Source organism: Streptomyces sp. SID14478, assembly GCF_010548525.1.
GTDB lineage: Bacteria > Actinomycetota > Actinomycetes > Streptomycetales > Streptomycetaceae > Streptomyces.
The window spans coordinates 1-57671 of the sequence record NZ_JAAGMG010000986.1; the positions used below are offsets into that span (position 1 = coordinate 1).

A 57671-nucleotide genomic window follows, 5' to 3' on the forward strand; every position below is an offset into this window, starting at 1 on the left:
CAGGCACCGTCGGCGCAGCGTCCCGGTGCGGGACCGCTGCCCGGCGCCCGCGTGCGCCACTGGATCGAGATCAACGGCACCCGCCACCAGATCTCCCGCCCCACCCTCGTGCTGGGCAGATCCACCGAGGCGGACGTACGGATTGACGACCCCGGCGTCTCCCGCCGGCACTGCGAGATCCGGACCGGAACGCCCTCGACGATCCAGGATCTGGGTTCCACCAACGGCATCGTGGTGGACGGGCAGCACACCACCCGCGCTACGCTCCGCGACGGCTCGCGGATCGTCGTGGGCCAAACCACCATCGTTTACCGGCAAGCCGAAGGGTGAAGCGGGGGCAATGTCAGAGCTGACCCTGACGGTCATGCGGCTGGGTTTCCTGGCCGTTCTGTGGCTGTTCGTGATCGTGGCCGTCCAGGTCATCCGAAGCGACCTGTTCGGTACGCGCGTCACGCAGCGCGGTGCGCGCCGCGACAGCGCGCGTCCGCAGCAGACCGCACGCCAGGCTGCCGCCGCGCCGCCGCCACCGCGCCAGCAGCAGGGCGGTGGGCGGCAGCGCCGTGGTGCCCCCAGCAAGCTGGTCGTCTCCGAGGGAACCCTCACCGGGACGACGGTGGCGCTGCAGGGGCAGACCATCACGCTCGGCCGCGCGCACGACAGCACGATCGTCCTGGACGACGACTACGCGTCCAGCAGGCACGCCAGGATCTACCCGGACCGGGACGGCCAGTGGATCGTCGAGGACCTCGGGTCCACCAACGGCACGTATCTCGACCGGACCCGTCTCACGACGCCCCAGCCGATCCCGCTGGGCGCGCCGATCCGCATCGGCAAGACCGTCATCGAGCTGCGGAAGTAGTGCTACATCATGAATGAGCGGAGCGAGCGAGCCGACGCGGCGGTCCTGAGCCAGGACACCGGCGCGCTCCCGACCGGAGGGTGGGCACCGTGCGGATGTACCCGGAGTCGGAATCAACGGGGCAGGTGCGCATGAGTCTGTCACTGCGCTTCGCCGCCGGATCGCACAAAGGCATGATCCGGGAGGGCAACGAGGACTCCGGTTACGCCGGCCCCCGCCTCCTCGCGATCGCCGACGGCATGGGCGGCCAGGCCGCCGGCGAGGTGGCCTCGTCCGAGGTGATCTCCACCATCGTCGCGCTCGACGACGACGTGCCGGGTTCCGACATCCTGACCTCCCTCGGCACCGCCGTGCAGCGGGCCAACGACCAGCTCCGCATGATGGTCGAGGAGGACCCCCAGCTCGAAGGCATGGGGACCACCCTCACCGCCCTGCTCTGGACCGGCCAGCGCCTCGGCCTCGTACACGTGGGCGACTCGCGTGCGTACCTCCTGCGGGACGGCGTCCTCACGCAGATCACGCAGGACCACACCTGGGTGCAGCGCCTCGTCGACGAGGGCCGCATCACCGAGGAGGAAGCCACCACCCACCCGCAGAGGTCCCTCCTCATGCGCGCGCTGGGCAGCGGCGACCACGTCGAACCGGACCTGTCCATCCGTGAGGTCCGCGCCGGCGACCGGTACCTGATCTGCTCCGACGGCCTGTCCGGCGTCGTCTCCCACCAGACGATGGAGGAGACCCTCGCCAGCTACCAGGGCCCGCAGGAGACGGTCCAGGACCTCATCCAGCTGGCGCTGCGCGGCGGCGGCCCCGACAACGTCACGGTGATCATCGCGGACGTCCTCGACATCGACAGCGGGGACACCCTCGCCGGCCAGATGTCCGACGCCCCCGTCATCGTCGGCGCGGTCGCCGAGAACCAGCACCAGCTCCACGACGGCGGCGCCATGGAGACCCCGGCCGGACGCGCCTCGGGACTCGGCAGGCCCGCCCCCTCGGGAGGCGGCGGCGGCGAGTTCGGGCCGCCCGGCAGCGGCGACACCACCGGATACGTACCCGAGGGGGGCTTCGGCGCGTACAGCGACGAGGACTTCGTCAAGCCCAGCCGCGGCCGCAAGTGGATCAAGAGATCGCTGTACACCGTGCTGGCCCTCGCCGTCATCGGCGGCGGCCTGTACGGCGGATACCGCTGGACGCAGACCCAGTACTTCGTCGGCTCGAACGACGAACACGTGGCCCTCTACCGCGGCATCAACCAGGACCTGGCCTGGGTGAGCCTCTCCAAGGTGGAGAAGGACCACCCGGAGATCGCACTCAAGTACCTGCCGCCGTACCAGCAGAAGCAGGTCGAGGCGACCATCGCCGAAGGTGACCTGGCAGCCGCCCAGGACAAGATCGACGAGCTTTCCGCACAGGCCACGGCATGCGAGAAGCAAGCCGAGCGCCAGAAGGCCGAGAACGAGAACAACGCGAAGACCGGCGAGGGCGAAGCCGGCGGCACGACGACCGGGGGCACCGCCTCCCAGACGTCGCTGCGCAAGGTGACGCCCAGCCCGAACCCGTCGAACTCGCCTTCCGGCAAGTCCAAGACCTCTCCCACGCCCACCCCTGGCCCCACTCTCTCCGAGGAAGAGCAGCAGCTGGCCAAGGCGTGCGCACAGCAGTAGAGCCGTTGGGGGCCTCAGCACGCCATGAGTAGTAGTTCTTCCACGACCCATACGTCGACCATCGGCGCGATCGGTGCACCCAGCCGCCGCAACACCGAGCTGGCGCTCCTCGCGTTCGCCGTGGTCATCCCCGTCTTCGCGTACGCCAACGTGGGCCTCGCCATCGACGGTTCGCTGCCCGCCGGCCTGCTCGGCTACGGGCTCGGCCTCGGCCTGCTCGCCGGCGTCGCCCACCTCGTCGTGCGCAAGTTCGCCGCGTACGCGGACCCGCTGCTGCTGCCGCTCGCGACCCTGCTCAACGGGCTGGGTCTCGTCGTCATCTGGCGGCTCGACCAGTCCGACCGGCTGCAGCGCCTGGGCAAGCTCGCCTACGGCGCGTTCAGCCCGTCCGCACCCAAACAGCTGCTGTACTCGGCGATCGGCATCGCCCTGTTCGTCGCCGTACTGATGTTCCTCAAGGACCACCGCATCCTGCAGCGCTACACCTACATCTCGATGGTCGGCGCGATCATCCTGCTGCTGCTGCCGCTGGTGCCCGGCCTCGGCCAGAACATCTTCGGCGCGAAGATCTGGATCCACATCGGCGGCTTCTCCATCCAGCCCGGCGAGTTCGCGAAGATCGTCATCGCGATCTTCTTCGCCGGCTACCTGATGGTGAAACGGGACGCACTGGCCCTGGCCAGCCGCCGCTTCATGGGGCTGTACCTCCCCCGCGGCCGCGACCTGGGCCCGATCATCGTCGTCTGGGCGATGTCGATCCTGATCCTCGTCTTCGAGACCGACCTCGGTACGTCCCTGCTGTTCTTCGGCATGTTCGTCGTGATGCTCTACGTCGCCACGGAACGCACCAGCTGGATCGTGTTCGGTCTGCTGATGTCCGCGGTCGGCGCGGTCAGCGTCGCCAGCTTCGAGCCGCACGTGCAAGAACGCGTGGACGCCTGGCTGAACCCGTTCTCGGACTCCGTCATCGCCTCCACCGGCTCCGACCAGATCGCCCAGTCCCTGATGGCGTTCGGCTCCGGCGGAGTACTCGGCACCGGCCTCGGCCAGGGCAACTCCGACCTCATCGGCTTCGCCGCCAACTCCGACTTCGTCCTCGCCACGTACGGCGAGGAGATGGGCCTGGCCGGCGTCATGGCCGTCCTGCTCATCTACGGACTGATCGTGGAGCGCGGCGTACGCACCGCCCTCGCCGCCCGCGACCCGTTCGGCAAGCTGCTCGCGGTCGGCCTCTCCGGCGCCTTCGCCATCCAGGTGTTCGTCGTCGCCGGCGGCGTCATGGGTCTCATCCCGCTGACCGGTATGACGATGCCGTTCCTCGCGTACGGCGGTTCCTCCGTCATCGCCAACTGGGCGCTCATCGGCATCCTGATCCGCATCAGCGACACCGCCCGCCGCCCGGCGCCCTCGCCCGCACCCAGCCCCGACGCCGAGATGACCCAGGTGGTCCGACCGTGAACAAGCCCCTGCGCCGTATCGCGATCTTCTGTGGTCTGCTCGTCCTCGCCCTGCTGATCCGGGACAACTGGCTCCAGTACGTCCAGGCCGACTCCCTGCAGACCAACGAGAAGAACCGCCGCGTCACCATCGAGCGCTACGCCCAGCCGCGCGGCGACATCATCGTCGACGGCAAGCCCATCACCGGCTCGAAGGCGACCTCCGGCACCGACCTGAAGTACAAGCGGACCTGGAAGGACGGGCCCATGTGGTCACCCGTCACCGGATACGCGTCACAGATCGTCGGCGCCACCCAGATCGAGTCCATCGAAGACGGCATGCTGACCGGCAACGACGACCGGCTCTTCTTCCGCCGCACCCTGGACATGATCACCGGCAAGAAGAAGGAGGGCGGCAACGTCGTCACCACCCTCAACGCCCGCGCGCAGAAAGCCGCCTACGACGGCCTGAAGAACCGCGGCAAGGGTGCCGTCGCCGCCATCGAACCCTCCACCGGCAAGATCCTCGCGCTCGCGTCCACGCCGTCGTACGACCCCTCGGACTTCGCCGGCAACTCCACCACGGACAGCAAGACGTTCCAGAAGCTCGACAAGAACAAGGACAAGCCGCTCCTCAACCGCGCGCTGCGCGAGACGTACCCGCCCGGCTCGACCTTCAAGCTGGTCACGGCCGCGGCGGCACTGGAGAGCGGCAAGTACGACCCGGACCAGAAGACGGACACCCCGCTGCCCTGGACGATGCCGGGCACGACGACGCCGCTGCCGAACGAGGGCAACATCCCCTGCAAGGACGCCACCCTCCGGGTCGCCCTCAAGGTGTCCTGCAACACCGTCTTCGGCAAGGTCGGCGCTGACCTCGGCAACGACGAAATGGTCAAGGAGGCCGACAAGTTCGGCTTCAACAAGGAGCAGTTCGTCCCGGTCCGTTCCAACGCGTCGAACTTCGACGACGACATGAACGTCTCGCAGACCGCGCTGTCCTCCATCGGCCAGTACAACACCGCCGCGACCCCGCTCCAGATGGCCATGGTCGCCTCCGCGATCGCCAACGACGGCAAGCTCATGGAGCCGTACATGGTCGACGAGCTCCAGGCCCCGAACCTCGACACCATCGAGAAGACGGAACCCAAGGAGATGAGCCGGCCGCTCTCCTCCGAGAACGCGCAGAAGCTCCAGTCGATGATGGAGACGGTCGTCAACGACCCCGGCGGCACCGGCTCCAACGCCAAGATCCCCGGCGTCACCGTCGGCGGCAAGACCGGCACCGCCCAGCACGGCGTCGACAACAGCGAGAAGCCGTACGCCTGGTTCGTCAGCTACGCGAAGACGTCCTCGGGCTCGCCGGTCGCCGTGGCCGTCGTCGTCGAGGACAGCGCCGCCAGCCGCCAGGACATCTCCGGCGGCGGCCTCGCCGCCCCGATCGCCAAGAGCGTGATGCAGGCGGTCATCGACAGCAAGTAGCAGGGGAGAACGGGTGACCCTCGAAGGCCGTCAGGGCGTTCACCGCTCTTTGTGAGCCCGGTCACCCGTTCTTCACATAGACGCACGTGGCGATACCGGTCCTGTCACGGCTCCCGGTGGTGGCCAGGTCACGTGGGGCAGGCCGGGTACGGTATGCCCGGACAGCACACCGCCCGACCCCGAACGGGACGGTCGGGACCGACGGAGAGGGCTGGTAGGTAACCATGGAAGAGCCGCGTCGCCTCGGCGGCCGGTACGAGCTGGGCCAGGTGCTCGGCCGTGGTGGCATGGCGGAGGTCTACCTCGCGCACGACACCCGGCTCGGCCGCACCGTGGCGGTGAAGACGCTGCGGGTGGACCTCGCACGCGACCCGTCGTTCCAGGCCCGGTTCCGCCGGGAGGCCCAGTCGGCCGCCTCGCTCAACCATCCCGCGATCGTGGCGGTGTACGACACGGGCGAGGACTACGTCGACAACATCTCCATCCCGTACATCGTGATGGAGTACGTCGACGGATCCACGCTCCGCGAACTGCTGCACTCCGGCCGCAAGCTCCTGCCGGAGCGCGCCATGGAGATGACCGTCGGCATCCTCCAGGCCCTGGAGTACTCGCACCGCGCAGGCATCGTCCACCGCGACATCAAACCGGCCAACGTCATGCTGACCCGCAACGGTCAGGTCAAGGTCATGGACTTCGGCATCGCCCGCGCGATGGGCGACGCCGGCATGACGATGACGCAGACCGCGGCGGTCATCGGCACGGCCCAGTACCTCTCGCCGGAGCAGGCCAAGGGCGAACAGGTCGACGCCCGTTCCGACCTCTACTCGACCGGCTGCCTGCTGTACGAGCTGCTGACGGTCCGCCCGCCGTTCGTCGGCGACTCCCCGGTCGCGGTCGCCTACCAGCACGTACGCGAAGAAGCGCAGGCCCCCAGCGTCTTCGACCCCGAGATCACGCCCGAGATGGACGCCATCGTCCTCAAGGCCCTGGTCAAGGACCCCGACTACCGCTACCAGTCGGCCGACGAGATGCGCGCCGACATCGAGGCCTGCCTCGACGGGCAGCCCGTCGCCGCGACCGCCGCCATGGGCGCGGTCGGCTACGGCGGGACCGACGGATACGGAGCCGACCAGCAGACCGCGATGCTGCGCCCGCAGAACGGCGGCGGGGCCCCGACGTCGATGCTGCCCCCGGTCAACCCGGACGACGGCGGCTACGGCTACGACGACCGCCCCGACCGCCGCAAACAGGGCAAGAACCGCACGTCGACGATCCTGCTGGTACTCGCGGGCATCCTGGTGCTCGTCGGCGCGGTCCTGATCGGCAAATGGATCTCCAGCGGCAACGGCGGCAGCAACGACAAGATCGAAGTGCCGGCCCTGGTCGGCGAGACGTTCAAGGACGCCGAGCAGAAGGCGGGCAACGTCGACCTGAAGGTCGTGCGCGGCGACAGCATGGAGTGCGAGGACCAGCCCAAGGGCAAGGTCTGCAAGCAGAGCCCGGCAGACGGCACGAAGATCGACAAGAACGGCACGATCACCGTCAACATGTCGACGGGCGCCCCGAAGATCTCCGTGCCGGACGTCACGGGCCTGGACTACGACGAAGCCTCCTCCCAGCTGAACGACAAGGGCTTCACCAACATCAACAAGCAGACCAAGGAGTCCGACCGCAAGGAAGGCACGGTCATCTCGCAGGACCCCGACAGCGGCAAGGTCGAGAAGGGCACCGAGATCACGCTGACCGTCGCCAAGAAGAAGGCACTGGTCACCGTCCCGCAGGTCGCCGACGGCAGCCTCAGCTGCGACGACGCCAAGGCCAAGCTGCAGGAGGCCGGCCTCAAGGGCACCTGCAGCGAGGAGGAGAACACCACGGTCGACCCCGGCAAGGTGTTCGCCCAGAGCCTGGGAGCCAACACGCAGGCCCAGCCCGACTCGACGGTGACCCTGAAGGTCGCGAAGGCCGCGGCGCAGAAGCCGGTCCCGGGCGTCCAGGGCCAGAAGCTGTCCGATGCCAAGAAGATGCTGCAGGACGCGGGCTTCACCAACATCCAGGTGACCGGCGACCAGGACGACAACGCCCGGGTCGTGACGCAGACCCCGGCCGCCAACACTCCGTCCGACCCGGCCAACACCACGGTCGCCCTGACCACGATCGGTGGCGGCGGAGGCAACGGCGGCGATGACGGCGGCGGCAACGGCGGCTTCATCGGCGGCAACGACGGCTGACCCGCCCGCCCGCCACTTCACGGAGAAGGCCCTGCACACCCTCGCGAGGATGTGCAGGGCCTTCTCCGTGCTCATCGCCAAATGACCAACGCAGTCTGGACGCGGGCGAGGAAGCGGGCCCCGTAGAGAACACACCGCGTCAGGGCCATTCTCCGTCCGGGCAGTTCCGGAAACACAGCCTCCAGAACACAGGAACGAGAGTCGTCAGTATCTTCATATGTCCCGACTCGTTGACCAGGTGCGGTGGAGTGACCCAACTCCCCGGACCGAAAGGACACTTGAGGTGATCACCGAGACGGCGCTACTCGAATCAAAGACCCTGCGCGACAGCGTGCTCGACCGCACGGACATCCTCGACAAGGTGAAAGCCCTGTCGCTGCTGCCGGACGGGACGCATGTGACGACGGCGATGGTGGCGGTGTACTTCGAAGTAGCCGAGCGAGTGATCAATCGCTTGGCACAACGCCACCGGGCCGAGCTGACTGCGAACGGTCTGCGCGTCCTGCGTGGTGAGGAGCTGGCCCGCTATAAGGGAGACACCCTGTCTCTCTATCCCGAAAGTTATCCACAACCCCGCTCCAGCCTGGCCCTTTGGCCTCGCCGAGCCGTCCTCAACGTCGCCATGCTCCTGCGCGACAGCGACGTGGCCCGCCAAGTCCGCACGTACCTCCTCGACACGGAGTACCTGGCCCGGACTCAACCGGATCCGGTCAACGACCTGAACGCCCGCATCGACCAACGCATCGCCGCGACTCTCGGCAAGACCGTCGTTCCCATGTTCAACGCCCTGATCGAGACATCAAGCGAACATCACCGGGAACTGATCGCTCTACGCGCTGGGGTCCAGCACATCGAGCGGCGTCTCCGGCAGCACCATGCTCGGCTGCAGAGGCTGGAAGAGCCTCTGCAGGAGCTGCCGCTCACGAAGGCCATGACTGCGATGGACGCCATGAACAGCCGCGAGTTCGAACAGCACATCGCCTCGCTCCTGCTCCGCGACGGCTGCGCCGACGTCGTCGTACAAGGCGGCCGAGGAGACCGAGGCATCGATGTCACCGCACTCACCCCTGACGGGCGACGCGTGGCCGTCCAGTGCAAGAGGTTCGCTCCCTACCTCTCCATCACCAGCCCCGACGTCCAAAAGTTCATCGGGGCATCGAAGGTGCTGTATGCCTCGGAGGTAGCCCTCTTCGTGGCCACCTGCCCCTTCACACCAGACGCTCTGAACGTAGCTGCCGAGGGAGGCATCACGGCCGTGCACCGAGGGCTGCTGAACGAGTGGAGCACAGGTACTCCGCTGAAGGTCCTCGAATAAGCACCACAGAAGCGAGCAAGGGGCTCGAAGCCGCAAGGGAAAGTTGCGGCTTCGAGCCTCGCTCATGCTAGGCGCAACAGTGCCCCGCCCTACCGCAGTTCCTTCGGCGGCGTCCGGTCGCTGTCCACCTTGTCGACCCGCTCCAACTCGCCCCACACCACGTACCGGTAACGCGACGTGTAGACCGGCGTGCAGGTCGTCAGCGTGATGTAGTGCCCGGGCTTCTTCTTGCCCGACTCCTTGGGGACCCGGCCGAGGACGTCCACGTTGTACTTCGAGGTCTCCGGAAGGATGTCGTAGACCTTGTAGACGTACCACTTGTCCTTGGTCTCGTAGACGACCGCGTCGCCCTTCTTGATCTTGTCGATGTTGTGGAACTTGGCACCGTGCCCGTCCCGGTGCGCGGCCAGCGAGAAGTTCCCCTCCTTGCCGGTGTCCGGCAAGGTCGCCTTCACGGGGTCCGTGTAATAGCCGGCCACGCCGTCGTTGAGCACCTTCGACGAGGTGCCCTTCTCGACCAGCACCTCACCCTTGTTCATCGCCGGTACGTGCAGGAACCCGATGCCGTCCTTGGTGTCCAAGGCTCCGGGCCCGGTGCTCTGCTCCCAGTGGTCGCGGACCTTGTCACCCTGCTTGTGCGCGGCGCGGTCCGCGACGACGTTCGTCCACCACAGCGAGTAGACGACGAACAGGCCGAGCAACAGCCCCGCCGTGATGAGCAGTTCACCGAAGACACTGACGGCCAGCGCGATGCGGCCGCGCCGGGGCGAGGGGGCCTTCGGCTCGGCCTCTTGCGCATGTTCGGTCTTCGCTGCCACTGCCTCGTGCCCCGTCCCTGTGCCCGTCATGCCGCTGCCGCTGGTCGCCTACTCGACGAGGGCGTCCGGCTTCCCCTTGCTCCGCGGCCGCTCCTCGACCATCTTGCCCCAGACGATCATTCGATACGTACTGGTGAATTCCGGAGTGCACGTCGTCAGAGTGATGTAACGACCCGCCTTGGTGAATCCGGAGCCCGCGGGGATCGGATTGAGCACCGACGTGTTCGACGGCGACGTCTGCGGCAGCCTGCTCGCCATCTTGTACACGTAGTACGTGTCCTGCGTCTCGACCACGATCGGATCGCCCGGTGCGAGACGGTTGATGTAACGGAACGGCTCGCCGTGGGTGTTGCGGTGCCCGGCGATCGCGAAGTTCCCCGTCTTCGCGTCGGGCATCGGCGTCGGAACACTGTCCTTGTCGTAGTGCCCGACCATGCCCTTGTCGAGGACCTTCGGCTTGCTGATGCCCTCGGCGATCGGCACCACGACGTCCAGCTTCGGTATGTAGAGGATCGCGAAGCCCTGCCCCGGCTCGAACGAGTCCGGCTTGCCCTTGCCGCTCGCCCAGTCGTCCTCGAGGTGGTGGCGGGCGCTGCCCGCGAGGCTGTGGGCCCTTATGTTCGACCACCACAGCTGGTAAGTGACGAAGAGCAGCATCAACACCCCGAGAGTGATGAACACTTCGCCGATCGCACGGCTCGCCACGACCCCCGCCGTGGGCTTGGCCGCCCGCGCCGCCTGACGGGCCTCGACACGCGTCAGGGGCTTTCCGTCGTCCTCCGCGGAGGTTCCGGCGTCCTGGGACTCCAGAGCGCCCCCCGCACGCCTCCTGCCGCCTCCGCCCTTCTTGGCGGCCTTCCTGCGCGCCGCCCGGCCCCCGGTGACGACCGGCGCCTCGGACTCCTGCGAGGAATCCCGCTCGGGGGCGGCTATTCGCCGCGTGTCGGCGGTGCGCAGCGCGACCGTCTCGTCGTCCCGTACGGGCTCCCTCACGGCCTCCTGCGCTCCGGCCGCGGCGTCGCCGTACCAGTCCTGCGCATAGCCCTCGGGGTCGTACCACTCGGGCTCCGGCTCGACCCGTTGCGATTCGACCCGCTGCGGCTCCACCGGCTCGGGTTCCTGAGAACCCGCGGCCCGGAACCACGGCGACGGATGCTGCCCCGGCAACGGATCGTTCAGCGGATCGTCGAGGTGACGCACGGCCTCCTCGAACCCGCCGGCGCCGCCCTGCTCGGGGCGCAACGCGGTCACGCCGAGGCCCTGCCCACGACCGGGGCCAGCCCGGCCGACCGCGCGACCGCCTCCTTGTCCCCGCACTCGGCGAGCCAGTTCGCCAGCATCAGGTGCCCGTGCTCGGTGAGGACGGACTCCGGATGGAACTGGACGCCCTCGACCAAAAGTTCACGGTGCCGCAGCCCCATGACGATGCCGTCCTCGGTCCGCGCCGTGACCTCGAGCACGTCCGGTACGGTCCCCGGCTCGGCGGCCAGCGAGTGGTAGCGGGTCGCGGTGAACGGGTCGGGCAGACCGGCGAAGACGCCCCGACCCTCGTGCCGGACCAGCGAGGTCTTGCCGTGCAGCAGCTCCGGCGCCCGGTCCACCACACCGCCGTACGCGACCTGCATCGACTGCATCCCGAGACAGACACCGAAGACGGGCACACCCGTCGCCGCACAGTGGCGCACCATCTCGATGCACACACCGGCCTGCTCGGGAGCGCCGGGACCGGGCGACAGCAGCACCCCGTCGAAGCCGTCCTGCGCATGAGCGGTGGTCACCTCGTCATTGCGCAGCACCTCGCACTCGGCGCCCAACTGGTACAGGTACTGGACGAGGTTGAAGACGAAGCTGTCGTAGTTGTCGACGACGAGAATGCGCGTCTTCCGGGTCTCTCGCGTGCTCACTGGCCGTCCACCGTCACATCGTTGAAGGGCAGCAGCGGCTCGGCCCACGGGAAGACGTACTGGAACAGGACGTAGACGACAGCGAGGATCAGCACGATCGAAATCGCCGCCCTCAGCAATGCGTTCCCCGGCAGATGCCGCCAGATCCAGCCGTACATGCCGGTCGCTCCCCTTCGGTTCTCCTCAACACCCTCGCCGCACGGCATCAACCGTCGCCGTACTGCACCAGACTAACGGCGCAGCGCCTCCGGTTTCCCTGCCTCCACAGGCTGAGTGGAATCCAAGTGCGCCCAGACGATCAACCGGTGGCTGTGCCCCCACTCCGGCTCGCACGTGGTGAGGGTCAGATAGCGGCCCGGCTCCCTGTATCCGGACTTCTGCGGCACGGGATCGATGACGTCGATGTCGCTCGGCAGCGTCTTGTACGGCTTCGTGTCGATGCGGTACGTGAACCAGGTCGTCCCGTCGGTCAGCACGACCGCGTCCCCGGGCCGCAGCTTCGGGAAGTCCTTGAACGGATCGCCGTACGTGCGCCGGTGCCCGGCGACCGCGAAATTGCCCTTCTGCCCCAGCTGAGCGGTGCCGGAGTAGTGACCGAGCCCCTTCTTCAGGGTCCCGACCTTCGTGTCCTCAAGGACCGGCTTGTTCCACGTGAAACCAAGCCGTGGGACGTACATCACGGCGAACGGCTTGCCGTCCTTGTACGCGGCCGGCTTCGGCGGCGAGGAGTCCGCCGCGCCGGAAGAGGTCTTGCCAGGAGAGGGCGTACCAGGAGAGGGGGACGCGGTGGCGACGGGTCGCTTGGCCCACTGGTCCTGGAGGTCGTCGATCTGATGGTCCATCGCACTGTCGGCCTTCACGCCGGTCCAGAACAGCACATACACGACGAACAGCACGATCACGGCGCCGACGGTGATGCACAGCTCGCTGAACGTCCGGACGACGACTCGCACCGACACAGGCCCCCCAGGCGACTACTCCACGGGCTTCGCGTAGTGGAGATCCACTGTGCCCGAGTAACCGGGAAGAGTCACCGCCCCGTCATCGTCGACTTTCCACCCGAGCCCGTAGGCATTGACGTAGAGCATGTAGTTCTGGATCTCGGGCGAGGCCGCCACGGCCTGCTGGAGCTTCTCCGGGTCACCGACCGCGGTGATCTTGTACGGAGGCGAGTAGACACGGCCCTGGAGGATCAGGGTGTTACCCACGCAGCGCACCGCCGACGTCGAGATGAGGCGCTGGTCCATGACCTTGATGCCCTTGGCGCCGCCGTGCCACAGCGCGTTCACCACGGCCTGGAGGTCCTGCTGGTGGATGACCAGGTCATTGGGCTGGGGCTCCGGGTAACCGGGGAGCTTGGCGGTGGCGTTCGGCGGGGCGTCGTCGAGCGTGACGGAGACGCCCTGACCCTTGAGCTTCTTCGTCCCGGAGGCCTTCTCCAGGGCGTCGAGCTTCTCGTCCTCCGCCTTCGTGGACCCGTCGTCGCGCTCGGCCAGCGCCTCGACGTCCCCCCGCGCCCCACCGTTGGCGTCGTTCAGTTCCTTGTTCTTCCGGCTGCGCTCCTGAATGAGGTCGGAGAGCTTCAAGAGCGACGCATCCGTACGGATATTGGTGCCCTTGGCCGTATTGAAACTGGTGAAGAAGATGAGCCCGGCGAGGGCGAAAACGCCCACGGTGAGCACACGTACGGGCCGGAAATTACTCAACGTACCCTTATCTCCTTCAGCGCCTCGGAAGCACTACGCTAACGGACGCCCGGGGGAGCGCGAGGAGCCCTCAGAACTTCCCCTTGTACGCTGCTCCGGAGCCAGCCAGCCCATGTCCCCTGCGCGGCCACGCAGCGCATCGACAGGAGAGACCCTCGTGCCGAAGTCACGTATCCGCAAGAAGGCCGACTACACGCCCCCGCCGGCGTCGAAGCAGGCAGCCAACATCAAGCTGACCAATAGGGGCTGGGTGGCCCCGGTGATGCTGGCGATGTTCATCATCGGGCTCGCCTGGATCGTCGTCTTCTACGTGACGGACGGCTCCCTGCCGATCGACGCGCTCGGCAACTGGAACATCGTCGTCGGCTTCGGCTTCATCGCTGCCGGCTTCGGCGTCTCCACGCAGTGGAAGTAGCGCACGGCCACCCTGTTCCACCAGCTCTGCCCCGAGCTATCCACTGAGTTATCCACAGCACTGTCCACAGTGGGGAAAAGGTCAGACGATCTGTGGATAACCCACTGGGTGTTGACGCCGGTGTGACCGGCTCAGTGCCGCTCGACCACCTGTTCGCCCCTTGTCCTTCCTGGGAAAACCCAGGTCAGCGACAAGGGGCACAGTTGTTCCCCACGACATGCACAAGATCCGGCACGCGCTGTGGACAACTGGGCTCACCATCGGTGCCCAAGCGGGCTCAAGTGAGCTGCGCGGTCCGCACGACGACCGTCACGACCACGGCCACGAGGACCAGCGCACAGGTCCCGTACTGGACGAGGGCGCGGCGCTCACGGGGCGCGTGGATCATGGCGTACCCGACGACGAGCCCCCCGACGAGACCGCCGATGTGGGCCTGCCAGGCGATGTTGGACCAGCCGAACGTGATGACCAGGTTGATCACGAGCAGCGCGATGACCGGCCGCATGTCGTAGTTGAGGCGGCGCATCAGGAGGGCCGTCGCGCCGAAGAGCCCGAAGATCGCGCCCGAGGCGCCGAGGGAGGGCTGGTTGGCGGCGGCGAGGAGGTAGCTGAGGGCGCTGCCCGCGAGCCCGGAGACGAAGTAGAGGGCGAGGTAGCGGGCGCGGCCGAGCGCGGCTTCCAGCGGGCCGCCGACCCACCAGAGGCTGAGCATGTTGAAGGCGATGTGGATATAGCTGCCGTGCAGGAACATCGCGGTCAGCAGCCGGTACCACTGCCCTTCGGCGACGCCTTCGGGTCCGCCCAGCGACGGCACCCAGGCGAGACCGAGCATCTCGAAGCGGTCGGTGAACCTGTCTCCGGCCGCCCCGGCCATCTGCACCACGAACGCGGCCAGACAGAGGCCGATCAGGATCTTCGTGACCAGCCGCGGGTCCGCCGCGACGGTGCCACCGGCGACCGTGCGCGGCTGGTTGGCGCTCGGGGCGTGCCCGGTCCCCGATCCGCTGCGTACGCATTCCGGGCACTGGAAGCCGACTGATGCGCTGACCATGCAGTCCGGGCAGATGGGCCGCTCGCAGCGGGTGCAGCGGACCCCGGTCGGCCGGTCCGGGTGCCGGTAGCAGCCGGGCAGGCCCTGGGCGTCCTGCGGTTCCTGCGGGCTGCCGGGCGCCTGGTCCATGGCGGTCGTCCCCTTGCCTGAAGCGGTCTCGTAGCGGATGTCGGGGCCCCGCGAACGCGCGGCACCCCGCCCATCCTTACGGACGAGCGGGGCGGATTGGTTCCCTCAGGACCGACCGTTCACATCAGCGGCTTTCCACGACGACCGATTCGATGATCACGTCGTTGATGGGGCGATCGGTGCGGGGGTTCGTCTGCGCGGTCGCGATGGCGTCGACGACTTTCTGGCCGGCCTCGTCAACGATCTCGCCGAAGATGGTGTGCTTGCGGGTCAGCCAGGCGGTCGGCGAGACGGTGATGAAGAACTGCGAGCCGTTGGTCCCCGGTCCGGCGTTGGCCATGGCCAGCAGGTACGGCTTGGTGAAGGCCAGGTCGGGGTGGAACTCGTCCTCGAACTGGTAGCCGGGCCCGCCCGTGCCGTTGCCCAGCGGGTCGCCGCCCTGGATCATGAAGCCGCTGATCACCCGGTGGAAGATCGTGCCGTCGTAGAGCGGGGCCGTGGACTTCTCGCCGGTCTCCGGGTTGGTCCACTCCCGCTCGCCCTTGGCGAGCTCCACGAAGTTCTTGACCGTCTTCGGCGCGTGGTTCGGCAGGAGCCTGACCTCGATGTCGCCCTGGTTGGTCTTGAGGGTGGCGTACAGCTGCTCGGCCACGATCTGCCTTCCGTTGTCTCCTGTGCTCTCCCGATCCTCGCACGGCTCGTGGCCGCTCCGGGGTTTCAGCAACCCGAAAACGGTCTACTCGAAACCGGAGAGGCGCGCCCCGCCACGATCCGTGGCATTGTCGTCGCCAGGCCCCTTACCGATCCTTATAGATTCCTACTGAGCCTTACCACCACATTGATGCTTCTGGCAGGCATGATCTGGAAAAGGGTGGAAAGGTGAATTACCTGTACGCCACCGAGGAGGAGGATCCCGTGACCCGCATCGACAGCGTGCGCGCCGCGACCGGCTCGGCGAAGGACAGCGTGCTGCACGCCGCGGAAGTGGTGGCGCCCTACGCCGAGACGGCCAAGGACCGTGCGACGCAATATGCGCACGAGGCCCGCGTCGTGCTCGGCCCCAAGGTCTCGCAGGCCACGCAGCAGGCGCGCTCGCAGTACGGCGCTCACCTCGCTCCGCGCCTCGAGCAGGCACGCACCCATGTCCCGCCGAAGGTCGATCAAGCCGCGCACGAAGCGGCTGTCCGTACCCGCAAGGCCGCCCGGCAGGCCGCCGACTACTCAAAGCCGCGTATCGAGCAGGCCGTGGCCTCGGCCGGTCCGGTGCGCGAGGAGGCGGCTGCCCGTAGCACCGCCGCGCTTGCGGCACTGCGCGGTCAGGTCTCGCCGAAGGAAATCCAGAAGCTTGCCCGCAAGCACCAGCGCCGTGCCCGCGCGGGGCGCATCGCCAAGGGCCTTGCCGTGCTCGGCATCGTGGCCGGAGGCGCGGTCGCCGCGTGGAAGTGGTGGGACAAGCAGGCCAATCCGGACTGGCTGGTCGAACCGCCGGCCGCCACCGAGGTGCCCGACACCGGCACGCTGAGTTCGGTCGACGGCAGTGGCCAGACCGGTCTCGACCCTGAGGTGCAGGCCAAGCAGGCCGATGCGGACACCAGCCCGGAGGAGAAGCGCTGATCTCGGCGCGCCCCTCCGCACTGTCTGCACGACCCGCACGCCTTGAACGACGAAGCCCCTCCGACCGGGACAGAACCTGGTCGGAGGGGCTTCGGGCTGTGGAGCCTAGGAGATTCGAACTCCTGACATCTGCCTTGCAAAGGCAGCGCTCTACCAACTGAGCTAAGGCCCCGAAAACGGTGTACCCCACCCGAGGATTCACACCCCTGGTGAGCACCGGGGACCAGAGTACCGGGTCACCCCCCGGATCCCGCAAAAGGATTGGGGGTCCCGGCGGACGACCACTCTCCGTAAGATGCCCCACGTGCTTCGCGGCAGCGAAGCGCCGTACTTGGGGAAGCGATGGGGAGACGCAATGGACGCCGCACAACAGGAAGCTACCGCGAGAGCCAGGGAGCTCCAGCGGAGCTGGTACGGAGAGCCGCTGGGGGCGCTCTTCCGTCGGCTGATCGAGGATCTCGGCCTCAACCAGGCCCGCTTGGCGGGTGTCCTCGGGCTGTCCGCACCCATGCTGTCCCAGCTGATGAGCGGCCAGCGCGCCAAGATCGGCAATCCCGCGGTGGTGCAGCGTGTCCAGCTTCTCCAGGATCTCGCAGGTCAGGTGGCCGACGGTAGCGTCAGCGCCGCCGAGGCCACCGAGCGCATGGACGAGATCAAGAAGTCCCAGGGCGGCTCGGTGCTCACCAACACCGGCCAGACGGCGTCCGGTTCGGGTGCACCGACCGTGAAGCGTGTGGTGCGGGAGATCCAGTCGCTGCTGCGCTCGGTCTCGGCCGCGGGCGACATCATCGACGCCGCCGACTCCCTCGCCCCCACCCACCCGGAGCTGGCAGAGTTCCTCCGGGTGTACGGCGCGGGGCGCACCTCTGACGCGGTGGCCCACTACCAAGCGCACCAGAGCTGACCCCGGCCGGGCACAGCACTGGATCCCGCCCCGTGGCCGACGCAGTCGGCGGTGGTCGCGAGGCGGGCCGGGGGACCCTACGCGACGTCCGAGGGGGCTTTGCGCATCGCGGGCCCGGGAGGGGAGCGACGCACAACCATGGGTGAGGTCTTCGCCGGCCGATACGAACTGGCCGACCCGATCGGCCGCGGGGGAGTGGGCGCGGTCTGGCGGGCCTGGGATCATCGGCGCCGGCGCTACGTGGCGGCCAAGCTCCTGCAACAGAGCGACGCCCACACGCTGCTGCGCTTCGTGCGCGAACAGGCACTGCGCATCGACCATCCGCACGTCCTGGCCCCAGCGAGCTGGGCCGCGGACGACGACAAGGTCCTCTTCACCATGGACCTGGTCGCGGGTGGTTCGCTGGTCCACCTGATCGGTGACTACGGTCCCCTGCCTCCGCAGTTCGTCTGCGTACTGCTCGACCAACTGCTCTCCGGGCTCAGCGCCGTGCACGCCGAGGGGGTGGTGCACCGGGACATCAAGCCGGCCAACCTCCTCCTCGAAGCGACCGGTACTGGTGCGCCGCATCTGCGCGTCTCCGACTTCGGCATCGCGATGCGCAAGGGCGAGCCGCGCCTCACGGAGACCAACTACGTGGTGGGGACGCCGGGTTATTTCGCCCCCGAGCAGGCGATGGGCGCCGAGCCGGACTTCCCCGCGGATCTCTTCGCCGCGGGCCTCGTCGCGCTCTATCTCCTCGAAGGTGCCAAGCCCGACTCCCGGGCCCTGATCGAGCACTTCGTGGAGCACGGCACTCCCCGTGCGCCGACGGGTGTCCCCGGCCCCCTGTGGGGCGTCCTCGCCGGGCTGTTGCAGCCGGATCCCGAGGCACGCTTCCGCACCGCGACCGGGGCCCGCAAGGCCCTTCTCTCCGCCGCCGAACTGCTGCCGGAGCCGGGCCCCGACGACGAGCTGATCGAGGTCTTCGACCAACTCGGGCCGCTGCCAACGGGGTTCGGCCCGGGCGGCCCGGCTGTCCGGGGGCGCAGAGCCCGCCCCCTGCACAGCGACACGACGGCGCAGGGGATATCCGCGTCCCGGCCCGAGCCGGATCCCATAGGTCCCCCAGAACCCGAGCCCGAATCCGAACCTGAGTCGGCAAGTGTCCCGGACCCGGCTCCGGGCCCGGAGCCTGAAGCGTCCCTGCCCTTGATGTCGGAGACAGGCAGCTTCCATCTGCCCCCACCGGCACCGATGTCGACCGGCGCCCCGCTCCCACCACCACCGGTACCTCCGATGCCGTCGGCCCGCCCGTCCACTCCACTCCCCGAGCCGCCCCGGCACCAGCCGCCGACTCCGCAGCCACCCGCCCCTCCGGTGCCCGAACCGCGGCTGCTCCCCCCTGCGCCGGCCGCCGCATCCATCACGGCTACCGCCCCCGACAACCCTGCCGCCCGTACCACCCCGACCCCTCATGCCCCTTCTCCCTCCCCAGCGCCCGCACCGCACCCCGCTCACGCGGTGACCACCGTCGTCCCGCCCGAACAAGACCATCACTCTCTGTACACCGCTCGCGGCCGAGAGGTTCCACGGCGGCACCGGGAAATCTCCGGACGCCGACCGGGCCCGCCGCCCAAGGTCGTGGTCCCGGTCCTGTTTCTGGCCCTGCTCTGCTTCACCGTGGGCATCTGGGCCCTGACGCGGGCCTGACGTAGGGCTGCTGTGGGCCCGCTGCAGACGTGGCGCAGGTCTGATGCGGGCAACGGGGCGCAGGTCTGATGCGGGGTCTGATGCGGGCGGTTCTGGCGTAGGCCTGATGCGGGTCTGGCGTAGTTCTGACGCGGGGGGGCTGATCCAGAACTTGGCGCAGATCTGAGCAGATCCGACGCAGGTCCGACGCAGGTCCGACGCACGCCGATCCAGACCGGATCCAGCCCCTGATCCAGCCCCTGATCCAGACAGGAGCTCGGCTCGACCGGACTGAGCCGACCCCGACCGCCTGGGCCGGACTGCCTGATCCCGATCTCCGGACTGCCTGATCCCGACCCGACGACCGCAGCTCCCGCCAGGGCCCCGCACCTCCCGTCAGGGCCCCGCAAACTCCGCCCCGCCGATCCCCCCGCCGCCGCGCCCTCCCTCAGCCCCTAACCCGTCGCAGCGCCACCATCCGCCACACCCCGAGCCACAGCACCAACGCGGTCCCCGCCCCGACGCCGGCCACGCCCAACAGCATCATCCCGCCGCTCCCCGTCGACCTGGACGAGGCGGCGGGCAAGGACGTGGCTGAGGTCGAGGACGCTCCAGGCTCCGCCGTCCCCTCTTTCCCGGAGGAGGTCCCTGCGGATCCTCCGGACGCGGAGCCGCCCTCTCCGCCCGAGCCATCTCCGTCGCTCCCCGCCCCCTGGCTCCAGACGGCTCCGCCCTCACCTCGCTCGGCAGCCTCCCGGTCGGCGGCGGTCACCTGGAACTCCCCCGGATCCCGCACATAGTCGGGCGCCTGCCTCGCGGTGCCGTCGACGGTCACTCGGAGCGTCACCCCCGATGCCTTGTCCCCGAACTTCCCCGCCATCGCCGGATTCAGGGTGACCTTGAGGTAGTACCAGCCGGCCAGCCTCATCGCCGCCTGATCGTCACGCATCAGATAACGGTTCTCGTACGCCACAGGAGGCAGCGGATCGAAGGTGACGGACGTCGGGTCACCCGAGTAGGCCGCCTCTTTCGCCGCGACCGACGCCCGCGCCGGGTTGTACAGCGCCATGTCGAGCGCGCCCGTCACGAACCCCCTCCGCGACACGTCCGACGCCGAACTGCCCAGTTCGGCGTCGACGGAGAGCTGCTGCCCCCAGTCCACCGGGACCCGGTAGAAGCGGCTCTGCCCCGGTCGGATGCCGTCCTTCCACACCCCGGCCGGCACTGCCTCGGCGTCGTTGAAGCCAGTACCTCCGGTACGCAGCGCGGCCTTCCCCGACGGAGGCTGCACGGATTGCGACGGCCAGGCCTCCGGACCCTCGGTGGGCGCGGCGGCCACCAGCCCCGGCTCCGTGGCCACCTGCAGTTCGAGCCCCCACGTCTCCTGCGTGGACTCGTTATCCGCCTTCCGTTGCACCACTACGTAGTACGTCCCTGCCGCCTGGCACCGCAGGCCACCTGGTCGTACGAGACGCTGGGCGGCGGCTGCCACGGGCCGCGGGTAGGCACCGGACCGGAACGTGGCACTCGCGGAATCGCAGCTGTTGCCGTTGCGGTCCTGGAGCGACACCGTGATGCCGTCCGCGTACGTGACCTTCACGTCCGGCCCGAGGGGCGGCACGGCGACCGCCGAGACGTACGCGTTCGCGGCGCCGTCCAGCTCGACGCTGTAATAAGCGGCGCCGTCCGCTCCGGTCCCGAGCGAACTCCGATACGTCGCGCCCGTACTGAGCCGCGGCGCGTCCGTGCTGTTCTGCGCCCCTCGTACCTTCTGGGCTTGCTTCGCGTAGACGTACGGATCGGAGTCCCCCGACGCCGAGGCCGCCGCCGACGCCATCGCTGCCCCGGGCAACGCCAGTACGGCGCACAATCCCGCCCCGGCCACGATCGTCGACACCGCTCGGCCGCGCCACCCCTGCACCAGCCGCCTCATGAGCCTCCCCATGAGGACCCATCCTGCCGTTCCTGCCCGCGTACTGTCCGCCGTGCGCCTGAATCACGCCACTCAGGCCGCTCGTTCACTGCAGCAAGGCGCCGTCGCATCCGTACATACCGACGGTCCGCAGCCTCCGCAAACCGTGGCGTACGTCGCCGGGCAACACAGAGCCCCGGCCGCTGCTGCGACCGGGGCCTGCGAAGAGACTGTTGTCGATACTCACGAACCCGTGGGCACGGAGTCAGTCGCCTCCGTCCACAGATCCTGCTCGGCGCGATCCGCCTGGATCTGGCGGTACACGAGGAGCCCGCCGATGGCGGCCAGTGCGACCAGGAGAAGCTTCTTCACCGCGCGACCTCGTCTTTCCTTGACGTAGGGGACCTCTGGCGCCCGACTATACACACCGACCGATACCGATCGGTGACCTGGATCCACCCCAACTCCCGTCCGGAACAGAGCAATAGGACCGGAGGAGTCGGCTCCATAGATCACCCCCACCTCTCCTCAGACTGTGAAATTCCGCTCTTTCACTGCGATATCTGGCCTCTTGCGGCCATCCGAGTGGTGTTCATCTGAAGATCGACGCGCCACGAGCGTCGGTCCCCCACTCCCGGCGCCGCATACACATCATGAGGAAAGTACGCAAATCGCCCAACCTGAAAGTGAGGGGCCATGACCAAGAATCGGGTCATGACGCTGTGGACCGTCGTCATCTCTGCCTTCATCGCGCTCTTCTCGGCGCTCGGCCTCGTCTCCCCGGCCGCCGCGGCCGCTCCCGTCCAGCAGACGGAGGAAGCCCACTCCGCGGCGGTGAGCGCCCCGGCCGCCGACACATCGGCACAGCCCTTCTGGGTCTTCAAGAGGTCCCTGCCACCGACGATGAAGCAGCGCATCCGGGCCGAGGCCCACGGTTCCTCCCCCAGCTGCCGCCACCGCCCGCCGGCCGACACCGAGCAGTCGGAAAGCGACGCGGAACTGACGGCCGAGGCACTCACGGCCCAGCAGTAGCGGACCCCGCCGTCCCGCTCAACGAGCAGGACATCGCTCAAGAACATCAAGAACATCAAGAACATCAAGAACATCAGCACCACAGCACCACAGCACCACGGCACCACGGCATGAGAAGTCAGCACAGCAACAGCAGTAGGTACTAAGCGCCAGACCAGACAGGCAATGAGTAATGCGCTGAAGTGCGGCCCGCAGTAGGCAGTAGCCAGTAGGCACAAGCCATAGGGCGCACATGAAGGACGGGGTGTACGAGCCCCGGCGTGTCCCTTCCGGGACAAGCAGCGCTAGCAGAAGGCGGCATCCCACTACGCCGCCCATGAAGCGCGCGGCAAGTACGACGAGTTACGAGCACAGCACGAGTTCAAGTACGAGCACACGCACGAGCACGAGCACGCGCAACGTACGAGTACGGGTACGAGCACACGCACGTGGACGCGTACGGGTACGAGCACCACGAGGCCCCAGCCATCACCTCGGCTGAGAGGGCCCTTTCGGCATGCCCAGGGCCCGGGAGCGCGGCAATGGACGCGGACCCGATCGAGAGTCCCCACGAGCCCCTCACGCGCCTATCCCGCGACTGCGGGCGCCATCACAAGCCAGGCAGCCGTAGCCCTGCAGCCGTGATCTGGCCGTCCAGCAGACCGACCCGCTCGCGCCCCTCCGCCGGCAGTACCGTTCCCGATCCGAGGGGTCTCGGACTTGCCGAACCGGACAACGGACCAGTGCCTGCACGCGGCTACGAAAAGCAGAGAGGACGCCTCCCACTGGGGGAGACGCCCTCTCAACATGAACTGCTTCTGTGGGGCTAACAGGATTTGAACCTGTGGCCTCATCCTTATCAGGGATGCGCTCTAACCAACTGAGCTATAGCCCCGCCGCGCTTTGCGGTGTGTGTCCCGCGCGCTGACCTCTGAAGATTAGCGCACCAGGCGGCCAGTCCCAAAATCGATAGTCCTGGCCCGCCCAGCAACGGCTCCCGGGCACCCTGTAGGCGGCCCGTAGGCACCTCTCAGGCGCCCTGTAGGTGCCCGGAGAAGCCGGAGAAGCCGGAGAAGCGCGCTTACTCGTCCTCGGCGAGCGTGAGCTCGATGCCGCCGACGAAGCCCGCGGAGAGGTTGTAGATGAACGCGCCGAGCGTCGCGAGGGCCGTCGCCAGGACGACGTCGATGACCGCGATGACCGTCGTGAACATCAGGACGCGCGGCAGCGACAGGAAGGACTGGAGATCGAAGCCGTTGGACTCGTTCGAGCCCGTGGCCTCGGAGATCGTGCCGCCGACCGTGGAGAAGACGCCCATGGCGTCCATGACCATCCACAGCACGGCGGCCGCGATGATCGTGCAGATGCCCAGTGCGATGGACAGCAGGAAGCTGACCTTCATCACCGACCACGGGTCCGCCTTGGCCACGCGCAGGCGCGCCTTGCGGGTGCGCGGGGTGGTGCGCGCTCCGGTGCGCGGCCTGCGGACCGCTCCGGTCGACGCGTTCTGGTAGGCCTGCGGCGGGTGATACGGCTGGGCCGCTTGCTGCGGCTGCTGCCTCTCCCCGGGCAGGGCACCGCCGCCGCCGGCCGCGTACTGCTGGGTCTGCGGACCTCGGGTGTCCGTCACAGTTCCCCCCTGGGATCCATGAGACTCGTGCGAGTCCGTGGAGTCATGAGCGGGGCCACGGCCGCCCTCGGTTTCCGTACCGGGAGATGTCCCGGTAGAGCCTGCGCCCGTGGCTCCGCTCACGATGACTCACTCCTCGCGCTACTCGGCCGAGGACTGCTCGCCCTCGTCCGTTCCGACAGCCGTCTCGTTCTCGGCCGATTCGTCGGTCTCGGTGCCGTCCGCGTCTGCGGCGACTCCGTCGACTTCCTCGGCCTCGCGACCGGCCTCGGCATTACGAGCGATGCCCACGACGGCATCGCGCTTGCCCAGGTTGATCAGTTGGACGCCCATGGTGTCACGGCCTGTCTCCCTGACCTCGTTGACTCGCGTGCGAATCACACCGCCGGACAGCGTGATGGCGAGGATTTCATCGGTTTCCTCGACCACCAGAGCGCCGACGAGCGACCCACGGTCCTCCACGATCTTGGCGGCCTTGATACCGAGGCCACCGCGACCCTGGACGCGGTATTCGTCGACGTTGGTCCGCTTTGCGTACCCACCGTCGGTGGCGGTGAACACGAACGTACCGGGCCGGACGACATTCATCGAGAGCAGCTCGTCGCCTTCGCGGAAACTCATGCCCTTGACACCCGAAGTGGCGCGGCCCATCGGGCGCAGCGCATCGTCCGTCGCAGTGAATCGGATCGATTGCGCCTTCTTGCTGATGAGCAGCAGATCGTCGTCGGCCGAGACCAGTTCGGCGCCGATCAGCTCGTCGTCCGAACCGTCCGCCGCTTCGCGAAGGTTGATGGCGATGACGCCGCCGGAACGCGGGGAGTCGTAGTCCTTCAGGGACGTCTTCTTCACCAGGCCCGCCTTGGTGGCGAGGACCAGGTAAGGCGCCGCGTCGTAGTCGCGGATCGCGAGGATCTCGGCGATCGCCTCGTCCGGCTGGAAGGCGAGCAGGTTCGCCACGTGCTGTCCGCGTGCGTCGCGGCCGGCGTCCGGGAGCTCGTACGCCTTGGCGCGGTAGACGCGTCCCTTGTTGGTGAAGAAGAGCAGCCAGTGGTGGGTCGTCGAGACGAAGAAGTGGTCGACGATGTCGTCTTCCTTGAGCTTCGTGCCGCGTACGCCCTTGCCGCCGCGCTTCTGGGAGCGGTAGTCGACCGTCTTGGTGCGCTTGACGTAGCCGCCACGCGAGATGGTGACGACGATGTCTTCTTCGGCGATGAGGTCCTCGATGGACATGTCACCGTCGAAGGGCACCAGCTTGGAGCGGCGGTCGTCACCGAACTTGTCGACGATCGCGGCGAGTTCCTCGCTGATGATCTGGCGCTGCCGCTCGGGCGAGGCCAGGATCGCGTTGTACTCGTTGATCTTCTGCTGGAGTTCGTCGTGCTCGGCGACGATCTTCTGGCGTTCCAGGGCGGCGAGCCGGCGCAGCTGCATCTCGAGGATGGCGTTGGCCTGGATCTCGTCGATCTCGAGGAGGCCCATGAGGCCCTCCCGCGCGATCTCCACGGTCTGACTGCGCCGAATGAGGGCGATGACCTCGTCGATGGCGTCCAGGGCCTTCAGGAGGCCGCGCAGGATGTGTGCGCGCTCCTCGGCCTTGCGCAGCCGGAACTTGGTGCGGCGGACGATGACCTCGACCTGGTGGGCCACCCAGTGGCGGATGAACGCGTCCAGGGAGAGGGTGCGCGGCACGCCGTCGACGAGCGCCAGCATGTTGGCGCCGAAGTTCGTCTGCAGGTCGGTGTGCTTGTACAGGTTGTTCAGGACGACCTTGGCGACCGCGTCGCGCTTCAGGACGATGACCAGACGCTGGCCCGTACGGGAGGACGTCTCGTCGCGGACGTCCGCGATGCCGCCTACCTTGCCGTCCTTGACGAGGTCGGCGATCTTCTGGGCGAGGTTGTCCGGGTTGACCTGGTACGGGAGCTCGGTGACCACCAGGCACTGGCGGTTCTGGATCTCCTCGACCTCGACGACCGCGCGCATCGTGATGGAGCCACGGCCCGTGCGGTACGCCTCCTCGATGCCCTTACGGCCCACTACGAGGGCGCCGGTCGGGAAGTCGGGGCCCTTGATGCGCTCGATGAGCGCGTCGAGGAGTTCCTCGTGCGAGGCCTCGGGGTTCTCCAGGGCCCACTGGGCACCGGCCGCGACCTCGCGCAGGTTGTGCGGCGGGATGTTCGTGGCCATGCCGACCGCGATGCCGGCGGAGCCGTTGATCAGCAGGTTCGGGAAGCGGGCCGGCAGGACGGTCGGCTCCTGGGAGCGGCCGTCGTAGTTGTCCGTGAAGTCGACGGTCTCCTCGTCGATGTCACGGACCATCTCCATGGACAGCGGCGCCATCTTGCACTCGGTGTAGCGCATGGCGGCCGCGGGGTCGTTGCCCGGGGAGCCGAAGTTTCCGTTGGAGTCCACGAGCGGCATGCGCATCGACCACGGCTGGGCCAGGCGGACCAGGGCGTCGTAGATCGAGGAGTCGCCGTGCGGGTGGTAGTTGCCCATGACGTCGCCGACGACGCGGGCGCACTTGTAGAAGCCCTTCTCGGGCCGGTAGCCGCCGTCGTACATGGCGTACAGGACGCGGCGGTGCACGGGCTTGAGTCCGTCACGTACGTCGGGCAGCGCGCGGGACACGATGACGGACATCGCGTAGTCGAGGTACGAGCGCTGCATCTCCGTCTCGAGCCCGACGGGCTCGATCCGCATCGCGATGTCGGTGCCCTCTTCAGGGGTGCTCGGGATGTTCTCGTCGGCCATTGCTGGTGAAGATCCTTTCTGTGGCGGTCAGCTGAGACCGACTCAGATGTCGAGGAAGCGGACGTCCTTGGCGTTGCGCTGGATGAACGAGCGGCGTGCCTCGACGTCCTCACCCATGAGCACCGAGAACAGGTCGTCGGCCTGGGCCGCGTCGTCGAGGGTGACCTGGCCGAGCACGCGGTGCTCCTGGTCCATGGTCGTGATGCGCAGCTCCTCGGCGTTCATCTCACCGAGACCCTTGAATCGCTGGACCGAGTCGTCGCGGATGCGCTTGCCGTTCTGGCGGCCGAGCTCGATCAGGGCGTCGCGCTCGCGGTCCGAGTACGCGTACTCGAAGTCGTCACGACCCCACTTGATCTTGTAGAGCGGCGGGCGCGACAGGAACACGTGTCCGGCCTCGACCAGCGGCCGCATGAAGCGGAACAGGAAGGTCAGCAGCAGGGTGTTGATGTGCTGACCGTCGACGTCGGCGTCCGCCATCAAGATGATCTTGTGGTAGCGGAGCTTCTCGATGTCGAAGTCCTCGTGGACTCCGGTACCGAAGGCGGAGATCAGTGCCTGGATCTCCTGGTTCTGCAGGATCTTGTCGATCCGCGCCTTCTCGACGTTGAGGATCTTGCCTCGGATCGGGAGGATCGCCTGGTACTGCGGGTTCCGGCCGGACTTGGCCGAACCGCCGGCGGAGTCACCCTCGACGATGAAGATCTCGCACTTGGTGGGGTCGTTCGACTGGCAGTCGGAGAGCTTGCCCGGCAGGGACGCGGACTCCAGCAGGCCCTTGCGACGCGTCAGGTCGCGCGCCTTGCGGGCCGCCACGCGCGCGGTGGCCGCCTGGATGGCCTTGCGGATGATGTCCGTGGCCTCGTTCGGGTTCCGGTCGAGCCAGTCGTTGAGGTGCTCGTACACGACCTTCTGGACGAAGGTCTTCGCCTCCGTGTTGCCCAGCTTGGTCTTGGTCTGGCCCTCGAACTGCGGCTCGCCCAGCTTCACCGAGATGATCGCGGTCAGACCCTCGCGGATGTCGTCACCCGTGAGGTTGTCGTCCTTCTCCCGCAGCAGCTTCTTGTCGCGCGCGTACCGGTTGATGAGACCGGTCATCGCGGCGCGGAAGCCCTCCTCGTGGGTGCCGCCCTCGTGCGTGTGGATGGTGTTGGCGAAGGAGTAGACCCCCTCGCTGTAACTGGTGTTCCACTGCATCGCGACCTCGATGGACAGGAGCCTCTCCTTGTCCTCGGCCTCGATGTCGATCACGGTGGGGTGGACGACCTCGCCCTTACGGGAGTTGAGGTACTTCACGAAGTCGACGATGCCGCCTTCGTAGTGGTACGTCACCGTGCGCGGCTCGTTGTCGTCCGCGCTGTCGGCGGTGTCCGCACCGACGACGGCCTTCGCCGACTCGCGCTCGTCGGTGAGCTTGATCGTCAGGCCCTTGTTGAGGAAGGCCATCTCCTGGAAGCGCCGCGACAGCGTCTCGAAGGAGTACTCGGTGGTCTCGAAGATGTCGCCGTCGGCCCAGAAGGTGACCGAGGTGCCGGTCTCCTCGGTGGCTTCGTGCTGGGCGAGCGGCGCCGTGGGAACGCCCGCCTTGTAGTCCTGCGTCCAGCGGTGGCCCTCGGTCCTGATCTCGACGGAGACCTTCGTGGACAGCGCGTTCACCACAGAGACGCCCACGCCGTGCAGACCACCGGAGACGGCGTAGCCGCCGCCGCCGAACTTGCCGCCCGCGTGCAGCACGGTCAGTACGACCTCGACGGCCGGCTTGCCTTCGGACGGGATGATGCCGACCGGGATGCCTCGGCCGTTGTCGATGACGCGCACGCCGCCGTCGGGCAGGATCGTGACGTCGATCGTGTCCGCGTGGCCGGCCAGCGCCTCGTCGACGGAGTTGTCCACGACCTCCTGCACCATGTGGTGCAGGCCACGCTCACCGGTCGAGCCGATGTACATGCCAGGTCGCTTGCGGACCGCGTCCAGCCCTTCGAGGACGGTGATCGCGCTCGCGTCGTAGGAAGCTTCTGTCGCCCCTACGTGTGCGCGCGCGTCTGCGTCGGTGGACGGAATGTTCTCGTTGGGGTTGCCGGAATCGGCCACGAAGCGCCCTTTCTGGCACAGCACAAGCCAAGCTCCCGGTTGGTGTACCGGAGCGGCTGCGGCGTGTTGGTTCGGTAAGCCCTAGTCAGCGTTGCTCAGTGCGTCCCACAAGTGGGGCGGGATTAGCTTCCAGTGTACCGGTAGCGCTGACAGTGATGGGGGTTTGCCGGTACCTGAGTCCTCACGTGCCGCCCTGAACCGGTCTCGGCCGACTCCCCCTATTCGGAGCGGGGCTCCAAGAGGCTCACAGCGGCACTCAGCGCTTCGAGGTGTCAACCCCCAGCTACAGAGGGCCCGGACTCACCCGTACGTGTCGTTGTGACCAGTGCTTCCGGGGGCGCGCAAGGGGCCGTAGCGACGGGGGCCACCACCGGGATTCTTGATGTCGATACGCCGCACCGTGCCGTGCCCGAGGTCCTCGTTGAGGCGCCTGACCAGCTGCGGGGCCAGCATGCGCACCTGGGTCGCCCAGGCCGTGGAATCGCACTGCACCACGAGCACGCGCTCGTCCTCGTCGTACTTCTGCGGCACGCAGTGCTTGGCGAGGTCCTCGCCGACGATCTGCGGCCAGCGCCCCATGACGCCGCCGACGGCGGCCGGCGTCTCCCAGCCGCGCTCGGTGATCAGCCGGTTGATGGCGGAGCCGAGTCCCATCGGGTCCCGCCCGTCGGCCCGCGCTCCCGATCGCAGCCCACCACCGCGCCGCACCTGCTTCTTCTGCTGCGCCGCGGCACCACGCGCGCGTGCGGCTTCTTTCGCCGCCCGGAGGGCGACACGGGCGAGGTCGACACCAGAAGGCTCGGGATCGGCTTTTGGTTCCCGCGGGCCGCCGGTTTCTGCGGGCTCGCCGTTCCCTCCCGCGGAGGGGCCGCCGCTCACAGCCGCTCCACCTCCCCCTCGGAGACCGCATAGCGTGTACCGGCGAGCACGCCCGGTACGTCGTCGTCGACCGCGGCGGTCACCAGGACCTGCTCGCCCGGCGCGACAAGCTCCGCCAGACGCTCCCTGCGGCGCGCGTCCAGCTCGGCGAAGACATCGTCGAGGACGAGCACCGGCTCGTTCCCCTCGGCCCTCAGCAGGTCGTACGAAGCCAGCCGCAGCGCCAGCGCGTACGACCAGGACTCGCCGTGGCTCGCATAGCCCTTGGCAGGCAGCTGACCCAGCTTGAGGAGCAGCTCGTCGCGGTGCGGCCCCACGAGCGTGACTCCCCGCTCGATCTCCTGCTTCCGCGCGCTCTCCAGAGCGGCAAGAAGCTGCTCGTAGAGCTCCTCGCGCGCGTGCCCGACGATTTCCGGCGAGGACGGCTTGTACTCCAGTGCCACCGGCCCGCCGCCGGGCGCCAGTTGCTCGTACGCCTTGTCGGCCAGCGGCTGCAGCGCCGCGATCAGGTCGAGCCGCTGGGCGAGCAGCTCCGCGCCCACGCGCGCCAGGTGCTGGTCCCACACATCGAGTGTGGACAGGTCCATGGAACGGCCGCCGTGGCGCCGGGCCAGGGCCGCCGACTTCAGGAGCGTATTGCGCTGCCGCAGAACACGGTCGTAGTCGGACCGCACGCCGGCCATCCGCGGGGAGCGGGCGGTGATCAGCTCGTCCAGGAAGCGCCGGCGCTCGCCGGGATCGCCCTTGACGAGTGCGAGGTCCTCGGGGGCGAACAGCACGGTCCGGACGATGCCCAGCACGTCCCGCGGCCTGACCTGCGAAGACCTGTTGATCCGGGCCCGGTTGGCCTTGCCGGGGTTCAATTCGAGCTCGATGAGCTGCTGGCGGTCGCCCTGGCGCACCTGGGCCCGGATGACGGCGCGCTCGGCGCCCATGCGCACCAAGGGCGCGTCCGAGGAGACCCGGTGACTGCCCAGCGAGGCGAGATAGCCGACGGCCTCGACGAGGTTCGTCTTGCCCTGCCCGTTCGGGCCCACGAACGCGGTGACGCCCGGATCGAGAGGGACCTCGGCCCGGGCGTACGAGCGGAAGTCGGCCAGCGACAGATGCGTGACGTGCATGGTCGTGGGCCGACCCCCCAGAGTTCTCGCAGTCTGTGGACTGCTGTGGATTACTTCTTCTCTACGGCGTGGCCGCCGAACTGGTTGCGCAGCGCCGCGATCATCTTCATCTGCGGCGAGTCGTCCTGCCGCGAGGCGAAGCGCGCGAAGAGCGACGCGGTGATCGCCGGCAGCGGGACGGCGTTGTCGATGGCGGCTTCCACGGTCCAGCGGCCTTCACCGGAGTCCTGGGCGAAACCGCGCAGCTTGTCCAGGTGCTCGTCCTCGTCGAGGGCGTTGACCGCGAGGTCGAGCAGCCAGGAACGGATGACCGTGCCCTCCTGCCAGGAGCGGAAGACCTCACGGACGTCGGTCACCGAGTCCACGGCCTCCAGGAGCTCCCAGCCCTCGGCGTAGGCCTGCATCATGGCGTACTCGATGCCGTTGTGGACCATCTTCGCGAAGTGGCCGGCGCCGACCTTGCCCGCGTGCACGGAGCCGAAGTCGCCCTCCGGCTTCAAGGCGTCGAAGACCGGCTGGACCTTCGCCACGTCCTCGGCGGAGCCGCCGTACATGAGCGCGTAGCCGTTCTCCAGGCCCCAGACGCCGCCGGAGACGCCGCAGTCGACGAAGCCGATGCCCTTGGCCGCCAGCTCCTCGGCGTGCTTCTCGTCGTCCGTCCAGCGCGAATTGCCACCGTCGACGACGACGTCGCCGGGCTGCAGCAGTGCGCCCAGCTCGTCGACCGTGGACTGGGTCGCGGCACCGGCGGGCACCATCACCCACACCACGCGCGGACCCTTGAGCCTGCCCACGAGCTCTTCCAGGCTGTGGACATCCGCGAGGTCCGGATTGCGGTCGTAGCCGATGACGGTGTGGCCTGCGCGGCGGATGCGCTCGCGCATGTTGCCGCCCATCTTGCCGAGGCCGACGAGACCGAGCTCCATCAGTGGTTCCTTACGTTGCGACGGGGCGTGAGGGGGTGCGTGACGGCACGTACGAACACGTCCATACCCGTGTCCGAGCCTAAACCCGGACGGTCCCGCACACCTGTGGACATAGCCGCTCAAGCACACCCGAGCGGCCTGCCCTCAGCTGCCTCAGCCCGAAAGACGCACCGGCATGATCAGGTACTTGTACGCGTCGTCCGCCTCGGCATCCACAGCCGGCTTGCCGCTGAGCAGCGCAGGCTTGGTGGACGTCGTGAACGACAGCTGGGCGACCGGGGAGTCGATCGCGCTCAGGCCGTCCAGCAGGAACGTCGGGTTGAAGGCGATCGAGATGTCGTCGCCCTCCAGCTGGGCGTCGACCCTTTCCACAGCCTGTGCGTCGTCGCTGGAGCCGGCCTCCAGGATGAGCACGCCCTGCTCGAAGCTGAGCCGCACAGGAGTGTTGCGCTCGGCCACGAGGGCCACGCGCTTGACGGCCTCCACGAAGGGGGCGGTCTCGATGACGGCCACGGAGTTGAACTCCGTCGGGAACAGCGTGCGGTACTTCGGCAGGTCGCCCTCGAGAAGGCGGGTCGTGGTGCGGCGGCCCGCGCCCTCGAAACCGATGAGTCCCTCGCCCGCACCCGAGCTGGAGAGGGCCAGCGTGACCGTGTCGCCGCTCGTGAGCGCCTTGGCGGTGTCCAGGAGCGTCTTGGCGGGCACCAGGGCGACCGCGGACGCCTCGGGGTCCTCCGGCTTCCACAGGAACTCGCGCACGGCGAACCGGTAGCGGTCGGTGGACGCCAGGGTCACCGTGTCGCCCTCGATCTCGATACGCACACCCGTGAGCACGGGCAGCGTGTCGTCACGGCCGGCGGCGATGGCCACCTGCTGCGCGGCAGAGGCGAAGACCTCACCGGGGACGGTGCCCGTGGCGGTCGGCATCTGCGGCAGCGCCGGGTACTCCTCCACAGGGAGGGTGTGGAGTGTGAATCGCGAGGAGCCACAGACCACGGTCGCTCGTACACCGTCTGTGGAGATCTCCACCGGACGGTTGGGCAGGGCGCGGCAGATGTCCGCAAGAAGGCGGCCCGAGACGAGCACCGTGCCCTCTTCGTCGATCTCCGCGTCCACAGAGACGCGTGCCGAGACCTCGTAGTCGAAGCTCGACAGGCTGAGTGCGCCCTCCTCGGCCTTCAGCAAAAGGCCCGCGAGGACGGGCGCAGGCGGTCGTGCCGGGAGGCTGCGTGCCGCCCAGGCCACCGCCTCCGCGAGTACGTCGCGTTCCACCCGGATCTTCACCGTAAGCCGCCTCCTGCGTGTTGCTGGCTGCTCTCGCCCTGCGTTGGTCATCGGTCTCGTCGTCAGACGTGGTGTCGCTCAGCCCACCGATGGGGAGAACACCGGGGACCAGTCTGACGCACCGCACTGACAGTCGGTGCCTGTCGGGGTCAAGTCGTGCAGAGCGGCAGCCGAGCCGCCGAGAGCAAGTTGTGCACAGCCCCCACTTCGAAACGGATTCCCAGCTCTCTCTAGTTGGGAGTAGTAGTAGGGGCTGTGGAAACCGTGGATAACCGTTAGTTCGCAGGTCACAGGCGGTTTTTTGTCCACCGGGCCTGTGGGCCGAGACGGTGGACAACCGGCACATTCTGTGGACGGCGAAAAGTTCTGCACATTCGATGCACAGGCTCGGGCCACTTCTCCCCAGCGTCGTCCCCAGCTTTACCCGCGTTCCCCACAGCCCAACCGACCCCCTTGGTGTGACGCCTTTCACTCGTCACGGTGACGAGGCGCGTCGCGTTGCCGAACAGTGGACAGCCGTGTGGAGAAGCTCCGAATCGCTGTGCACAACAGCTGTCATCCTGTGGGTCGACGGTGGACAACGAAATGCACACCCTGTGGACGAAAAATCTGTCCACAGGGTGTGGAGATCTTCTGTCCACCAATCCACAGCCCTCTGACCTGGCCTGATGCCATGTCACCTGCCCTGGCTGTGGACGCAGTCTGGACAACTTTCCGGTCCCCAGGGTGTGGACCGCAGAAACCCGGCACATCTGTGGAGAACACCCGTAACGCGCGCGGAAATCGAACACCGGCTCAGCGCGAGGGCGTCCGCACCGGCAGGCGGGAGCGCGCTCGGACACGAAGAAGGGCGCCCCGGGAGTCGATTCCGGAGCGCCCTACAGGTGCGTAACGGGGCCGCTGTCAGCCGTTCTTGATGCGGTTGGTGAGCTCGGTGACCTGGTTGTAGATCGAGCGTCGCTCGGCCATCAGGGCGCGGATCTTGCGGTCCGCGTGCATCACGGTCGTGTGGTCGCGGCCGCCGAACTGGGCGCCGATCTTGGGCAGGGAGAGGTCGGTCAGCTCACGGCAGAGGTACATCGCGATCTGGCGGGCCGTCACCAGGACGCGGCTGCGCGAGGATCCGCAGAGGTCTTCCACCGTCAGGCCGAAGTAGTCCGCGGTCGCCGCCATGATGGCCGTCGCGGTGATCTCGGGCGCGGCGTCCTCACCGCCGGGGATCAGATCCTTGAGGACGATCTCGGTGAGTCCCAGGTCCACGGGCTGGCGATTGAGCGACGCGAACGCCGTGACCCGGATCAACGCCCCTTCCAACTCACGGATGTTGCGTGAGATGCGGGACGCGATGAACTCGAGCACCTCCGGCGGTGCGTTGAGCTGCTCCTGGACCGCCTTCTTACGAAGGATCGCGATGCGTGTCTCCAGCTCGGGTGGCTGGACGTCCGTGATCAGGCCCCACTCGAACCTGTTGCGCAGCCGGTCCTCCAGGGTCACCAGCTGCTTGGGCGGCCGGTCGCTGGACAGCACGATCTGCTTGTTCGCGTTGTGGAGCGTGTTGAAGGTGTGGAAGAACTCCTCCTGCGTCGACTCCTTGTCCGCGAGGAACTGGATGTCGTCGACAAGAAGGATGTCCATCTCGCGGTACCGCTTGCGGAAGCTGTCGCCCTTGCCGTCGCGGATCGAGTTGATGAACTCGTTGGTGAACTCCTCGGAGCTCACGTACCGCACGCGCGTACCCGGATAGAGACTACGGGCGTAGTGCCCGATGGCGTGCAATAGATGGGTCTTGCCGAGACCCGACTCCCCATAGATGAAGAGGGGGTTGTAGGCCTTGGCCGGCGCTTCGGCGACGGCGACCGCGGCCGCGTGCGCGAAACGGTTCGACGCACCGATGACGAACGTGTCGAAGAGGTACTTGGGATTCAGTCGGGCGGTGGGCTCACCAGGGCCCGTCGCCGGTGCGGGCTGCGCGGCCAGCGGACCGGGAGCGCCACTGGGCACACCGCGGCCGCCGGGACCGGGCCCTGTGGGACCACCGTCCTGACTGTGCCGGCCGCCTCTCTGCTCGCCCGGGTCACGCCGCTGCTGACGGTCGTGCGACGAGTCGTATGCACCGCGCTCTTCGTAAGAAGGCCGCTTGTCATAAGGAGATCGCTCTTCATAAGAAGGGCGCTCCCCCGACTTCTGCTCGTAAGAGGGGCGCTCCTGCGGCTGCTGGTCGTAGCGGCCGCGCTCGGGCTCGTACCCCTGCTGCTCGTAGGACGGCCGCTCCTGCTGCCGGTAGTCGTGCTGCGGGGGTGTCGCGTACGGGTCGCGCTCCGGGAAGCCGAGCCGGGGCTGCTGCCAGCTGTACTCGTCCTGGTGCGGCCGCGGCCAGGCACCCGGCTCGGGGCGCTGGTAGTCGGGGTAGGCGGGGCGGGCCGTCGGGAGCTGGTCGCCGCGGGGCCCCTGCGGTTTGTCGCCGCGCGGACCCTGTCCGTGTTCGTCCGGCCCGCGACGCTCATAGCTGTCGTAGCCGTCGTACGTGTCGCGAGTGTCGCGTGGCTCACGTGTGTCGCGGTTCTCGTACGTGTCGGCGGACGGGCCGGGGGCCGAGGTCTGGTTGTCCTCGTAGCGATGCTGTGGGGCCGGCGGCGCGGGAGGCATGGGGGCCTCGCCGACGGTGTCGTCGACCGTGATCGCGATCCGGATGGGGCGGCCCCACTCGCGGCTGAGCGTGTCGCTGACGACAGGGGCGAGCCGGCCTTCGAGTACGCCCTTCGCGAATTCGTTGGGCACCGCGAGCAATGCCGTGTCGGCGACGAGAGCCAGTGGCTGGCAGCGCCGGATCCAGTGTTCGTCCTTCGTCTCGACGCCCTGCCCGCGGCCTTCCCCGAGGAGTTTCTCCAGTACTCGTGGCCACACTGCGGCAAGATCGGCAGGTACGTCAGCCACAGGGCACGCTCTCTCGCTGGTCCCACGAACGTGTGGTTCTGGGACGTGTCGGGAAGAAAATCGGGTGGGGCGGTGGGAAGGGAACGAATCGGAGTTCAGCCACGGTAGTCAGCGCGACCGCTGCGGTTCAAGTTGTTGTCCCCAGCCTGTGGACAGTGTCTCCCGCGTGACGCTGGTTTGACCGGATGGCGTAGCCGCGCGTACCGTAACCAGGTCGAGTTGTCGATGGCTGCTGCCGCCTGCCTCCGATGGGCAAGGTCACGATCCCCCGGTTTGTGAGGGTCGTGTAGCGGTGCACTCGGGCGTATTGCGAGCTACTCGTGGGCGCACGGTGACAGCCAGGCGATGTCCCGCCACTACCCGATTTCTTCTGGAGCCCCCGAGTGAGCAAGCGCACCTTCCAGCCGAACAACCGTCGTCGCGCCAAGACCCACGGTTTCCGCCTTCGCATGCGGACCCGCGCCGGTCGTGCGATTCTCGCCAACCGTCGTGGCAAGGGTCGCGCCAGCCTGTCCGCCTGATCTCGTAATCAGGTCATGACGTGCTGCCTACCGAGCATCGGCTGAGGCGGCGCGAAGACTTCGCGACCGCGGTACGTCGAGGACGCCGGGCTGGACGCCCGCTCCTCGTCGTCCATCTACGCAGCGGTTCAACGGACCCGCACGCGCTTGGGGAGAGCGTTTCCCCATCGCGTGCGGGTTTCGTCGTGAGCAAGGCCGTGGGTGGAGCCGTCGTACGTAACGCGGTGAAGCGCAGACTTCGACACCTCATGCGCGACCGAGTGGCCTTGTTGCCCCCAGGTAGCCTGGTAGTCGTACGCGCGTTGCCCGGAGCGGGTGACGCCACCCACGCACAGCTGGCCCGAGACCTGGATGCCGCCCTGGAGCGGCTGCTGGGAGGGGGCGCGCGATGAAGTACCCACTGCTCGCTTTGATCAAGATCTATCAGTGGACCATCAGTCCATTGCTCGGTCCGGTGTGCAAGTACTACCCGTCGTGCTCCCACTACGGCTTCACGGCCATCGACCGGCACGGTGCGATCAAGGGAACAGCCCTCACCGCCTGGCGCATCCTCCGGTGCAACCCCTGGTCGCCCGGCGGTGTCGACCACGTTCCACCACGCAAGCGTCCACGTTGGCACGAGATGCTCCGTGACACCTTGCGCGGGGACAAGAAAGCGGCCCCCGTCGCCTCGGGCGACAGCCCCTCTGCCCAGGACAGCCCGTCCGCAGCGACTTCGCCCAATGCCCAAGGAGCCTGATCAGGGACATGATTTCCGATATCGTCAACGCGATTTCTGGCGTCTTCGCGTTTCTCACGACCCCGGTGTCCTGGGTCATCGTCCAGTTCCACAAGGTCTTCGGGGCCGTCTTCGGCCCTGACACCGGGTGGGCCTGGGGTCTGTCGATCGTGTCCCTGGTGGTGCTGATCCGCATCTGCCTGATCCCGCTCTTCGTGAAGCAGATCAAGGCGACCCGGAACATGCAGCTGCTCCAGCCTCAGATGAAGGCGATCCAGGAGCGCTACAAGAACGACAAGCAGCGCCAGTCCGAAGAGATGATGAAGCTGTACAAGGAGACGGGTACCAACCCGCTCTCCTCGTGCCTTCCCATCCTGGTGCAGTCGCCGTTCTTCTTCGCGCTGTACCACACGCTCGCGGGCATCGCCGACAACAAGAAGATCGGCGTCATCGACCAGTCGCTGCTGGACAGTGCCCAGAAGGCGCACATCTTCGGCGCTCCGCTGGCTGCCAAGTTCACGGACAGTGCCTCCGAGATCGCCAAGATGGGCGCCTCGCTGACCGACGTCCGTGTGGTCACCGCGATCATGATCATCCTGATGTCGGCGTCGCAGTTCTACACGCAGCGCCAGCTGATGACCAAGAACGTCGACCTGACGGTGAAGACGCCGTTCATGCAGCAGCAGAAGATGCTGATGTACGTCTTCCCCCTGATCTTCCTCTTCATGGGCATCAACTTCCCCGTCGGTGTCCTCGTCTACTGGCTGACCACCAACGTGTGGACCATGGGCCAGCAGATGACGGTGATCACGAGGAACCCCACGCCGGGCAGCCCCGCCCAGGCCAAGATGCTCGAGGGCATGACGAAGCACGTCATCACCCACAGCGCCACCCGCACCAAGCGCGAGCGCAACATCGTCAAGGCCATCGTCGCCAAGGGCCGCGACCGCAACGAGCACGAGCGCAAGTTCATCAACGGCCTGAGCAAGGCCGGTCTCGCAGCGCAGGCCGACGGCACCGTGGTGAAGAGTTCCGCTGCCACGGAGGTCCTGGACGAGGACGGCACGCCCGCGGGTACGCCGAAGCGCCAGCAGCCCAAGCGCCAGTCCAAGTCGCAGCGTCAGACGGGCTCCACCGCCGTGCCGGGCGGCAAGGCCGAGCCCTCCGCTCCCGCGAAGACCTCGCTGGAGAAGGCCGAGCCCGAGGACGCCGATCCGCAGGCCAAGCAGAGCGGATCCGGATCCAAGCCCGCCCCCGGGTCGAACGGCCGGAGCAAGGCCAAGTCCGGCCAGCGCAAGGGCCAGCAGCGTTCCAAGTCCTCGTCCAAGAAGTAAGAGCCTCTCGACGTAAGAAGGAGTCCATCCCGTGACGGAAGGCACCACCTCCGCTGCTCCTGAAGGTGGCGACACCCTGACCCGCCTCGAGCAGGAGGGTGAGATCGCTGCGGACTACCTCGAGGGGCTGCTGGACATCGCCGACCTCGACGGTGACATCGACATGGACGTCGAGGCCGACCGCGCCGCCGTGTCCATCGTCAGCGACTCGAGCAGCCGCGATCTGCAGAAGCTGGTCGGCCGCGACGGAGAGGTCCTCGAGGCCCTCCAGGAGCTGACCCGGCTCGCCGTGCACCGGGAGACGGGCGATCGCAGTCGTCTGATGCTGGACATCGCCGGGTACCGCGCCAAGAAGCGCGCCGAGCTCACCGAGCAGGGCGCCAAGGCCGCGGCCGAGGTGAAGAGCACGGGTGCGCCGGTCAAGATGGACCCGATGACGCCCTTCGAGCGCAAGGTCGTGCATGACGCGGTCAAGGCCGCCGGCCTGCGCAGCGAGTCCGAGGGCGAGGAGCCGCAGCGCTTCGTCGTCGTGCTTCCTGCCTGAGCGGCACGTCGCTTCCCGGCCCCGTCTGTTCGCAGGCGGGGCCGATCTTTGTCAGCCTGTAAGTCAGCCACCCAGTGCGGTAATGCGGTACGGAAGGACGGTCCCCGTGACGGAGGCAGCAGAACTCCCCCCGGCTCCGGAGCAGGCCCGGACGGTTTTCGGCGAGCAGTACCAGGCCGCGGTCCGGTATGCGGAGCTTCTCGCCGATGCGGGAGTGCAGCGTGGCCTCATCGGGCCTCGTGAGGTGCCCCGTCTGTGGGAGCGGCACATTCTCAATTGCGCCGTGCTTTCCGAAGTCGTCCCGGAGAACGTCACGGTGTGCGATGTCGGGTCGGGTGCCGGGCTGCCCGGTATCCCGCTGGCTCTGGTCCGTCCGGACCTCAAGATCACGCTGCTGGAGCCACTGCTGCGCCGTACGACGTTCCTGACCGAGGTCGTCGAGCTGCTCGGGCTGGACCACGTGACCGTGGTGCGGGGCCGCGCCGAGGAGGTCCTCGGCAAGCTGCCTCCCGTCCATGTCGTCACGGCGCGCGCCGTTGCTCCGCTGGACCGGCTCGCCGCGTGGGGCGTTCCGCTGCTGCGGCCGTACGGGGAGATGCTCGCCCTCAAGGGCGACACCGCCGAGGAAGAGGTCAAGAGCGCAGCCACCGCGCTGAGCAAGCTCGGCGCGGTGGCGACCTCGGTGCTCCACGTGGGCGAGGATGTGGTCGACCCGCTGTCCACCGTGGTGCGCGTGGAGGTGGGCGAGAGCCCGGGCGGCGTGCGCTTCGCTGCGAAGCGCGCCAAGGCCGCCCGCACGGGGCGTACGCGCCGCAGGCGTTGATCGGCGCGGAGCGCAGTTCGGGACGTAGTGATGACTACCGCTGATCCGCCCTGACGACCAGCGGTACTCCACACAAGCTGCCAAACGTACGCATCTCGGGGTGTCGCACGGAAGCGCACCGCACCGCGGTGCATCGTGTTTCACGTGAAACGTCGCTCACTGCTGCATGGAATCATCAGTCGCGGCCGCGCTGCGGCCGCTCCCCGCGACCGTAGACCCCTCGGATCCCTCGATTCGGGCACGGAGTTGTCCACAGAGGGGGATTCATCCACAGAAGACCGGGCCTCGCTGGTTCTCGACCCCGAAGGCATGGGAGGCTCTGTGCATTGCGAGCCTGAAGTCGAGGAGAGTGAATCCTTGCGGTCCGACGCCAACATCGCGGGACCGATGACCGATCCGGTCCCCGGTCCCCGTACCGAATCGGCGGGGGAGGATGTTTCACGTGAAACGCCGCCCCCGATGGACGACACACCCATCGGTCGTGCTGCCCAACTGGCAGTGGAAGCTCTGGGACGCGCAGGCGAAGGCCTGCCGCGTCCGGAGCAGACCCGCGTCATGGTGGTGGCCAACCAGAAGGGCGGGGTCGGTAAGACCACGACCACGGTCAATCTGGCTGCCTCACTCGCGCTGCATGGTGCGCGAGTGCTGGTGGTTGACCTGGATCCACAGGGCAACGCCTCCACTGCCCTGGGTATCGACCACCACGCAGAGGTGCCGTCCATCTATGACGTGTTGGTGGACAGCAGGCCGCTCTCGGAAGTGGTCCAGCCTGTCCCTGACGTCGAGGGCCTCTTCTGCGCGCCGGCCACCATCGACTTGGCCGGCGCGGAGATCGAGTTGGTCTCCCTGGTGGCCCGAGAGAGCCGGCTGCAGCGAGCGATCCAGGCCTACGAGCAGCCGCTGGACTACATCCTCATCGACTGCCCGCCGTCGCTCGGTCTCCTGACGGTCAACGCGCTTGTCGCTGGGGCGGAGGTGCTGATCCCGATCCAGTGCGAGTACTACGCCTTGGAAGGGCTCGGCCAGCTTCTGAGGAACGTGGATCTCGTGCGCGGGCACCTCAACCCCGATCTGCACGTCTCGACGATCCTTCTGACGATGTACGACGGACGCACGCGGCTGGCATCCCAGGTCGCCGACGAGGTGCGTAGCCACTTCGGTGGAGAGGTCTTGCGGACGAGCATTCCTCGCTCGGTTCGTATCTCGGAGGCGCCGAGTTACGGACAGACCGTACTGACCTACGATCCGGGGTCGAGTGGTGCACTCTCGTACTTCGAAGCGGCGCGTGAGATGGCGCTGCGCGGGGTCGGGATCCGCTACGACGCCCAGCATGCCCACGCGGGCACTCAACTTGACCAGCAGAGCACGCCGGAGGGTATTCAGTGAGCGAGCGACGGAGGGGGCTGGGTCGTGGGCTCGGCGCGCTGATCCCGGCCGCCCCCACGCCGGAGAAGTCGGCGTCGGCAGGTTCGGCGGGAGGAGTCTCGACTTCACCCACGGCCGTGCCGGTTCTGACGGCGGAGCGCGGGGTGGCGGCAGCCAAGGTGGCAGCGCTCTCGCAGCAGGGCAATGTTTCACGGGAAACCGAAGAGCCGGCGAGCCGTGCGGCGGAGGAGTTCGACGCTCCCGCAGGCGCGTACTTCGCGGAGCTTCCGCTCGATTCCATCACGCCCAACCCGCGGCAGCCGCGTGATGTGTTCGACGAGGACGCCCTTGCCGAACTCATCACGTCCATCAAGGAAGTCGGTCTGCTGCAGCCTGTCGTCGTACGACAGGTGGGCCCCGCGCGCTACGAGCTCATCATGGGCGAGCGGCGCTGGAGGGCGTGCCGCGAGGGAGGCCTTGAGCGCATCCCGGCCATCGTGCGGGCGACGGACGACGAGAAGCTGCTTCTCGACGCGCTCCTGGAGAACCTGCACCGTGCGCAGCTGAACCCGCTGGAAGAGGCGGCTGCCTACGATCAGTTGCTGAAGGACTTCAACTGCACGCACGACCAGTTGGCGGATCGTATCGGCCGGTCTCGTCCGCAGGTGTCCAACACCCTGCGTCTCCTGAAGCTCTCGCCGGCGGTGCAGCGGCGAGTCGCGGCGGGCGTCCTGTCTGCGGGCCACGCCCGTGCGCTTCTCTCCGTCGACGACTCGGAGGAGCAGGACCGACTGGCTCACCGCATTGTTGCCGAAGGGCTTTCGGTGCGGGCCGTCGAGGAGATCGTGACGCTCATGGGCTCGCGGCCCACGAGCACGGCGCGAGCGAAGGGCCCGAGGGCCGGCACGCGAGTCGCTCCGGCGCTCACGGATCTTGCCGGAAGGCTCTCGGACCGGTTCGAGACGCGGGTGAAGGTCGACCTGGGGCAGAAGAAGGGCAAGATCGTCGTCGAGTTCGCTTCGATGGATGATCTGGAGCGCATCCTCGGTACGTTGGCTCCTGGCGAGGGGCCGGTTCTGCAGAACGGTCTCTCCGAGGACGGCGAAGGCGACGCAGAGGGCTGAGGGTCCTCGCGACCGAAAAGCGGGCTGTGTCCGGTGTGTACCGGAACACGGCCCGCTCTTTGCTTTCTTACGGTATCGATGGAATCGCATCGTGGTTACGATGCGAGCGGGAAGAGCGCATCCACCCGGCAGCACCTCATCGGGGAGGCGGGGGTCATGCGATCGGTGAGTCGCACCGGACTGATGACCGCAGGTCTCGGACTGGGCGCGGTCGGCGGATTCGTCGGCAGTCTGCTCAGGGAACGGAGCGCTCTGACAGCAGCCCGCGTTGCTGCGGGTGAAGGAAGCGAGGATCTGCCTTCATGGGGCGTCGGCTCGTACCGCTCACGCTGGACAACCTTCCGGACCTCCCCAAGCGTTGCCGCTCGTGTGTTTTCTGGGAGCTGGACCCCGTCAGCGGCCAGGCCGCAGTAACAGCGGGCACGCCCGAACTGGAAAAAGAGGCGTGGATCTCCGCTGTCCTGTTGGAGTGGGGCTCCTGCGGCCGTGTCGTCTACGTCGATGATGTGCCGGTCGGGTTCGTGCTCTACGCACCCCCGGCGTATGTGCCCCGCTCCACCGCGTTCCCCACGAGCCCGGTGTCCCCTGATGCCGTTCAGCTGATGACGGCGTGGATCATGCCCGGCTATCAGAGCCAAGGGCTGGGCCGAGTCATTGTGCAGACTGTCGCCAAGGACTTGCTGCGCCGGGGATTCAAGGCGATCGAGGCCTTTGGCGACGCGCAGTGGAAAGAGCCGGCCTGTCTGCTGCCCGCCGACCATCTGTTGGCCGTCGGGTTCAAGACCGTGCGGACGCACCCTTCGTACCCGAGGCTGCGGCTGGAGCTCCGGACGACGCTCTCGTGGAAAGAGGATGTCGAGATGGCGCTGGACCGTCTTCTGGGCGCGGTGCAGAAGGAACCTGCCCTGCGGCCTCTCTGACAGGTCCCGTAAAACGCTGACGGGCCAACCCGGTGGGGTTGGCCCGTTCGTGTTTCACGTGAAACAGCGTCTGCAGTCCGTGAAACGGAGACGTCGAATCGTCGAATTACTCGGCGATGAAGTCTTCGAGGTCGCGCACGATCGCGGCCTTGGGCTTGGCGCCGACGATGGTCTTGGCGACCTCGCCACCCTGGTAGACGTTCAGGGTCGGGATCGACATGACACCGTACTTGGCGGCAATGCCCGGGTTCTCGTCGATGTTCAGCTTGACGACCTCGATCTTGTCGCCGTACTCGGCGGCAATGGCCTCGAGCGACGGGGCGATCTGGCGGCACGGACCGCACCAGGCCGCCCAGAAGTCGACCAGGACAGGCTTGTCGCTCTTCAGGACATCCTCGTCGAAGGAAGAGTCCGTCACGTTCTTCAGGTTGCCGGCCACAGCAGGCTCCTCATTTCTTGGGGGGTGTGGGAGGGAAAGTTCAGGGTCAGACGGTGGCGGTCGGCGTCTTCTCGGGCTCCGCCGCTTCACCGTCGGCGAGTGCCGCGAGGAACCGCTCGGCGTCGAGGGCGGCGGAGCAGCCGGTGCCGGCTGCCGTGATCGCCTGACGGTAGGTGTGGTCCACGACGTCGCCGGCACCGAAGACACCGGTCAGGTTCGTGTGCGTGGACGGGGCGGCGACCTTCAGGTAGCCCTCTCCATCCAGCTCCAGCTGGCCCTTGAAGAGCTCAGTCCGCGGGTCGTGGCCGATGGCGATGAACAGGCCGGTCACCGGCAGCTCGGACGTCTCGCCTGTCTTGAGGTTGCGCAGCGTCAGACCGGCGAGCTTCGGGTCGCCCTTGATCTCGGCGACTTCGCTGTCCCAGATGAACTTGATCTTCGGGTCGGCGTAAGCGCGCTCCTGCATCGCCTTCGAGGCACGCAGGGTGTCACGACGGTGCACGATCGTCACGGACTTGGCGAAGCGCGAGAGGAAGGTCGCCTCCTCCATCGCGGTGTCGCCACCACCGATCACGGCGATGTCCTGGTCCTTGAAGAAGAACCCGTCGCAGGTCGCGCACCAGGACACGCCACGGCCGGACAGGGCGTCCTCGTTCGGCAGGCCGAGCTTGCGGTGCTGCGAGCCGGTGGTGACGATGACGGCCTTCGCGCGGTGCACGGTGCCCGCAGTGTCCGTCACGGTCTTGATCTCACCGGTCAGGTCGACGGACACCACGTCGTCGGGGACGAGCTCGGCGCCGAAGCGCTCGGCCTGGCCCCGCATGTTGTCCATGAGCTCGGGGCCCATGATGCCGTCCTGGAAGCCCGGGAAGTTCTCCACCTCGGTCGTGTTCATCAGGGCGCCACCAGCGGTGACGGCACCTTCGAACACAAGCGGCTTCAGCGACGCGCGCGCGGTGTAGAGCGCCGCCGTGTAGCCGGCGGGCCCGGAGCCGATGATGATCACGTTACGGACGTCGCTCACGGCTTGATTCCTCGTCTCTGCGGGACTGCTGCGTACTGCCGGGGGAGCCTCTTCTCGTGACTCTCACCCCACCCAACGGATCCTACGGGGCATGCATTCCCGACGTGTCCGGGTGCAGGTCGGGAGTGCGTTCGGGTACCCCTCGGGGTACCTCTCAGCCGCGGTCGTAGTCGTGGGTGTACAGCAGCTTGCCCACAGGGGTGGCCTGTTTCACACAAGCGGCATCCACGACGAAGGCGGTGACCCGGTGAGCCGGATCGCTGCTGTGGGGCAGCACGACCAGGTAGGCGCCTTTGCCTTCGTACGTGCCCATCTCGGCCGCGAGGGGGTCCTCGTTGCGGTGGGTTCCGAGCTGGATGCACGCAGGGACCGAGACTGCCCGCTTCGGGAGCGCGTTGGGCGTCTTGGGGCCGCTCTCCTTGGTGCCGAACGACGGCTCTTCCGTAGAGGTGGGCGCAGGGCTGAGCCCGCCCGAGCCCAGAAGATCCGACACCTTCGCCTTCAGGGGACTCCCGGCGAAGGTGTCCGCGGTGTCGGTTGACGGCGTATGACCGGCTACGGGAGAACCGCCGCCGTTCTGCAGCAGTAGTGCCCCGACGCCGAGCGCGGCCGCTGTCAGGACGGCACCCAGGGCGGCGCCTGTGCGGCGACGCTTCGTGGTTCGCGGTTTGCGTCCCGGCCCAGCGGCGGCGCGGGAGTGGCCCGCAGGCCGGTCGGCGGGACGCGGAGCCGGATCAGGAACGTCAGCTCGCGATGTTTCACGTGAAACGGGGTCAGCTGCTTCGCTCGCCGTGTGCGCCTGCGCTGCGGGAGGGAGGTTGTCCAGGAATGCCTCTGCGGCCAGCGCCGCGTCGATCCGACTGGCGACGTCCTCGGGCATGCGGGGCGTCCCCGGCAGGCTGCCGAGCACGCCGCGGATCTCTTCCAGTGAGGCGTACACGTCGGCGCACAGGGCGCAGTTGTCGAGGTGGCGTCGGACGTCGGACGTACGGGACGTCGGCAGCAGGCCTTCGGCGAGGTCGGAGATCTCGGTGACCTCCGGGTGCTCCGCCGTGTCGGTCGTGGATGTCACGCTCGCCCACCTCCGCCCTTCACCGCAGCCGAATCACTAGGTCCTGCCTCGTCTCGAGGCCCCGCTGCGGGTGGGACGGATGTCCCCTGCGTCCGGTTCCTTCCGGGGGGCGGGTTCTCGCCACCTTCCTGACCACCGCTCTCTGTGCGCAGGTGTGTCAGGAGGGGAAGGAGTTTGGCTCTGCCTCGGGCGCAGCGGCTTTTCACGGTCCCGATGGGGGCATCCAGGATCCGGGCAGCCTCCGCCACTGGATATCCCTGCATGTCGACCAGGACGAGAGCCGCCCGCTGATCGGTCGGCAGCGAGCGCAGGGCTTCCAGGAGTTCCCGGTGGAGGTCGTTGCGTTCCGCGGGAGCGGCGGCCGACTCGTGCGGCTCGAGAAGCTGCTCCAGGCGCTCGGTGTCGTCCACCGGTGCGGTCTTCCTGGAGGCTGTCTTGCGGGCGCGGTCCAGGCAGGCGTTCACCGTGATGCGGTGCAGCCAGGTGGTCACGGCGGACTGCCCGCGGAAGGTGTGCGCGGCGCGGTAGGCCGAGACCAGCGCGTCCTGCACCGCGTCGGCGGCCTCCTCCCGGTCTCCCAGAGTCCGCAGGGCCACGGCCCAGAGCCGGTCCCGGTGCCGCCGCACGATCTCACCGAAGGCGTCCTTGTCCCCCGCGACATGACGGGCCAGGAGGTCCTGGTCGCTCGCTTCGCCAGAGGCGTCGTCCACTGCCGAACATCTCCCCCTGCGAGTTCCGATGCGTCAGCCGGTGAACTTCACGTCCGTGATGCCCTGCTTGTAGCCGGCGTCGCTGTACCCATCCTTGCCTGCGTGGGGCAGTGCAGTCAGCCAGACGAGTACATAGCGCGTCTTGACCGGTTCGTCGGCCTTGATGTCCGCGGAGGCGCTCGTGGTCTGGGTCTTGGCCCCGATTCGCTTCAGACCGTCCACCGAGGACGGTGTGAGGGAGTCCGCCGCGTACAGGGAGACCGTGGTGTGGTCACCACCGTAGTGAAGCTTTATTGACGCGGACGACACGTCCCGGGCGGAGCCGAGGTCGTAGACGATGCCGACACCGGGCTTTATGACGATCTCCGGGCCGTCGTAGAACGAGTTGGTCCGCCAGTACGAGGAACTGTCGTCGTCATACGTCTTCGCGACGTCCTGGGGCGCTTGCGCGTTCCCCTCGGCGACGAACTCCTTGGCGTCCTGGATACTGATCGGCTTGGCGGGCTTCTGGTCGTTCTTGCCGCCGCCGTCGGTGGTGTGCGTGGTCTCGTCGGAGCCGCCGGACTTTCCCTGTTCCATGAGGGCGTCCGCGAGCTGCCAGCTGCCGAGACCCAGAGCGGCGATGAGCAGCGCCGACACGGCCCACTTGAGGACCTTTCCGGTGCGGCTCTGCAGCGGGGGCGGCGGTGTCGGCAGGGGCTGGGTGGCGCCGGGCGCGGCTGTGCGGCCGTAGGAGCCCTGCTGGTACGTGGTGCGCTGGTACTCCGCGGGCGCGGTGAACGCCGGCTCCGGCGGGCGGATCTTGGGCATCTCGCCGATGGCCTTCACCAGGTCCTCGGGCGTGGTGCACGGCGGTTCCTGGCGGGACGCCGTCGCTCCGTCGTTGGCGAGCGCGCGCATGGCGAGCTCCGCGAGGCCGCGGTGGACGCCGGCCCGCACCTGGTCGGGGGCGATGAGACCGACGCCCTTGGGCAGCCCCGAAAGGCCGTACGCGTCGTCCTCGTACGGCCAGCGCTGCGTCAGAGCTGCGTAGAGGAGGGCGCCGATCGCTTCGGCGTCGGTGCGCTGCGGGGTGTCGGACGTGATGCCGCGCAGCGCCGCGTTCACGGCGAGGCCGCGGATGCGCCACTGCCCGGTGGAGGTGCGCAGCACGGCGCTGGGCGTGAGCCGCAGATGGGCGAGGCCTTCGCGGTGTGCGGCAGCCATGGCGTGTGCGACCTGGTTGACCATCTGGTAGGCGTCGTGCGCGTCGAGCGAGCTCGCCGCGAGCAGCGCCGTCATCTCGGTGGCGTCGGGAAGCCACTCGTGCACGACGTAGACGAGATCGTTCTCCTCGACCGCGTCGAGGACCTGCACGAAGCGCGGGTCGCCGAGCAGCGCCGACGAGCGGGCGGCGGCCAGTACCGAACGAGCGCGTGGATGGTCGGCGGGCAGCAGATGCACGCCGACGGCACGGCGGAGCTTCTCGTCCACTGCACGCCAGCTGCTGAAACCGTCCAGACGGGTGACGCACTCTTCGAGTCGATAGCGTCTGGCGAGCTTGTGACCGCTGTGCAGCTCGGGCGGTGAGGACGTGCCGGGGCGCATGTGTGTGCCCGTCTCCGCGGTGTCCGCGGTCTCCTCGCGCACCGTGGTGTCCCGCTCCCCGGTATCGACTGCCCCGTCGGCCGTGGCCTGCTCCGCCTTGCCCACCTTGGCGGTCAGCGGCTCATCACCGCCGTTGTCGGCCACGTCGACGGCAGCCGTGCTCCGTTCCGCCACCGTCGTTCCTGCCTCCCCATCCGTTGCAATCACTCCGACGCCAAAGCCAATTGTGCCCACAGTCCAGCGCTATGCACGACACGCGGTGGTCGCCGATGGTTGTGCGCGAATCCGGTCGTGTCAGCGACCGAGACGACCGCGGACCATTCCGACCATCGAATTCAGCTCTTCGATCCGCATCTTGCGGGCGGCCACGTAGAAGATTCCCAGCAGCACCGCACCGCCGACGACCAGGGCTGCGATCGATCCGGCAGCTCCGTGGCCGAGGCTCTTGGTCAGCGCGTACCCGATTCCGCCGCCGATGATCGTCGCAGGTACGGCAGCGAGGCAGAGCCGGGCGTACGTACGCACGACGTTCGCGCCGTCCAGGTCGCCGCCGAGCCGCTTGCGCAGCCGCTGCCACGCGACACCGACACCGATCGCGTACGCGAGACCGTACGAGAAGGCCATGCCGACGACCGCCCATCGTGCGGGCAGGATCACGTAGCACAGGGCCGAGGCGGCCGCGTTGACCGCGGCGACGATGACCGTGTTGTAGAAGGGCGTCCGGGTGTCCTCGTACGCGTAGAAGCCGCGTAGCACCACGTACTGCACGGAGAACGGGATGAGGCCGAGGCCGAACGCCATGAGGATGTAGCCCATGGACTGGGCGGCCTCGGTGCCGCTGGAGCCGAACAGCAGGGTGCACATCGGCACGCCGAGCGCCACGAACATGAAGGCGACGGGGACGATCGCGACGGCCGAGGTGCGCAGGCCCGAGGAGATGTCGTCGCGGACGGCACCCGAGTCGCCGTCGTGGGCTGCGCGCGAGATGCGCGGCAGCATCGCGGCCATGACGGAGACGGTGATGATGGCCTGCGGCATGCCCCAGATGAGCTGGGCGTTGGAGTAGCCCATGATGCCGGTGCCGTTGACCGGGGACGCCTCACCGGCCGCGGTGGCGAGCTGGGTGACGACGATGACGCCGGCCTGGTTGGCGAGCACGAACAGTACGGTCCACTTGGCCAGCTTCACGGCCTTGCCGAGGCCGTGGCCCTTCCAGTCGAAGCGGAGGCGGAAGCGGAAGCCGGTCTCGCGCAGATACGGGATCATCGCCAGCGCCTGCACGGTCAGGCCGAGCAGGGTGCCGATCCCCAGGAGGCGGATGCCGTCGGCCGGGATGGTCGTCACGCCCATGTGGGACTCGGCCGCGGTGCCGTAGACCCAGATGAACATGCCGAACGTGAAGATCATGACGATGTTGTTGAGGACCGGGGTCCACATCATCGCGCCGAACTTCCCGCGGGCGTTCAGGATCTGGCCCATGACGACGTGCACGCCCATGAAGAAGATGGTGGGCAGGCAGTAGCGGGCGAAGGTGACGCCGACGCTGTCGGCGGCGGCATTGCTGGAGACCGTGTCCGACATCAGGTTGATCAGCACCGGTGCCGCGACCACGACGATCGTGACGATCACGGCCAGCGCGACCATCACGAGGGTGAGGAGGCGGTTGGCGTAGGCCTCCCCGCCGTCGTCGTCCTCCTTCATGGCGCGGACCAGCTGCGGCACGAACACCGAGTTCAGACCGCCGCCGACGGTCAGGATGTAGATCATCGTCGGCAGCGTGTAGGCGACGGTCCAGGTGTCGCCGAGGAGTCCGGCGCCCAGCGCCGCGGTGATCACCATCGTCCGGACGAATCCGGTGAGGCGGGAGACGAGCGTGCCCGCCGCCATCACCGCGCTCGACTTCATGAGGCTGGAGGCGCGGCCGCCCTTCTTGGAAGCGGGCGCCGGGGCGGGGGCAGCCGGAGGCGGCGGTACCGGGACCTGACCGAGGACCTGGGTCGCGTCGTCGAGGGGCGGCCCGGCTACCGGAGCGCGGCCTCCGGTGTACCCGGGCTGCTGGTCGCGGAAGAGGTGGGCGAAGGCGTCCGGCTCCTGGCGCTCGTCGGCTGCCTGCGTCACCAGGTCGTCGACGCCCACGAACTGGGTGGTGCGGGCGTCGTCGCCGTACGGCAGGTACTGGGTGGGGCCCTCCGGCTCCGGTGCGGGCGTCTGCGCCCACACCCGGGGGTCGGGCTGGTACTGGTTCGTGGGGGGCGGCGCGTACAAGGGCTGCGCCTGGTACGTCCCCGGGGGCGGCGGCGGGTGTGCGGCGCGGTCGTACAGCGCCTCCGTCACCGGGTCCTGGGCCGCGAGGTCCTGCGCGCGGTAGGGGTCCTGGCTGTAGGCGTCCTGGAGGTACGCGTCCTGCGGATACGCATCGGGTGCGGGCTGAGGCGGCGGAACCTGCCCGCCGGACCCGTGAGGACCGGCGTACGGGTGGCCATCACCCGAGGCAGAGCCGCCCGAGCCCTGGCCACGGTCACCGTCGTACGGCGCGTTCATGGATACCCCACCTCATCGTCCCCGGCCCACCGGCCACGACATCGCTCAACGGTCCACTCTCTCACCCGTGCCCGACGGGGCCGCGCTTTCCGAAGTGGTGTCAGCCGTCGGGTCACTCGGCTGCTGCGGAACGTCTGCCCGCGCGGTGGGCGCCTGCGACTCCTCCGGCTCGCTCTGCGCGGCCTCGGCGGAGTCGTCCTGCGGCCCGTCGTTCACCTGCTGGGCGGCGACGGCGCGCTTGCGCTGGGTGTACATCCGGAACCCGGCCAGGACCAGCAGCAGGACACCGCCGGCGATGACGAGCATCACGGTCGGCGTGATCTCGGTGGCATCCACCGTGAAGGCGATCCGCTTGCTGTAGGGCTGGTTGTCCTCGGTGAACAGCTGGGCGTAGACGGTGACCGGTCCGGTGGCCTTGGCGGTGGTGGTGAACTTCACGGACTGGCTGTGCCCGCTGGCGATCTTCACCGTCTTGTCCTCGAAGGCGCCGTCACCGATCTTGAGGCGCGTCCCGTTCTTCGACGTGAGGCGCAGGACCAGATGGTCGACGTCCTGCCACAGGTTGTTCTGCACGGACACCGGGATGGTGGCGCTGCGCCCCGAGAGCCGGACGTCGGACTTCTTGATCAGCTGGACCTGTCCGGTGAGGCCGGAGAGGTACTTTCCGACGCTGTCACGGAAGGTGTGGGAGGGGTCGCTCTTGCTCCGCCACGACGTGGACATCTCCCGGTCCATCGCGCGACCGAACGGGGTCACCACCCGGGACCGGTCGGTGAGGACGACCTTGAAGTTCTCCAGCGCGTTCTGGGTGTTCTGGATCTGCTGGAATGCCGACTGCGACAGTTCCTGCTTGCGCAGCGATGCCGGGTAGGACCGGGAGGACGGGACGTGCGTCGTCGCGCCCGGGTCGGGCTTCGCCGTGGCGGCCGCGGGCAGGGTCTGGGACTGCGACCAGGTGCTTCCCTGCAGGGCGCGCACGGCCTGGGCCAGGGAATGGGCCTGGCCGGTGGTGGGCATCCGCTGCGGGGCCACGACGACGCTGCGCTGCTTGTCCGTCTGCAGGTTGAGCATCAGGCTCTGGGCGAGGAACTTCTGGACGGCGAGGGTGGAGTTCTCGGCGCGCGCCATGTCGCCCTGGAACGCGGTAGACAGGCGGGCGTCGGCGACCACGGCGGTGGCGCCGCCACCGATGGGGCGCGCGGCGGAGGGCGTGTACGCGAGGGCGCTGGACTCCCCGAAGCTGTCACTGCGCGCGATGATCTTGTCCGCGCCCGCGGACGTCGCGACCTTGACGATGTCCGGGTCCACCGCGCCCTCGGCGGGCCACGCGTAGGACGTGTCCGGCCTCACGTGCAGGATGGTGTCCACGGTCGTCACAGCGGCATCCGTGGCGTCCTTGAGGTGGCCCAGCGACCCGGTGACCTTCGTGCCCGAGTGCGCGAGCGACGCCAGGTCCGGGTCGGCGAAGGGCAGCGTGACGACCTTCTGGCTCTGTACGGCGTTCTGCAGGTTGCTCAGCCACTCCTTGGCGAGCGCCTGGTCCCTGCCGGACGTGAACTTTCCGTCCGCGCCCTTGATCTTGTACGTCCCCGTCATCGCGTCGACCGAGGCCAGCAGGTCGGGATCGATCACCCACGTGACGTCGAGGTCGCTGCCGAGCTCCAGCATCTGCTGCAGACGGCCCCCCGGGCCGATCTGCTTGGCCAGGCTGTCGTCGCCGAACACGGGGGTCTGCTGTTCGTCCGCGCCCGTCTCGGCGGTGAGGTGGGTGTCGGAGATCAGCGGCCACAGCACTGTGGTCCTGGTCCTGGTGTCGGCCCCGTCGGGCTGCCAGGGAAGGAAGGTCCGCTGGATGCCGAGCGTCTGCTGGTACGGAAGCGCGGCGGTCTGGCCCTTGAGAGCCACGCTGATCTGGTAGACGCCGTCCGCACCGAGGTGCAGTTCCTTGGCCGGAACCGACAGGCTGAAGTCCTGGGTCGCGCCGGGCGCCAGCCTCGCGAACTTCTTGGCGTACTTGCCGGCGACCTCGGTGCCGTCCTGGACGCCGCCCGAGGAGTTCTTCGCGGCGTTGTCGATGGCCGAGCGCCCGCTGTAGGGAACGCCGACCCGCAGGCCCACGTGGGCGTCGGTGACGGTCTGCTTGCCCCTGTTGGTGATCTTCCCGCGGACCGTGACCGTGTCCTGCTCCGACGGAACCTGGGGCGTGAGGCCGTTCACGGCAATGTCGACGGTGCTCGTCCCGGTCGCGTCCGCGGCGGCCGACGACGGAGCGGAAGCCGCGGCGGGAGCGGCAGCGGGCAGCAAGGGCAGCGCAGCGAGGAGCGGCGCTGCGGCGAGCAGTGCTCCGGTGCGCCGCAGCAGACGGCGGGCAGGTGAGGGAGTCATCCCTGGGAAGTCTGCCGCCTCGGCCACGCGCTCGTCCGTCCCTCGTCGTCGTCAGTGGTCGCAGATGTGTCCACGCATGGTAACGAGGAGCACTGTGGCTGAGTGCCACGGTCTGCCCCACAAGATCGTGGAGCCAGGGTAGGGGGCCGCTCGTACGGTCTTGCCGCAGGCCCCGGGAAACGGTTCGGTCCGGGTGCTCCGGGCCACGTACCCTGTCCTGTTGTGCCGAACGCCAATGAAGACAACCCCAGTGCCCTGAGCCAGGTGCAGCGCCGCGCGGTCAGTGAACTGCTGCGGGTCTCGCCTGTCGCAGACGACCTCGCCCGGAGATTCCAGGAGGCTGGTTTCTCGCTTGCCCTGGTCGGCGGTTCGGTCCGGGACGCACTGCTCGGCCGGCTCGGCAATGACCTGGACTTCACCACGGACGCCCGTCCCGAGGACGTACTGAAGATCGTCCGACCCTGGGCCGACTCCGTGTGGGAGGTCGGGATCGCGTTCGGCACCGTCGGCTGCCAGAAGAACGCCCGCGTCGGTGACGTCGAGCAGACTTTCCAGGTCGAGGTCACCACGTACCGCTCCGAGGCGTACGACCGCACCTCGCGCAAGCCCGAGGTGTCGTACGGCAATTCCATCGAGGAAGACCTCGTCCGGCGCGACTTCACGGTGAACGCGATGGCCGTCGCTCTCCCAGAGAAGGACTTCATCGATCCGCACGGCGGTCTGGAGGACCTGGCGACGCACCTCCTGCGCACGCCGGGCACCCCCGAGGACTCCTTCTCCGACGACCCCCTGCGGATGATGCGGGCGGCCCGCTTCGCCGCACAGCTCGACTTCGAGGTCGCCCCCGAGGTCGTCTCCGCGATGAAGGCCATGGCCGGCCGTATCGAGATCGTCTCCGCCGAGCGTGTCCGGGACGAGCTGAACAAGCTGATCCTCTCCGCGCACCCGCGCAAGGGCCTCACGCTGCTCGTCGACACCGGCCTGGCCGACTACGTCCTGCCCGAGCTGCCGGCCCTGCGTCTGGAGCGCGACGAGCACCACCGGCACAAGGACGTCTACGACCACACGCTGATCGTGCTCGAGCAGGCGATGGCGCTGGAGACCGACGGCCCCGACCTCACGCTGCGCCTCGCGGCCCTGCTGCACGACATCGGCAAGCCGCGCACGCGACGCTTCGAGCAGGACGGTCGTGTCTCCTTCCACCACCACGAGGTGGTCGGCGCCAAGATGACGAAGAAGCGCATGACCGCGCTCAAGTACTCCAATGAGCTCGTGAAGGACATCTCGCGGCTCGTCGAATTGCACCTGCGCTTCCACGGGTATGGCACCGGCGAATGGACGGACTCCGCCGTACGCCGTTATGTGCGGGACGCGGGGCCGCTGCTCGAGCGCTTGCACAAGCTGACCCGCTCCGACTGCACGACGCGCAACAAGCGCAAGGCCAGCGCGTTGTCCCGTGCCTACGACGGCCTGGAGGAGCGCATCGCGCGGCTTCAGGAACAGGAAGAGCTGGACTCGATCCGCCCGGACCTCGACGGCAACCAGATCATGGAGGTCCTGGACGTGGGCCCCGGCCCGGCGATCGGGCAGGCGTACAAGTTCCTGCTGGAGCTGCGCCTGGAGAACGGCCCGATGGAGCATGACGCGGCGGTGGCAGCCCTCAAGGAGTGGTGGGCCGGCCGCTCTCAGGACTGAGGTGACCCGTCAGCAATGTCTTGGGGCGCTGTTTCACGTGAAACAGCGCCCCAAGACATTGCTGACGGGAGACAGGGTCGGCGGGTGTTTCACGTGAAACACCCGCCGCGGGGTCAGGCCGTGCCGTTCACTTTCACGCGAGGCCGGAGCCGGGCCATGACGAGCGCCACCGCCCCATAGAGGGCCGCTACGAGGACCACGAGCGGGACCGAGCGGCCGTCCGGCGGCAGCATCAGCGCGGCCACTCCTGCCGCCCCGACGAACGAGACGTTGAACAGCACGTCGTAGACCGAGAAGACGCGGCCGCGAAAGCCGTCGTCCACCGAGGACTGGACGACCGTGTCGGTGGCGATCTTCGCCCCTTGTGTGGCCAGCCCGAGGACGAAGGCGGCCACGAGCGTGGGGGCGGGTGCGAAGGGCAACCCCAGGGCGAGTTCCAGGACGGCGGCGGCAGCCGCGCAGACGACGATCCAGCCGCTCGCCCCGAAGTGTCCCGCGGCGGTCGGTGTCACCACGGCCGCCACGAAGAAGCCTGCTCCCGAGATCCCCAGGGCGAGCCCCAGCAGGGCCAGCCCTTCGGACTCCGTGGACGACCACGCGTAGCGGCACAGCATGAGCACCATGACGAGCAGTGCGCCGTAGCAGAACCGCAGCACCGTCATCGCGGCGAGGGCCTGGGCGGCGGGCCGTCGGGACGCCAGGTGGCGCATGCCGGACAGGAGGTCCCGCGCGGTGCCTGTCAGCGCGGCTCCCAGACGCGGCTGCACCAATTCACGGTCCGGCCCCAGAAGGTGTGGATCCATGCGGAGAGAGGCGAGCGCGGCGCAGAGATAGAGGGCCGCACCGAGCAGGACGACGGCTGCGTCCGAATCCGAGGCGACCAGTCGCACGGCGAAGGCGAGACCGCCGCCGACGGTCGCGGCGAGCGTCCCTGCCGTCGGGGAGAGCGAGTTGGCCATCATCAGGCGATCGGCATCGACCACGCGCGGCAGTGCTGCCGAGAGTCCGGACAGCACGAAGCGGTTGACCGCGGTGACGCAGAGCGCGGAGGCGTAGAAGAGCCAGTCCGGCGCGTGACTCAGCATCAGGACGGCTGTGGCGGAGGCCAGCAGCACGCGGAGGAGGTTGCCGTACAGGAAGACCTGGCGGCGCCGCCAGCGGTCGAGCAGAACGCCCGCGAAGGGGCCCACGAGGGAGTACGGCAGGAGCAGGACGGCCATCGCCGAGGCGATCGCGGCCGGTGACGTCTGCTTCTCCGGGGAGAAGACGACGTAGGTGGCGAGCGCGATCTGGTACACACCGTCCGCGCCCTGGGAGAGCAGCCGCAGCGTGAGCAGGCGCCGGAAGTCGCGCAGGCGCAGCAGGACGCGCAGGTCACGGACGACAGCCATGGGGCACAGCCTCACATACGGGAGAGGCCCCCGGACGCACCGAGGGTGCGTTCCAGGGGCCTCAACAGCCTTCAGGCGGACGGTGTTTCACGTGAAACACCGTCCCGGAGGGAAGGTCAGCGCTCGACCTCGCCCTTGATGAACTTCTCGACGTTCTCGTAGGCCTCGTCGTCGAAGTACTGCACCGGCGGGGACTTCATGAAGTACGAGGAAGCGGAGAGGATCGGGCCGCCGATGCCGCGGTCCTTGGCGATCTTCGCGGCGCGCACGGCGTCGATGATGACACCCGCGGAGTTCGGGGAGTCCCAGACCTCGAGCTTGTACTCGAGGTTCAGCGGGACCTCACCGAAGGCGCGACCCTCGAGGCGGACGTACGCCCACTTGCGGTCGTCGAGCCATGCGACGTAGTCGGACGGGCCGATGTGGACGTTCTTGTCGCCCAGCTCACGGTCGCGGATCTGCGAGGTGACGGCCTGCGTCTTCGAGATCTTCTTCGACTCGAGGCGGTCGCGCTCGAGCATGTTCTTGAAGTCCATGTTGCCGCCGACGTTGAGCTGCATGGTGCGCTCAAGACGGACACCGCGGTCCTCGAACAGCTTCGCCATCACGCGGTGCGTGATGGTCGCGCCGACCTGCGACTTGATGTCGTCGCCGACGATCGGGACGCCCGCCTCGGTGAACTTGTCCGCCCACTCCTTGGTGCCGGCGATGAAGACCGGGAGGGCGTTGACGAACGCGACCTTGGCGTCGATGGCGCACTGGGCGTAGAACTTCGCCGCGTCCTCGGAGCCGACGGGCAGGTAGCAGACGAGAACGTCGACCTGCTTGTCCTTGAGGATCTGGACGACGTCGACGGGGGTCTCGGAGGACTCCTCGATCGTCTCGCGGTAGTACTTGCCCAGGCCGTCGAGCGTGGTGCCGCGCTGGACCTGGACACCCGTGTTCGGGACGTCGCAGATCTTGATGGTGTTGTTCTCGGAGGCGCCGATGGCGTCCGCGAGGTCGAGGCCGACCTTCTTCGCGTCGACGTCGAACGCGGCGACGAACTCGACGTCGCCGACGTGGTAGTCGCCGAACTGGACGTGCATGAGGCCGGGGACCTTGGTCTCCGAGTCAGCGTCCTTGTAGAACTCGACGCCCTGCACCAGCGAGGCGGCGCAGTTGCCCACGCCGACGATGGCTACGCGAACCGAACCCATTCCGGTTGCTCCCTGTGTGTACTGGTGAAGCCCTGAGCGGACTTCACGTGGCGGTGTCATCGGACGGATCCGGCCGGGTGCTGTCCCGGTGCCGGGGCAGGCCGCCCGTCTCTCCAGATGTGTCCTGCTGAGCTGCGTCCCCCGGGCCCGGCCGTCGCTGGTCGCGGCCCGCGCGCTCGCTCTCGATGAGCTCGTTCAGCCAGCGCACTTCGCGCTCCACGGACTCCATGCCGTGTCGCTGCAGCTCGAGCGTGTAGTCGTCCAGGCGCTCCCGGGTGCGGGCGAAGGAGAGGCGCATCTTTTCGAGGCGCTCTTCCAGCCGGCTGCGACGTCCTTCGAGGACGCGCATCCGTACGTCGCGCGACGTCTGCCCGAAGAAGGCGAATCGCGCGGCGAAGGTCTCGTCCTCGTACGCGTCGGGGCCGGTCTGTGCGAGCAGCTCCTCGAAGTGCTCCTTACCTTCCGCCGTCAACCGATAGACGATCTTGGCGCGACGCCCTGCGAGTGGAACTGCAGGGGCGTCGGCGGGACCGGCAGC

General features: G+C 68.0%; 50 protein-coding genes and 2 tRNA genes (1 of these 52 running past the window's edge). 22 read left to right on the plus strand and 30 right to left on the minus strand.

Annotation, left to right across the window (positions count from 1 at the left end):
- From G3I40_RS31435 to G3I40_RS31465, 7 genes are all read left to right on the plus strand, one after another.
- Positions 1-330 (plus strand): FHA domain-containing protein (locus tag G3I40_RS31435; RefSeq protein WP_164306008.1); only part of this gene is annotated, 330 nt, incomplete at its 5' end.
- Between the two features lie 10 nt (positions 331-340).
- On the plus strand, positions 341-859 hold the full coding sequence (locus G3I40_RS31440; protein WP_164306009.1) for an FHA domain-containing protein: 519 nt from the start codon (positions 341-343) through the stop codon (positions 857-859).
- 131 nt (positions 860-990) lie between these two features.
- The gene (locus G3I40_RS31445; RefSeq protein WP_239092048.1) at positions 991-2526 is read left to right on the plus strand and encodes a Stp1/IreP family PP2C-type Ser/Thr phosphatase; all 1536 of its coding nucleotides are present in this window, start codon (positions 991-993) and stop codon (positions 2524-2526) included.
- 24 nt (positions 2527-2550) lie between these two features.
- On the plus strand, positions 2551-3984 hold the full coding sequence (locus G3I40_RS31450; RefSeq protein WP_164306010.1) for an FtsW/RodA/SpoVE family cell cycle protein: 1434 nt from the start codon (positions 2551-2553) through the stop codon (positions 3982-3984).
- Positions 3981-5444 carry a penicillin-binding protein 2 gene (locus tag G3I40_RS31455; RefSeq protein WP_164306011.1) on the plus strand — a complete coding sequence of 488 codons (1464 nt, stop codon included), beginning with the start codon at positions 3981-3983 and terminating at the stop codon, positions 5442-5444. Before G3I40_RS31450 ends, G3I40_RS31455 begins: the two co-directional genes overlap by 4 nt.
- A gap of 224 nt (positions 5445-5668) precedes the next feature.
- Positions 5669-7672, plus strand: a complete 2004-nt coding sequence (pknB, locus tag G3I40_RS31460) for a Stk1 family PASTA domain-containing Ser/Thr kinase (RefSeq protein WP_164306012.1) — start codon at positions 5669-5671, stop codon at positions 7670-7672.
- 283 nt (positions 7673-7955) lie between these two features.
- On the plus strand, positions 7956-8987 hold the full coding sequence (locus tag G3I40_RS31465) for a restriction endonuclease (RefSeq protein ID WP_164306013.1): 1032 nt from the start codon (positions 7956-7958) through the stop codon (positions 8985-8987).
- Positions 8988-9076: 89 nt separating this feature from the next.
- On the opposite strand, the gene G3I40_RS31470 is transcribed toward G3I40_RS31465, so the two are convergent.
- The 6 genes from G3I40_RS31470 to G3I40_RS31490 form a co-directional block, all read right to left on the minus strand.
- Positions 9077-9805 carry a class E sortase gene (locus G3I40_RS31470; protein WP_343245075.1) on the minus strand — a complete coding sequence of 243 codons (729 nt, stop codon included), beginning with the start codon at positions 9803-9805 and terminating at the stop codon, positions 9077-9079.
- Between the two features lie 48 nt (positions 9806-9853).
- On the minus strand, positions 9854-11056 hold the full coding sequence (locus G3I40_RS31475) for a class E sortase (protein WP_164306015.1): 1203 nt from the start codon (positions 11054-11056) through the stop codon (positions 9854-9856).
- The gene (locus G3I40_RS31480; RefSeq protein WP_164306016.1) at positions 11053-11709 is read right to left on the minus strand and encodes an aminodeoxychorismate/anthranilate synthase component II; all 657 of its coding nucleotides are present in this window, start codon (positions 11707-11709) and stop codon (positions 11053-11055) included. The genes G3I40_RS31475 and G3I40_RS31480 overlap by 4 nt, the downstream gene beginning before the upstream one ends.
- Positions 11706-11867, minus strand: a complete 162-nt coding sequence (locus G3I40_RS46650; protein ID WP_203645118.1) for a hypothetical protein — start codon at positions 11865-11867, stop codon at positions 11706-11708. The genes G3I40_RS31480 and G3I40_RS46650 overlap by 4 nt, the downstream gene beginning before the upstream one ends.
- Positions 11868-11939: 72 nt before the next feature.
- Entirely contained in the window at positions 11940-12662 is a 723-nt protein-coding gene (locus G3I40_RS31485; RefSeq protein WP_164306017.1) for a class E sortase, read from the minus strand.
- 21 nt (positions 12663-12683) lie between these two features.
- Complete coding sequence (locus G3I40_RS31490) at positions 12684-13415, minus strand: DUF881 domain-containing protein (protein ID WP_164306018.1); 732 nt, start codon at positions 13413-13415, stop codon at positions 12684-12686.
- A gap of 157 nt (positions 13416-13572) precedes the next feature.
- On the opposite strand from G3I40_RS31490, the gene crgA reads away from it, so the two are divergent.
- Entirely contained in the window at positions 13573-13830 is a 258-nt protein-coding gene (gene crgA / locus G3I40_RS31495; protein ID WP_164306019.1) for a cell division protein CrgA, read from the plus strand.
- Between the two features lie 277 nt (positions 13831-14107).
- Here the strand turns inward: crgA and G3I40_RS31500 are convergent, their stop codons facing one another.
- Positions 14108-15010: a rhomboid family intramembrane serine protease gene (locus G3I40_RS31500; RefSeq protein ID WP_164306020.1), complete on the minus strand. Its 903-nt coding sequence runs from the start codon at positions 15008-15010 to the stop codon at positions 14108-14110.
- A gap of 124 nt (positions 15011-15134) precedes the next feature.
- A complete protein-coding gene (locus G3I40_RS31505; protein WP_164306021.1) occupies positions 15135-15662 on the minus strand; it encodes a peptidylprolyl isomerase in 528 nt (175 codons plus the stop codon).
- 263 nt (positions 15663-15925) lie between these two features.
- Between G3I40_RS31505 and G3I40_RS31510 the strand changes: the two genes are divergently transcribed.
- Positions 15926-16624, plus strand: a complete 699-nt coding sequence (locus G3I40_RS31510; protein WP_164306022.1) for a DUF5324 family protein — start codon at positions 15926-15928, stop codon at positions 16622-16624.
- Positions 16625-16723: 99 nt separating this feature from the next.
- On the opposite strand, the gene G3I40_RS31515 is transcribed toward G3I40_RS31510, so the two are convergent.
- Positions 16724-16796, minus strand: a tRNA-Ala gene (locus G3I40_RS31515).
- 183 nt (positions 16797-16979) lie between these two features.
- On the opposite strand from G3I40_RS31515, the gene G3I40_RS31520 reads away from it, so the two are divergent.
- Both G3I40_RS31520 and G3I40_RS31525 read left to right on the plus strand, forming a co-directional pair.
- Complete coding sequence (locus G3I40_RS31520) at positions 16980-17528, plus strand: helix-turn-helix domain-containing protein (protein ID WP_164306023.1); 549 nt, start codon at positions 16980-16982, stop codon at positions 17526-17528.
- Between the two features lie 138 nt (positions 17529-17666).
- The gene (locus tag G3I40_RS31525; RefSeq protein ID WP_164306024.1) at positions 17667-19220 is read left to right on the plus strand and encodes a serine/threonine-protein kinase; all 1554 of its coding nucleotides are present in this window, start codon (positions 17667-17669) and stop codon (positions 19218-19220) included.
- Positions 19221-19647: 427 nt separating this feature from the next.
- Here G3I40_RS31525 and G3I40_RS31530 read toward each other — a convergent pair whose 3' ends face one another.
- Both G3I40_RS31530 and G3I40_RS47500 read right to left on the minus strand, forming a co-directional pair.
- A complete protein-coding gene (locus G3I40_RS31530) occupies positions 19648-21132 on the minus strand; it encodes a hypothetical protein (RefSeq protein ID WP_164306025.1) in 1485 nt (494 codons plus the stop codon).
- A gap of 222 nt (positions 21133-21354) precedes the next feature.
- A complete protein-coding gene (locus G3I40_RS47500; RefSeq protein ID WP_003999697.1) occupies positions 21355-21483 on the minus strand; it encodes a DLW-39 family protein in 129 nt (42 codons plus the stop codon).
- Between the two features lie 324 nt (positions 21484-21807).
- Here G3I40_RS47500 and G3I40_RS31540 point away from each other — a divergent pair, with 324 nt between their 5' ends.
- Complete coding sequence (locus G3I40_RS31540) at positions 21808-22143, plus strand: DUF6344 domain-containing protein (protein WP_164306027.1); 336 nt, start codon at positions 21808-21810, stop codon at positions 22141-22143.
- 800 nt (positions 22144-22943) lie between these two features.
- On the opposite strand, the gene G3I40_RS31545 is transcribed toward G3I40_RS31540, so the two are convergent.
- From G3I40_RS31545 to dnaA, 9 genes are all read right to left on the minus strand, one after another.
- Positions 22944-23017: transfer RNA gene (locus G3I40_RS31545), tRNA-Ile, on the minus strand.
- Positions 23018-23203: 186 nt separating this feature from the next.
- Positions 23204-23875: a DUF3566 domain-containing protein gene (locus G3I40_RS31550; RefSeq protein ID WP_164306028.1), complete on the minus strand. Its 672-nt coding sequence runs from the start codon at positions 23873-23875 to the stop codon at positions 23204-23206.
- 18 nt (positions 23876-23893) lie between these two features.
- Entirely contained in the window at positions 23894-26506 is a 2613-nt protein-coding gene (gene gyrA, locus G3I40_RS31555) for a DNA gyrase subunit A (RefSeq protein WP_164306029.1), read from the minus strand.
- A 42-nt stretch (positions 26507-26548) separates the two neighbouring features.
- On the minus strand, positions 26549-28621 hold the full coding sequence (gene gyrB / locus G3I40_RS31560) for a DNA topoisomerase (ATP-hydrolyzing) subunit B (protein WP_164306030.1): 2073 nt from the start codon (positions 28619-28621) through the stop codon (positions 26549-26551).
- Positions 28622-28897: 276 nt separating this feature from the next.
- Positions 28898-29476, minus strand: coding sequence for a DUF721 domain-containing protein (locus tag G3I40_RS31565; protein WP_164306031.1), 579 nt, complete (start codon positions 29474-29476; stop codon positions 28898-28900).
- Positions 29473-30597, minus strand: coding sequence for a DNA replication/repair protein RecF (gene recF, locus G3I40_RS31570; RefSeq protein ID WP_164306032.1), 1125 nt, complete (start codon positions 30595-30597; stop codon positions 29473-29475). Before recF ends, G3I40_RS31565 begins: the two co-directional genes overlap by 4 nt.
- A gap of 50 nt (positions 30598-30647) precedes the next feature.
- Positions 30648-31523 carry a phosphogluconate dehydrogenase (NAD(+)-dependent, decarboxylating) gene (gnd, locus tag G3I40_RS31575; protein WP_164306033.1) on the minus strand — a complete coding sequence of 292 codons (876 nt, stop codon included), beginning with the start codon at positions 31521-31523 and terminating at the stop codon, positions 30648-30650.
- A gap of 153 nt (positions 31524-31676) precedes the next feature.
- The gene (gene dnaN, locus G3I40_RS31580; protein WP_164306034.1) at positions 31677-32807 is read right to left on the minus strand and encodes a DNA polymerase III subunit beta; all 1131 of its coding nucleotides are present in this window, start codon (positions 32805-32807) and stop codon (positions 31677-31679) included.
- Between the two features lie 903 nt (positions 32808-33710).
- Complete coding sequence (gene dnaA, locus G3I40_RS31585) at positions 33711-35741, minus strand: chromosomal replication initiator protein DnaA (RefSeq protein ID WP_164306035.1); 2031 nt, start codon at positions 35739-35741, stop codon at positions 33711-33713.
- A 383-nt stretch (positions 35742-36124) separates the two neighbouring features.
- Here dnaA and rpmH point away from each other — a divergent pair, with 383 nt between their 5' ends.
- The 9 genes from rpmH (at position 36125) to G3I40_RS31630 (ending at position 43090) form a co-directional block, all read left to right on the plus strand.
- The gene (rpmH, locus tag G3I40_RS31590; RefSeq protein WP_006381191.1) at positions 36125-36262 is read left to right on the plus strand and encodes a 50S ribosomal protein L34; all 138 of its coding nucleotides are present in this window, start codon (positions 36125-36127) and stop codon (positions 36260-36262) included.
- Positions 36263-36282: 20 nt separating this feature from the next.
- Positions 36283-36654, plus strand: a complete 372-nt coding sequence (gene rnpA / locus G3I40_RS31595; protein ID WP_164306036.1) for a ribonuclease P protein component — start codon at positions 36283-36285, stop codon at positions 36652-36654.
- Positions 36651-37001, plus strand: a complete 351-nt coding sequence (gene yidD / locus G3I40_RS31600) for a membrane protein insertion efficiency factor YidD (protein ID WP_164306037.1) — start codon at positions 36651-36653, stop codon at positions 36999-37001. Before rnpA ends, yidD begins: the two co-directional genes overlap by 4 nt.
- Before the next feature lie 8 nt (positions 37002-37009).
- Positions 37010-38314, plus strand: a complete 1305-nt coding sequence (gene yidC, locus G3I40_RS31605; RefSeq protein WP_164306038.1) for a membrane protein insertase YidC — start codon at positions 37010-37012, stop codon at positions 38312-38314.
- Between the two features lie 31 nt (positions 38315-38345).
- Positions 38346-38858: a R3H domain-containing nucleic acid-binding protein gene (locus G3I40_RS31610; protein WP_164306039.1), complete on the plus strand. Its 513-nt coding sequence runs from the start codon at positions 38346-38348 to the stop codon at positions 38856-38858.
- Between the two features lie 106 nt (positions 38859-38964).
- Positions 38965-39681: a 16S rRNA (guanine(527)-N(7))-methyltransferase RsmG gene (gene rsmG / locus G3I40_RS31615; RefSeq protein WP_164306040.1), complete on the plus strand. Its 717-nt coding sequence runs from the start codon at positions 38965-38967 to the stop codon at positions 39679-39681.
- 309 nt (positions 39682-39990) lie between these two features.
- Positions 39991-41067 carry a ParA family protein gene (locus G3I40_RS31620; protein ID WP_164306055.1) on the plus strand — a complete coding sequence of 359 codons (1077 nt, stop codon included), beginning with the start codon at positions 39991-39993 and terminating at the stop codon, positions 41065-41067.
- Positions 41064-42170 (plus strand): ParB/RepB/Spo0J family partition protein, encoded by a 1107-nt coding sequence (locus G3I40_RS31625; RefSeq protein WP_164306041.1) that lies wholly within the window; start codon positions 41064-41066, stop codon positions 42168-42170. Before G3I40_RS31620 ends, G3I40_RS31625 begins: the two co-directional genes overlap by 4 nt.
- A gap of 302 nt (positions 42171-42472) precedes the next feature.
- Complete coding sequence (locus tag G3I40_RS31630; RefSeq protein ID WP_164306042.1) at positions 42473-43090, plus strand: GNAT family N-acetyltransferase; 618 nt, start codon at positions 42473-42475, stop codon at positions 43088-43090.
- Between the two features lie 106 nt (positions 43091-43196).
- Here the strand turns inward: G3I40_RS31630 and trxA are convergent, their stop codons facing one another.
- The 7 genes from trxA to G3I40_RS31665 form a co-directional block, all read right to left on the minus strand.
- Positions 43197-43529, minus strand: coding sequence for a thioredoxin (gene trxA, locus G3I40_RS31635; RefSeq protein WP_164306043.1), 333 nt, complete (start codon positions 43527-43529; stop codon positions 43197-43199).
- 46 nt (positions 43530-43575) lie between these two features.
- Positions 43576-44553 carry a thioredoxin-disulfide reductase gene (gene trxB / locus G3I40_RS31640; RefSeq protein ID WP_164306044.1) on the minus strand — a complete coding sequence of 326 codons (978 nt, stop codon included), beginning with the start codon at positions 44551-44553 and terminating at the stop codon, positions 43576-43578.
- Positions 44554-44707: 154 nt separating this feature from the next.
- Positions 44708-45625 (minus strand): hypothetical protein, encoded by a 918-nt coding sequence (locus G3I40_RS31645; protein ID WP_164306045.1) that lies wholly within the window; start codon positions 45623-45625, stop codon positions 44708-44710.
- Positions 45622-46335 (minus strand): RNA polymerase sigma factor SigM, encoded by a 714-nt coding sequence (sigM, locus tag G3I40_RS31650; protein ID WP_164306046.1) that lies wholly within the window; start codon positions 46333-46335, stop codon positions 45622-45624. Before sigM ends, G3I40_RS31645 begins: the two co-directional genes overlap by 4 nt.
- Positions 46336-46368: 33 nt before the next feature.
- Complete coding sequence (locus G3I40_RS31655; protein ID WP_164306047.1) at positions 46369-48096, minus strand: protein kinase family protein; 1728 nt, start codon at positions 48094-48096, stop codon at positions 46369-46371.
- A 120-nt stretch (positions 48097-48216) separates the two neighbouring features.
- Positions 48217-50463, minus strand: coding sequence for a murein biosynthesis integral membrane protein MurJ (gene murJ / locus G3I40_RS31660; RefSeq protein WP_164306048.1), 2247 nt, complete (start codon positions 50461-50463; stop codon positions 48217-48219).
- A 45-nt stretch (positions 50464-50508) separates the two neighbouring features.
- Positions 50509-52848: a DUF6049 family protein gene (locus G3I40_RS31665; RefSeq protein WP_203645122.1), complete on the minus strand. Its 2340-nt coding sequence runs from the start codon at positions 52846-52848 to the stop codon at positions 50509-50511.
- Between the two features lie 222 nt (positions 52849-53070).
- On the opposite strand from G3I40_RS31665, the gene G3I40_RS31670 reads away from it, so the two are divergent.
- Positions 53071-54543, plus strand: coding sequence for a CCA tRNA nucleotidyltransferase (locus tag G3I40_RS31670; RefSeq protein ID WP_164306050.1), 1473 nt, complete (start codon positions 53071-53073; stop codon positions 54541-54543).
- A gap of 113 nt (positions 54544-54656) precedes the next feature.
- Here the strand turns inward: G3I40_RS31670 and G3I40_RS31675 are convergent, their stop codons facing one another.
- From G3I40_RS31675 to G3I40_RS31685, 3 genes are all read right to left on the minus strand, one after another.
- Complete coding sequence (locus G3I40_RS31675; RefSeq protein ID WP_164306051.1) at positions 54657-55934, minus strand: MFS transporter; 1278 nt, start codon at positions 55932-55934, stop codon at positions 54657-54659.
- A 116-nt stretch (positions 55935-56050) separates the two neighbouring features.
- The gene (locus tag G3I40_RS31680) at positions 56051-57133 is read right to left on the minus strand and encodes an inositol-3-phosphate synthase (protein ID WP_164306052.1); all 1083 of its coding nucleotides are present in this window, start codon (positions 57131-57133) and stop codon (positions 56051-56053) included.
- Between the two features lie 43 nt (positions 57134-57176).
- A protein-coding gene (locus tag G3I40_RS31685) for a PadR family transcriptional regulator (RefSeq protein ID WP_164306053.1) crosses the window boundary here: on the minus strand, positions 57177-57671 show its 3' portion. It continues 186 nt past the right edge of the window; only the last 495 of its 681 coding nucleotides appear in the window; the start codon falls outside the window, past its right edge — the gene reads right to left on this strand; it ends in the stop codon at positions 57177-57179.

Bases quoted from the DNA above. Each gene is read 5' to 3' on its own strand.
- G3I40_RS31530 (WP_164306025.1), bottom strand. From the start codon at position 21,132: ATGAGGCGGCTGGTGCAGGGGTGGCGCGGCCGAGCGGTGTCGACGATC.
- G3I40_RS31445 (WP_239092048.1), top strand. From the start codon at position 991: ATGAGTCTGTCACTGCGCTTCGCCGCCGGATCGCACAAAGGCATGATC.
- G3I40_RS46650 (WP_203645118.1), bottom strand. From the start codon at position 11,867: ATGTACGGCTGGATCTGGCGGCATCTGCCGGGGAACGCATTGCTGAGG.
- gnd (WP_164306033.1), bottom strand. From the start codon at position 31,523: ATGGAGCTCGGTCTCGTCGGCCTCGGCAAGATGGGCGGCAACATGCGC.
- G3I40_RS31630 (WP_164306042.1), top strand. From the start codon at position 42,473: ATGGGGCGTCGGCTCGTACCGCTCACGCTGGACAACCTTCCGGACCTC.
- G3I40_RS31520 (WP_164306023.1), top strand. From the start codon at position 16,980: ATGGACGCCGCACAACAGGAAGCTACCGCGAGAGCCAGGGAGCTCCAG.
- G3I40_RS31440 (WP_164306009.1), top strand. From the start codon at position 341: ATGTCAGAGCTGACCCTGACGGTCATGCGGCTGGGTTTCCTGGCCGTT.
- G3I40_RS31525 (WP_164306024.1), top strand. From the start codon at position 17,667: ATGGGTGAGGTCTTCGCCGGCCGATACGAACTGGCCGACCCGATCGGC.
- G3I40_RS31450 (WP_164306010.1), top strand. From the start codon at position 2,551: ATGAGTAGTAGTTCTTCCACGACCCATACGTCGACCATCGGCGCGATC.
- G3I40_RS31540 (WP_164306027.1), top strand. From the start codon at position 21,808: ATGACCAAGAATCGGGTCATGACGCTGTGGACCGTCGTCATCTCTGCC.
- murJ (WP_164306048.1), bottom strand. From the start codon at position 50,463: ATGAACGCGCCGTACGACGGTGACCGTGGCCAGGGCTCGGGCGGCTCT.
- pknB (WP_164306012.1), top strand. From the start codon at position 5,669: ATGGAAGAGCCGCGTCGCCTCGGCGGCCGGTACGAGCTGGGCCAGGTG.
- gyrA (WP_164306029.1), bottom strand. From the start codon at position 26,506: ATGGCCGACGAGAACATCCCGAGCACCCCTGAAGAGGGCACCGACATC.
- yidD (WP_164306037.1), top strand. From the start codon at position 36,651: ATGAAGTACCCACTGCTCGCTTTGATCAAGATCTATCAGTGGACCATC.
- G3I40_RS31665 (WP_203645122.1), bottom strand. From the start codon at position 52,848: ATGACTCCCTCACCTGCCCGCCGTCTGCTGCGGCGCACCGGAGCACTG.
- G3I40_RS31620 (WP_164306055.1), top strand. From the start codon at position 39,991: ATGGGAGGCTCTGTGCATTGCGAGCCTGAAGTCGAGGAGAGTGAATCC.
- G3I40_RS31680 (WP_164306052.1), bottom strand. From the start codon at position 57,133: ATGGGTTCGGTTCGCGTAGCCATCGTCGGCGTGGGCAACTGCGCCGCC.
- G3I40_RS31675 (WP_164306051.1), bottom strand. From the start codon at position 55,934: ATGGCTGTCGTCCGTGACCTGCGCGTCCTGCTGCGCCTGCGCGACTTC.
- G3I40_RS31500 (WP_164306020.1), bottom strand. From the start codon at position 15,010: ATGGACCAGGCGCCCGGCAGCCCGCAGGAACCGCAGGACGCCCAGGGC.
- yidC (WP_164306038.1), top strand. From the start codon at position 37,010: ATGATTTCCGATATCGTCAACGCGATTTCTGGCGTCTTCGCGTTTCTC.
- recF (WP_164306032.1), bottom strand. From the start codon at position 30,597: ATGCACGTCACGCATCTGTCGCTGGCCGACTTCCGCTCGTACGCCCGG.